General features: G+C 55.0%; 53 protein-coding genes and 1 other RNA gene (2 of these 54 running past the window's edge). 37 read left to right on the top strand and 17 right to left on the bottom strand.

Annotated features, from left to right (window positions below; translation table 11 throughout):
- Positions 1 to 910: the 3' portion of a glycosyltransferase gene (locus H7K52_RS12650; protein WP_003853374.1), read on the top strand. 239 nt of this gene lie to the left of the window's left edge; 910 of the gene's 1149 nt are visible here — the last part of the coding sequence; its start codon lies beyond the left edge, outside the window; it ends in the stop codon at positions 908 to 910.
- Positions 911 to 935: 25 nt separating this feature from the next.
- Positions 936 to 2159 carry an O-antigen ligase family protein gene (locus H7K52_RS12645; protein ID WP_003853373.1) on the top strand — a complete coding sequence of 408 codons (1224 nt, stop codon included), beginning with the start codon at positions 936 to 938 and terminating at the stop codon, positions 2157 to 2159.
- Between the two features lie 80 nt (positions 2160 to 2239).
- On the opposite strand, the gene H7K52_RS12640 is transcribed toward H7K52_RS12645, so the two are convergent.
- Together H7K52_RS12640 and metK are read right to left on the bottom strand one after the other, a co-directional pair.
- Entirely contained in the window at positions 2240 to 3637 is a 1398-nt protein-coding gene (locus H7K52_RS12640) for a sugar porter family MFS transporter (protein ID WP_003853371.1), read from the bottom strand.
- 535 nt (positions 3638 to 4172) lie between these two features.
- Positions 4173 to 5324 carry a methionine adenosyltransferase gene (metK, locus tag H7K52_RS12635; RefSeq protein ID WP_003853369.1) on the bottom strand — a complete coding sequence of 384 codons (1152 nt, stop codon included), beginning with the start codon at positions 5322 to 5324 and terminating at the stop codon, positions 4173 to 4175.
- Positions 5325 to 6164: 840 nt separating this feature from the next.
- Here metK and speA point away from each other — a divergent pair.
- The 3 genes from speA to H7K52_RS12620 all read left to right on the top strand — a co-directional run bounded on the left by speA (position 6165) and on the right by H7K52_RS12620 (position 9835).
- Positions 6165 to 8141 carry a biosynthetic arginine decarboxylase gene (gene speA / locus H7K52_RS12630; protein WP_003853367.1) on the top strand — a complete coding sequence of 659 codons (1977 nt, stop codon included), beginning with the start codon at positions 6165 to 6167 and terminating at the stop codon, positions 8139 to 8141.
- Positions 8142 to 8311: 170 nt separating this feature from the next.
- Positions 8312 to 9232: an agmatinase gene (speB, locus tag H7K52_RS12625; RefSeq protein WP_003853366.1), complete on the top strand. Its 921-nt coding sequence runs from the start codon at positions 8312 to 8314 to the stop codon at positions 9230 to 9232.
- Positions 9233 to 9424: 192 nt separating this feature from the next.
- Positions 9425 to 9835, top strand: coding sequence for a YidB family protein (locus H7K52_RS12620; RefSeq protein WP_008925681.1), 411 nt, complete (start codon positions 9425 to 9427; stop codon positions 9833 to 9835).
- A 64-nt stretch (positions 9836 to 9899) separates the two neighbouring features.
- On the opposite strand, the gene loiP is transcribed toward H7K52_RS12620, so the two are convergent.
- Positions 9900 to 10658, bottom strand: a complete 759-nt coding sequence (loiP, locus tag H7K52_RS12615) for a metalloprotease LoiP (protein ID WP_003853364.1) — start codon at positions 10656 to 10658, stop codon at positions 9900 to 9902.
- Between the two features lie 271 nt (positions 10659 to 10929).
- Between loiP and tkt the strand changes: the two genes are divergently transcribed.
- The 7 genes from tkt (at position 10930) to H7K52_RS12580 (ending at position 19367) form a co-directional block, all read left to right on the top strand.
- Positions 10930 to 12924 (top strand): transketolase, encoded by a 1995-nt coding sequence (gene tkt / locus H7K52_RS12610; RefSeq protein ID WP_008925680.1) that lies wholly within the window; start codon positions 10930 to 10932, stop codon positions 12922 to 12924.
- A 314-nt stretch (positions 12925 to 13238) separates the two neighbouring features.
- Entirely contained in the window at positions 13239 to 14258 is a 1020-nt protein-coding gene (gene epd / locus H7K52_RS12605) for an erythrose-4-phosphate dehydrogenase (RefSeq protein ID WP_003853362.1), read from the top strand.
- A gap of 51 nt (positions 14259 to 14309) precedes the next feature.
- Entirely contained in the window at positions 14310 to 15473 is a 1164-nt protein-coding gene (pgk, locus tag H7K52_RS12600) for a phosphoglycerate kinase (protein ID WP_003853361.1), read from the top strand.
- 105 nt (positions 15474 to 15578) lie between these two features.
- Entirely contained in the window at positions 15579 to 16658 is a 1080-nt protein-coding gene (gene fbaA / locus H7K52_RS12595) for a class II fructose-bisphosphate aldolase (protein ID WP_003852838.1), read from the top strand.
- A 208-nt stretch (positions 16659 to 16866) separates the two neighbouring features.
- Positions 16867 to 17748, top strand: coding sequence for a small-conductance mechanosensitive channel MscS (mscS, locus tag H7K52_RS12590; protein WP_003852840.1), 882 nt, complete (start codon positions 16867 to 16869; stop codon positions 17746 to 17748).
- A 125-nt stretch (positions 17749 to 17873) separates the two neighbouring features.
- Positions 17874 to 18497, top strand: a complete 624-nt coding sequence (argO, locus tag H7K52_RS12585; protein ID WP_003852843.1) for an arginine exporter ArgO — start codon at positions 17874 to 17876, stop codon at positions 18495 to 18497.
- Between the two features lie 144 nt (positions 18498 to 18641).
- Positions 18642 to 19367, top strand: a complete 726-nt coding sequence (locus H7K52_RS12580; RefSeq protein ID WP_003852844.1) for an oxidative stress defense protein — start codon at positions 18642 to 18644, stop codon at positions 19365 to 19367.
- 30 nt (positions 19368 to 19397) lie between these two features.
- On the opposite strand, the gene H7K52_RS12575 is transcribed toward H7K52_RS12580, so the two are convergent.
- Positions 19398 to 20303: a LysR family transcriptional regulator ArgP gene (locus H7K52_RS12575; RefSeq protein WP_008925678.1), complete on the bottom strand. Its 906-nt coding sequence runs from the start codon at positions 20301 to 20303 to the stop codon at positions 19398 to 19400.
- A gap of 181 nt (positions 20304 to 20484) precedes the next feature.
- On the opposite strand from H7K52_RS12575, the gene rpiA reads away from it, so the two are divergent.
- Together rpiA and serA are read left to right on the top strand one after the other, a co-directional pair.
- Positions 20485 to 21144: a ribose-5-phosphate isomerase RpiA gene (gene rpiA, locus H7K52_RS12570; RefSeq protein WP_003852846.1), complete on the top strand. Its 660-nt coding sequence runs from the start codon at positions 20485 to 20487 to the stop codon at positions 21142 to 21144.
- A gap of 279 nt (positions 21145 to 21423) precedes the next feature.
- Complete coding sequence (gene serA / locus H7K52_RS12565; protein WP_003852850.1) at positions 21424 to 22662, top strand: phosphoglycerate dehydrogenase; 1239 nt, start codon at positions 21424 to 21426, stop codon at positions 22660 to 22662.
- 256 nt (positions 22663 to 22918) lie between these two features.
- Here serA and H7K52_RS12560 read toward each other — a convergent pair whose 3' ends face one another.
- The 3 genes from H7K52_RS12560 to zapA all read right to left on the bottom strand — a co-directional run bounded on the left by H7K52_RS12560 (position 22919) and on the right by zapA (position 24156).
- Entirely contained in the window at positions 22919 to 23512 is a 594-nt protein-coding gene (locus H7K52_RS12560) for a 5-formyltetrahydrofolate cyclo-ligase (protein ID WP_110411030.1), read from the bottom strand.
- A 92-nt stretch (positions 23513 to 23604) separates the two neighbouring features.
- A non-coding RNA gene (gene ssrS / locus H7K52_RS12555) (6S RNA) lies at positions 23605 to 23787 on the bottom strand.
- Between the two features lie 39 nt (positions 23788 to 23826).
- A complete protein-coding gene (gene zapA / locus H7K52_RS12550; RefSeq protein WP_008925677.1) occupies positions 23827 to 24156 on the bottom strand; it encodes a cell division protein ZapA in 330 nt (109 codons plus the stop codon).
- A gap of 170 nt (positions 24157 to 24326) precedes the next feature.
- On the opposite strand from zapA, the gene H7K52_RS12545 reads away from it, so the two are divergent.
- The 8 genes from H7K52_RS12545 to H7K52_RS12510 all read left to right on the top strand — a co-directional run bounded on the left by H7K52_RS12545 (position 24327) and on the right by H7K52_RS12510 (position 34369).
- Positions 24327 to 24905 carry a YecA/YgfB family protein gene (locus H7K52_RS12545; protein ID WP_003852855.1) on the top strand — a complete coding sequence of 193 codons (579 nt, stop codon included), beginning with the start codon at positions 24327 to 24329 and terminating at the stop codon, positions 24903 to 24905.
- Between the two features lie 46 nt (positions 24906 to 24951).
- Entirely contained in the window at positions 24952 to 26274 is a 1323-nt protein-coding gene (gene pepP, locus H7K52_RS12540) for a Xaa-Pro aminopeptidase (protein WP_008925676.1), read from the top strand.
- On the top strand, positions 26271 to 27449 hold the full coding sequence (gene ubiH / locus H7K52_RS12535) for a 2-octaprenyl-6-methoxyphenyl hydroxylase (protein WP_182630104.1): 1179 nt from the start codon (positions 26271 to 26273) through the stop codon (positions 27447 to 27449). The genes pepP and ubiH overlap by 4 nt, the downstream gene beginning before the upstream one ends.
- Before the next feature lie 13 nt (positions 27450 to 27462).
- A complete protein-coding gene (gene ubiI / locus H7K52_RS12530) occupies positions 27463 to 28665 on the top strand; it encodes an FAD-dependent 2-octaprenylphenol hydroxylase (protein WP_182630103.1) in 1203 nt (400 codons plus the stop codon).
- A 432-nt stretch (positions 28666 to 29097) separates the two neighbouring features.
- Positions 29098 to 30195: a glycine cleavage system aminomethyltransferase GcvT gene (gene gcvT, locus H7K52_RS12525; RefSeq protein WP_154926793.1), complete on the top strand. Its 1098-nt coding sequence runs from the start codon at positions 29098 to 29100 to the stop codon at positions 30193 to 30195.
- A 23-nt stretch (positions 30196 to 30218) separates the two neighbouring features.
- A complete protein-coding gene (gene gcvH, locus H7K52_RS12520; RefSeq protein WP_003852867.1) occupies positions 30219 to 30605 on the top strand; it encodes a glycine cleavage system protein GcvH in 387 nt (128 codons plus the stop codon).
- Between the two features lie 80 nt (positions 30606 to 30685).
- On the top strand, positions 30686 to 33559 hold the full coding sequence (gene gcvP, locus H7K52_RS12515; protein ID WP_182630102.1) for an aminomethyl-transferring glycine dehydrogenase: 2874 nt from the start codon (positions 30686 to 30688) through the stop codon (positions 33557 to 33559).
- A gap of 66 nt (positions 33560 to 33625) precedes the next feature.
- A complete protein-coding gene (locus H7K52_RS12510; RefSeq protein ID WP_182630101.1) occupies positions 33626 to 34369 on the top strand; it encodes an SDR family oxidoreductase in 744 nt (247 codons plus the stop codon).
- A 30-nt stretch (positions 34370 to 34399) separates the two neighbouring features.
- Here H7K52_RS12510 and H7K52_RS12505 read toward each other — a convergent pair whose 3' ends face one another.
- Both H7K52_RS12505 and H7K52_RS12500 read right to left on the bottom strand, forming a co-directional pair.
- Complete coding sequence (locus H7K52_RS12505; RefSeq protein ID WP_003852873.1) at positions 34400 to 35839, bottom strand: 6-phospho-beta-glucosidase; 1440 nt, start codon at positions 35837 to 35839, stop codon at positions 34400 to 34402.
- Positions 35840 to 35954: 115 nt separating this feature from the next.
- Positions 35955 to 36674, bottom strand: a complete 720-nt coding sequence (locus H7K52_RS12500; protein WP_003852874.1) for a MurR/RpiR family transcriptional regulator — start codon at positions 36672 to 36674, stop codon at positions 35955 to 35957.
- Between the two features lie 169 nt (positions 36675 to 36843).
- Here H7K52_RS12500 and trhA point away from each other — a divergent pair, with 169 nt between their 5' ends.
- A complete protein-coding gene (gene trhA / locus H7K52_RS12495) occupies positions 36844 to 37509 on the top strand; it encodes a PAQR family membrane homeostasis protein TrhA (protein ID WP_039660741.1) in 666 nt (221 codons plus the stop codon).
- 49 nt (positions 37510 to 37558) lie between these two features.
- On the opposite strand, the gene ygfZ is transcribed toward trhA, so the two are convergent.
- A complete protein-coding gene (gene ygfZ / locus H7K52_RS12490; protein ID WP_008925670.1) occupies positions 37559 to 38545 on the bottom strand; it encodes a tRNA-modifying protein YgfZ in 987 nt (328 codons plus the stop codon).
- Positions 38546 to 38771: 226 nt separating this feature from the next.
- On the opposite strand from ygfZ, the gene sdhE reads away from it, so the two are divergent.
- Both sdhE and H7K52_RS12480 read left to right on the top strand, forming a co-directional pair.
- Complete coding sequence (sdhE, locus tag H7K52_RS12485) at positions 38772 to 39038, top strand: FAD assembly factor SdhE (RefSeq protein ID WP_003852881.1); 267 nt, start codon at positions 38772 to 38774, stop codon at positions 39036 to 39038.
- Positions 39013 to 39423: a protein YgfX gene (locus tag H7K52_RS12480; protein WP_182630100.1), complete on the top strand. Its 411-nt coding sequence runs from the start codon at positions 39013 to 39015 to the stop codon at positions 39421 to 39423. The genes sdhE and H7K52_RS12480 overlap by 26 nt, the downstream gene beginning before the upstream one ends.
- A gap of 79 nt (positions 39424 to 39502) precedes the next feature.
- Here H7K52_RS12480 and fldB read toward each other — a convergent pair whose 3' ends face one another.
- Positions 39503 to 40021 carry a flavodoxin FldB gene (fldB, locus tag H7K52_RS12475; protein ID WP_003852885.1) on the bottom strand — a complete coding sequence of 173 codons (519 nt, stop codon included), beginning with the start codon at positions 40019 to 40021 and terminating at the stop codon, positions 39503 to 39505.
- Between the two features lie 102 nt (positions 40022 to 40123).
- On the opposite strand from fldB, the gene xerD reads away from it, so the two are divergent.
- The 5 genes from xerD (at position 40124) to lysS (ending at position 46345) form a co-directional block, all read left to right on the top strand.
- Positions 40124 to 41017 carry a site-specific tyrosine recombinase XerD gene (gene xerD, locus H7K52_RS12470; RefSeq protein WP_003852887.1) on the top strand — a complete coding sequence of 298 codons (894 nt, stop codon included), beginning with the start codon at positions 40124 to 40126 and terminating at the stop codon, positions 41015 to 41017.
- Positions 41018 to 41038: 21 nt separating this feature from the next.
- A complete protein-coding gene (gene dsbC, locus H7K52_RS12465) occupies positions 41039 to 41752 on the top strand; it encodes a bifunctional protein-disulfide isomerase/oxidoreductase DsbC (protein ID WP_003852889.1) in 714 nt (237 codons plus the stop codon).
- Positions 41753 to 41755: 3 nt separating this feature from the next.
- A complete protein-coding gene (recJ, locus tag H7K52_RS12460; RefSeq protein WP_140034081.1) occupies positions 41756 to 43492 on the top strand; it encodes a single-stranded-DNA-specific exonuclease RecJ in 1737 nt (578 codons plus the stop codon).
- A gap of 231 nt (positions 43493 to 43723) precedes the next feature.
- Positions 43724 to 44822 (top strand): peptide chain release factor 2 gene (gene prfB, locus H7K52_RS12455; RefSeq protein WP_099257461.1). Its coding sequence is split into 2 segments (ribosomal slippage): positions 43724 to 43798 and positions 43800 to 44822, totalling 1098 coding nucleotides; the frame shifts between segments, so codons are not numbered across the junction.
- A 2-nt stretch (positions 44823 to 44824) separates the two neighbouring features.
- A complete protein-coding gene (gene lysS, locus H7K52_RS12450) occupies positions 44825 to 46345 on the top strand; it encodes a lysine--tRNA ligase (RefSeq protein WP_003852896.1) in 1521 nt (506 codons plus the stop codon).
- Positions 46346 to 46649: 304 nt separating this feature from the next.
- Here the strand turns inward: lysS and H7K52_RS12445 are convergent, their stop codons facing one another.
- Positions 46650 to 47276 (bottom strand): serine protease, encoded by a 627-nt coding sequence (locus tag H7K52_RS12445; protein ID WP_105099879.1) that lies wholly within the window; start codon positions 47274 to 47276, stop codon positions 46650 to 46652.
- A 360-nt stretch (positions 47277 to 47636) separates the two neighbouring features.
- On the opposite strand from H7K52_RS12445, the gene H7K52_RS12440 reads away from it, so the two are divergent.
- A complete protein-coding gene (locus H7K52_RS12440; protein WP_003853977.1) occupies positions 47637 to 48800 on the top strand; it encodes an MFS transporter in 1164 nt (387 codons plus the stop codon).
- On the opposite strand, the gene H7K52_RS12435 is transcribed toward H7K52_RS12440, so the two are convergent.
- A complete protein-coding gene (locus H7K52_RS12435; protein WP_008925663.1) occupies positions 48797 to 49717 on the bottom strand; it encodes a LysR family transcriptional regulator in 921 nt (306 codons plus the stop codon). The two genes, H7K52_RS12440 and H7K52_RS12435, sit on opposite strands and share 4 nt — an antisense overlap.
- Before the next feature lie 102 nt (positions 49718 to 49819).
- On the opposite strand from H7K52_RS12435, the gene lysA reads away from it, so the two are divergent.
- Complete coding sequence (gene lysA / locus H7K52_RS12430) at positions 49820 to 51076, top strand: diaminopimelate decarboxylase (RefSeq protein ID WP_182630099.1); 1257 nt, start codon at positions 49820 to 49822, stop codon at positions 51074 to 51076.
- A gap of 32 nt (positions 51077 to 51108) precedes the next feature.
- On the opposite strand, the gene H7K52_RS12425 is transcribed toward lysA, so the two are convergent.
- Positions 51109 to 51417, bottom strand: a complete 309-nt coding sequence (locus H7K52_RS12425) for a PTS lactose/cellobiose transporter subunit IIA (protein ID WP_140034078.1) — start codon at positions 51415 to 51417, stop codon at positions 51109 to 51111.
- A 178-nt stretch (positions 51418 to 51595) separates the two neighbouring features.
- On the opposite strand from H7K52_RS12425, the gene H7K52_RS12420 reads away from it, so the two are divergent.
- From H7K52_RS12420 to H7K52_RS12400, 5 genes are all read left to right on the top strand, one after another.
- Complete coding sequence (locus H7K52_RS12420) at positions 51596 to 52945, top strand: PTS sugar transporter subunit IIC (protein ID WP_140034077.1); 1350 nt, start codon at positions 51596 to 51598, stop codon at positions 52943 to 52945.
- Complete coding sequence (locus H7K52_RS12415) at positions 52942 to 54369, top strand: glycoside hydrolase family 1 protein (protein ID WP_039660749.1); 1428 nt, start codon at positions 52942 to 52944, stop codon at positions 54367 to 54369. The genes H7K52_RS12420 and H7K52_RS12415 overlap by 4 nt, the downstream gene beginning before the upstream one ends.
- A gap of 15 nt (positions 54370 to 54384) precedes the next feature.
- Positions 54385 to 54702 carry a PTS sugar transporter subunit IIB gene (locus tag H7K52_RS12410; protein ID WP_003853964.1) on the top strand — a complete coding sequence of 106 codons (318 nt, stop codon included), beginning with the start codon at positions 54385 to 54387 and terminating at the stop codon, positions 54700 to 54702.
- Between the two features lie 96 nt (positions 54703 to 54798).
- On the top strand, positions 54799 to 55572 hold the full coding sequence (locus tag H7K52_RS12405; protein WP_182630098.1) for an FCD domain-containing protein: 774 nt from the start codon (positions 54799 to 54801) through the stop codon (positions 55570 to 55572).
- The gene (locus H7K52_RS12400) at positions 55569 to 56021 is read left to right on the top strand and encodes a GNAT family N-acetyltransferase (RefSeq protein WP_003853959.1); all 453 of its coding nucleotides are present in this window, start codon (positions 55569 to 55571) and stop codon (positions 56019 to 56021) included. The genes H7K52_RS12405 and H7K52_RS12400 overlap by 4 nt, the downstream gene beginning before the upstream one ends.
- 40 nt (positions 56022 to 56061) lie before the next feature.
- Here H7K52_RS12400 and H7K52_RS12395 read toward each other — a convergent pair whose 3' ends face one another.
- The 3 genes from H7K52_RS12395 to H7K52_RS12385 form a co-directional block, all read right to left on the bottom strand.
- Positions 56062 to 57102, bottom strand: a complete 1041-nt coding sequence (locus H7K52_RS12395; protein ID WP_003853957.1) for an NADP(H)-dependent aldo-keto reductase — start codon at positions 57100 to 57102, stop codon at positions 56062 to 56064.
- Between the two features lie 140 nt (positions 57103 to 57242).
- Positions 57243 to 57461 carry a YgdI/YgdR family lipoprotein gene (locus tag H7K52_RS12390; RefSeq protein ID WP_003853956.1) on the bottom strand — a complete coding sequence of 73 codons (219 nt, stop codon included), beginning with the start codon at positions 57459 to 57461 and terminating at the stop codon, positions 57243 to 57245.
- Positions 57462 to 57579: 118 nt separating this feature from the next.
- Positions 57580 to 57671: the final stretch of a TerC family protein gene (locus H7K52_RS12385; protein WP_003853954.1), read on the bottom strand. It continues 619 nt past the right edge of the window; 92 of the gene's 711 nt are visible here — the last part of the coding sequence; its start codon lies beyond the right edge, outside the window; it ends in the stop codon at positions 57580 to 57582.

The following is a 57671-nucleotide window of genomic DNA, read 5'->3' as shown; positions in this document are numbered from 1 at the left end:
AGAGAGCGTCTGCACGCTGCGGAATAAGAAAATTAAAAATCTTATTCACACGCTGAGAATGGCTGCTTTCTTTCGTCGCTATCAACCCGATCATGTTCTGACCCTCAACACCATTCCCTGTCTGATGACGCGTCGGGCTATTACGCTTTCTGGCCGCAAAATCGTGCTTTCGAGCTGGATGCACCTGCCACCGCGCGAACGATATCGCCCACATTATCTGCTGCGGGCCGATCACCATTTTGCTATCAGTCATGAAATCAAAGCGCAGCTGGTTGAGTTAGGTGCCCGTGCCTCTGACGTTGATGTCATCCATAACCCCATCAGGCGCAATGATGAGGTTATCGGCAGACCGCAGGCGCTGAAGTTTCTCTATATTGGTCGCGTCCATTTTCAGCGACAGAAACAGCTCAAAGACCTGTTTGATGCCTTGCAGAAACTCGATACACCCTGGACGCTGGAGATCGTGGGGGACGGGGAAGATCTGACGCGCTGTCAGCACTACGTGGCGGAACTCGGGATTCAGGATCGCATTACCTGGCATGGCTGGCAGGAGAACGCCTGGGCGTATGTCAGCCGCCATATTAAACAGGTCACCTGCCTGGTGATGACCTCTAACTTCGAAGGCTTCCCGCTGATTCTGCTGGAGGCGATATCGCGTGGCGTCTACTGCGTCTCCTCCGACTGCATCAGCGGCCCGTCAGAAATTATTCAGAATGGTCTCAATGGTCAGCTCTATCCCACTAATGACAGCATGGCACTGGCCGCTATTCTCAACACCATGAGCGGGGATTTTCACTTTCCTGATCATCAGGTTATTAAAGCGAGCATTACCGGTTTTTATGAGGAAAATTATATGAAGCACCTGATGAGTGTGTTTAACCGCCTAACTGAGGTTAAGCATGACGAATAGAACCAGTCGCGATGGATTAACGTTAATGGTTAATTTTTCAGTTATTGCGCTCTGTCTGGCGCTGTCACTGAATATGTTTGTTACCGGCCTGCCGCAAAAAATATTCTATCTGGTCTCTTATCTCTCCGTTGCCTCCGTGTTGTATGGCCTGGTGCGCAGGCGAGAGGACTTTAAAGAGAACGGTTTTTATATCGCCCTGTTTGCTGTACTGATTATTTTTGCCCTGATCCGTCTCTTCTGGGCGATACACGCTAAAGGGATCGAAACCGCGCCCTCAAAAGATGCTATCACCAATATCGGCAACTATCTGCTGGGGGCGAAGCGACTGTTACTGGGCGCCTTTGTGCTGCTCAGTCTGGCGATTTATGGTCATCGGGTCTCTGCTACCACGCTGCGCATCGGAAAAGTGTTAATTCTGGTGGGACTGTTGATTACGCTGGGCTTTGGTATTCACGAGCATCTTTATACCGAAAATATCCGCATCAAACTCACCACCGAAGCGGCCTCGATGTCCTCCTACATGATTCTTTTTATCTACTGTGCCTGGCTATGGCTGAGCCGCTTTGAGACGCACTCGTACTGGAAGGTGGCTGATGTCGTTGCGCTGGCGGTGACCTTTGCCTTGCTCTACCTATGTGGCACCCGGGTGACCCTGATTGCGCTGATTGCCGCAGGATTGCTGTTCCTGGTGCAGACTTATCGGCTGTCGTTGCTGACCAACTGGCGGATTAGTGCTTTGCTGGTGGGCGTGCTGGCGGTGCTGATCCTGATGACCAGTAACCGCTGGGTGGAGGGTGTGCAGGATATCGAGAACTATGGCTCAAACAGCTCAACCTCCCTGGGCGCACGTGTGGCTATCTGGGGCGGGGCGATGAATTTTATTGAGCATCATGGCGGTTTTGCGACGCCGGATGCGCGCACCACCGAGGCCCGACAGTTCATCACGGCGCACTATCCTCACAATACTGAGGGCTATACCAACGTTAAATACAACATGCACAACGAGTTTCTGGAAGTGACGACACTGCAGGGCTGGCTGGGTGCGCTGTCGCTGGCGCTGCTCTATCTGACCGTGCTGGCAGGCGTGCTGAAGAAGTGCGATCTGCGCGGTGTTGCGCTGCCGATGCTGGGATTGTTTATCTGCGGACTGACCGATTCGGTACTGCCTTATAATCAGACCGCCACCATTTTTATTATGGCTCTGGCGCTCTGCTGTATACGGCGGCCGCTGCCGGTCACCGCTGCATAGTCTCTGTCTGAACCTATAAAAAAGGCGGGGTTTCTCTGGAAACCCCGCCTTTTTATTACCGCGATTTTTACGACGTAACGTTAGTCGCGAGAACCGATGTCGCGCAGTTTCTTACCTGCCATGAGATTACGTTCAATGTGCTCCAGCGAGACGTTTTTGGTCTCAGGAATCAGCATCAGCGTCAGCAGAATGAAGAACAGGTTAAGCAGTGCGTAGACCCAGAAGGTGTTCGCATTGCCCAGCGTATTCAGCATGGTCAGGAAGGTTGCACCCACGATCATGTTTGCGATCCAGTTGGTGGTCGTAGAGACAGTGATACCGAAGTCGCGGCCTTTCAGCGGCTGAATTTCGGAACAGAGTACCCAGATCAACGGACCGGCTGACATGGCAAAGCCAACGATAAACATCAGCAGCATACCGATCGCAAAGTACTGTGCGCCTGCAGAGTGAATACCGAAGTGCAGCATTGTACCCAGCACGCCCATACCGGCTGCCATCACCATAAAGCCCAGAATCAGCGTAGGTTTACGACCCCAGCGATCCACCAGACCAATAGCAATAAAGGTGGCCAGAACGTTGACCAGACCCACAATCACCGTGCCCCACATCTGCTGGGTGGTGTTAGTGAAGCCTGCGATTTCAAAGATTTTTGGCGCGTAGTACATGATGACGTTCATGCCGGTAAACTGCTGCATCACCTGCAACAGGATGCCGAGATAGACCGCGCGACGGAAGTGGCTGCTGCTGGTGAACAGACCCCAGCCAGACTGCTTGACCTTCAGGCTCTCACGAATCTCTTCCAGCTCACGTTTTGCCTGCTCGCTGGTGTCACGCAGACGATCCAGTACACGTTGTGCATCGCGGAAGTTGCCTCGCGCCGCCAGCCAGCGTGGGCTGTTTGGCAGGAAGAAAACACCGACCAGCAACAGCAGTGCCGGAATCGTGATGATACCCAGCATCCAGCGCCAGTTGCCGGTAAAGCTGAATGCGGTATCGGTCAGGTAAGCACCCAGAATACCGATAGTAATCATCAGCTGGTAAAGCGAAATCATACTGCCGCGAATTTTTTCCGGTGCGATCTCAGAAAGATAAAGCGGGGCGGTATAAGAGGCGATACCGACAGCCAGACCCAGCAGAACGCGGGCGCTGATCAGCATTTCCGGGTTTGGCGACATTGCTGACCAGAGTGAACCGATCACGAACAGAATCGCACCGGCCATCAGGCTTTTCTTACGGCCCAGGCGGGATGACATCCAGCCGCTGCCGATAGCACCGACCGCCGCACCAAACATCATGGAACTGACGATCCACTCCTGCTGATGAGGGGTGACGTTAAAGTCCTTTGCGATAAACGGCAGAGCACCGGCGATAACGCCGATATCCAGACCGAACAGCAGTCCCGCAAGGGCCGCCAGAAAGCAGACAAATAAGGTCATCGCCTTATTTGAAGTTCTGCTTTTGTGTGTATTGCCAGGCATTGTAGCCTCCAGGTTTATCCATCATTGTTTTTATCAATGTTAAAAAACCATTTGCGGGAAAAAAGTGAGCCTGATCACATCAGTGTAATCGCTTACACACGCTGAAACCCTGAAATTCAGCATATTTTTCCCGGAAAGATTAATTAACCAGTGAGGTATAGCACTCATTAAGTTTCTGACAATGCTCTATTTAGTGGCTATCAGACGACGCTGAAAATAACGCATTTTCAGCATAATAACTACGTGCGTTAATTCTTAAATGTCAGATATACAAAGCATTTCGATTTGTAATCGTTAACATTTTGTCGTCAGAAAAAGCGAAAGGAAGTGTAGCTGAGAACTGAAAATTTGCTGCAGAGTAAAGAGGATGTCATTCAGGTTCGTTTTTTTTCGTCTTCAGATGTCTGGAATAAACAGCTGGGTTATCGTATTCCGGTGCCGGGCGGAGGCAGACATTCTCTGGTGAGCAATGGGGCTGATCGGGCGATAAAAAACCCCGCCACCGGGGCAGGGTTTTTATCAGCCGCCGCTAACCTTACAGGCCAGCTGCTTCACGCAGCAGGGCAGCTTTGTCGGTTTTTTCCCATGGGAAATGTTCGCGACCAAAGTGACCGTAAGCCGCGGTCTCTTTATAGATTGGGTGCAGCAGGTCCAGCATCTGAATCAGACCGTATGGACGCAGGTCGAAGAACTCGCGTACCAGCAGCGTCAACTGTTCAGTTGAGATTTTCTCGGTGCCGAAGGTTTCCACCATGATAGAGGTCGGTTCAGCCACGCCAATAGCGTAGGAGACCTGAATTTCACAACGGTCAGCCAGACCCGCCGCCACGATGTTTTTTGCCACGTAACGCGCTGCATAGGCGGCAGAGCGGTCAACTTTAGAAGGATCTTTACCCGAGAACGCACCGCCACCGTGACGTGCCATACCGCCGTAGGTGTCGACGATGATTTTACGGCCGGTCAGACCGCAATCGCCCATCGGACCACCAATCACAAAGCGACCGGTTGGGTTAATGTGATATTTGGTCGAGGCACTCAGCCATTCTGTTGGCAGAACCGGTTTGATGATCTCTTCCATCACCGCTTCCTGCAGATCTTTCTGACTGATGGATTCAGCGTGCTGAGTAGACAGAACGACTGCATCAATGCCAACGATTTTGCCATCGTCATACTGGAAAGTGACCTGGCTTTTGGCATCCGGACGCAGCCACGGCAGGGTCCCGTTTTTACGTACTTCAGCCTGACGCTGAACCAGACGGTGCGCATAGGTCACCGGCGCAGGCATCAGCACGTCAGTTTCGTTGGTGGCATAGCCGAACATCAGACCCTGATCACCCGCGCCCTGTTCCAGCGGATCGGTGCGGTCAACGCCCTGATTAATATCCTGAGACTGTTTGCCAATGGCGCTTAATACCGCGCAGGAGTTGGCATCAAAGCCCATATCGGAATGAACATAGCCGATGTCACGTACGGTCTGACGGGTGATCTCTTCAATATCGACCCAGGCGCTGGTGGTGATTTCACCGCCAACCAGAACCATTCCGGTTTTAACGTAAGTTTCGCAGGCCACGCGCGCTTTAGGATCCTGTTCGAGGATCGCATCCAGCACAGCATCGGAGATCTGGTCGGCGATTTTATCGGGATGTCCTTCTGATACGGACTCGGACGTAAAAAGGTGTTTAGCCATTCTGTTCTTTACCTTAAATATGGTTTGAGTACGACTGCATAGCGCCAGTGAGGTTGTCTGACCTGACGCCCCTTCAGGCAAAGCCGCGAGCAGTGAGGTAGTATCAGCACAGCAGGCTGACACCGCCTGGATAGTAACCTGTTTAGATGGAAAACCATCTGGACGGCTATTTTAGGATAGAGGATAAACCAATTACCAGCCCTTTTTCTGTTTAAGCGCTTAACCTGTAACCGTTATCGGCATAATTTGCTGACACTGCACGCAATTCCCGGATAATCTTTTTGCATTTTAGCGCTGTAAACTGTATAAAACGCCGCTGCTTCGATAGCAGCAGCAAGGATGACGCCACTGTTTGCGTCGCGCCTGTCAGACTCTGGTCTGGCTTTCACCCAGGTTGTTTTCCATGTGCCCCTGGCATATGCGGAGGTGATACAAGTAATGAACCACGCTTTTTCTTCTTCCGGTTCCTTGCGCTGCGGCGCTGCACTGGCTCTCTCCTGCCTCCCATCTGTTTCTTTGTCCTGCCGACACTATGTCCGATGCGGTAATTTTACCGACACAGGCGCCGGCTAATCTTTATCTCTGTTCTGCTGGTTTGGTCTCTTCTCTGCGCCCGCGTAGCGGAACGACGCAGGTTATCCATGGTCAATACATAACTAAATGTTCTCTGTTTAAACGGAGATGGCCAGGGTGTTTTACACTTAACTCTCATGCGTGAATCGCGCTGACGGCAACGTCAGGTGAACAGGACATTGTGTTTAATGTGGCAACAGGTTTTCAGATTAGCGGCCATAAAGCCGGTTAGCAGTTCTATCTTTCAACGGAAAATTGAGGTTCGCGATGTCTGACGACATGAAGAATATCAAAGGTTCGTCAGCTGGCGAACAGGGTGCACTCCGCTCCATGCAGGAGGTGGCAATGAACGATCAGGATGCGAGCAAAATGTTGCGTACGTACAACATCGCCTGGTGGGGCAACAACTATTATGACGTTAACGAACTGGGCCACATCAGTGTCTGCCCCGATCCGGATCGTCCGGATGTGCGCGTCGACTTAGCCCGCCTGGTTAAAGAGCGCGAAGCACAGGGCCAGCGTCTCCCCGCCTTGTTCTGCTTCCCACAGATTCTGCAACACCGTCTGCGCTCGATTAACGCCGCGTTTAAACGCGCGCGCGAATCTTACGGCTACAAAGGCGACTACTTCCTGGTTTACCCGATCAAAGTTAACCAGCACAAACGCGTTATTGAGTCGCTGATTCACTCTGGCGAGCCGCTGGGACTGGAAGCCGGCTCGAAAGCCGAGCTGATGGCCGTGCTGGCGCATGCCGGTCAGACCCGCTCAGTGATCGTCTGTAACGGCTACAAAGATCGCGAATATATTCGTCTGGCACTGATTGGCGAGAAGATGGGCCACAAGGTCTATCTGGTGCTGGAGAAGATGACGGAAGTGCGGCTGGTGCTGGAAGAAGCGGAGCGTCTGAATGTCGTGCCGCGTCTTGGCATCCGTGCGCGTCTGGCTTCGCAAGGCTCCGGTAAATGGCAGTCGAGCGGCGGCGAAAAATCGAAGTTTGGTCTGTCCGCCACGCAGGTGCTGAAACTGGTTGAGATCATGCGCGAAGCGGGTCGCATCGACAGCCTGCAGCTGCTGCATTTCCATCTGGGTTCGCAGATGTCCAACATTCGCGACATCGCCACCGGCGTGCGTGAGTCGGCGCGTTTCTACGTCGAACTGGCGAAGCTGGGCGTTAACATCAAATGTTTCGATGTCGGTGGCGGTCTGGGCGTCGATTACGAAGGCACGCGCTCGCAGTCTGACTGCTCGGTCAACTATGGCCTGAATGAGTATGCCAACAACGTGATCTGGGCGATTGGTGCGGCCTGTGATGAGCACGGTCTCGAGCATCCGACCGTCATTACCGAGTCGGGTCGTGCTGTGACCGCGCACCACACGGTACTGGTCTCCAATATCATTGGTGTCGAGCGTAACGAGTTCAGCGAACCTGAAACGCCGGATGCGGATGCGCCGCGCCCGATTCTCAGCATGTGGGAAACCTGGCAGGAGATGCATGAGCCAAGCACCCGTCGTTCGCTGCGTGAATGGCTGCACGACAGCCAGATGGATTTGTCTGATATCCATACCGGCTACGCCTCCGGTACATACGATCTGAAGCAGCGTTCATGGGCTGAGCAGCTCTATCTGAGCATCTGCCACTATATTCAGCAGCATCTTGATCCCAGCAACCGTGCGCACCGTCCGATCATCGACGAACTGCAGGAGCGCATGGCAGATAAGATCTACGTGAACTTCTCGCTGTTCCAGTCCATGCCGGATGCGTGGGGTATCGACCAGCTGTTCCCGGTACTGCCGCTGGAAGGGCTGAACAAGAAGCCGGAGCGTCGCGCCGTGCTGCTCGACATCACCTGTGACTCCGATGGCACCATCGATCACTACGTGGATGGCGACGGTATCGCGACGACCATGCCGATGCCGCAATATGACGTGGATAATCCGCCAATGCTGGGCTTCTTCATGGTCGGTGCTTATCAGGAAATTCTGGGCAACATGCACAACCTGTTCGGTGACACCGAGGCGGTGGATGTCTACGCACGCGAAAATGGCGATGTGGAAGTCCAGCTCTCTGATGAAGGCGATACCGTGGCGGACATGCTGCGTTACGTGCAGCTTGATCCCAACGAGCTGATGGCGCTGTTCCGTAATCAGGTGCAGGCATCCGATGTCGACGAAGAGCTGCGCGCGCAGTTCCTGGAAGAGTTTGAGAGCGGCCTCTACGGTTACACCTATTTAGAAGATGAATAATCGGCGCTGGCAGCCTGCAATCGCATATTGCAGTTGCCGTTAACTATGCCGATAATCTGACCCACTCAATCCCTTCCTCGTCGGGCCTAACGACGCGGAGGGGATTTTTTTCATCTCAACCTTAATGGCTTGCGGGCCTGGCCTGACTAACGCACATAGAGAGAGCAATTATGTATAACACCCTTGGCAATCAGTATGACAACTCCCTGGTTTCTAACGCCTTTGGTTTCATGCGTTTTCCGCTGAATTTCCAGCCTTACGACAGCGACGCCGAGTGGGTTATCACTGGCGTGCCATTTGATGCTGCAACATCGGGCCGTCCGGGCAGCCGCCTGGGTCCGGGCGCGATTCGTCAGATCTCCACCAATCTGGCCTGGGAAGGCTGCCGCTGGCCGTGGGATTTCGACCTGCGTCAGCGTCTGAACGTGGTCGACTGTGGCGATCTGGTTTACGCCTTCGGTGATTCGCAGGATCTTTCCGACAAGTTGCAGGCTCACGCGGAAAAACTGCTGGCCAGTGGCAAGCGCATGATGACTTTTGGCGGCGATCACTACGTTACGCTGCCACTGCTGCGCGCCCATGCAAAACACTTCGGTAAGATGGCGCTGGTGCATTTCGATGCGCATACCGACACTTACTCCAACGGCCCGACCTTCGACCACGGCACTATGTTCTTTACCGCGCCGAAAGAAGGTCTGATCGATCCACAGCATTCTGTGCAGATCGGTATCCGCACCGAATTCGACAGGAGCCTTGGTTTCAACGTGCTGGATGCGGCGCAGGTCAACGACCGCAGCGTTGACGATATCCTCGCGGAAGTGAAACGCACCGTTGGTGATCTGCCGATCTATCTGACCTTCGACATCGACTGTCTGGATCCGGCGCATGCGCCTGGCACCGGCACGCCAGTGATTGGCGGCCTGACCACGGATAAAGCGACCAAGCTGATCCGTGGCCTGCAGGGCATGAACATTGTCGGCATGGATCTGGTGGAAGTGGCACCGGGATACGATCATGCTGATCTGACAGCACTGGCGGCGGCGACGCTGGCGCTGGATATGCTGCATGTTCAGGCTGCAAACAAAGGTTAATCCTGTCATGAGCCTGCCGGGTTAACCTGGCAGGTTTTGCGCCGCCGGCTAATGCGGCACAGTGCCAGTAACGACCGCCATCCGCTTTTCCTCCTCAGGATTGTTTCCCTTTATCACAACGCCCGCTGCTCAGGCGTAACCGCGCATCAGCAGCTAAACTCATTGATATCAATTCTCAACGTGGAGGCAATCATGGGCTTTCTTGATGAACTTGCGGGATCGCTACAGGGCGCGCAGAGTGATGGGCATTTGCCCGGACAACTTCAGGCGGTCTGGCACTGGGTGCAGGAGCAGGGCGGTATTGAAGTGCTGCTACAAAAATTCCAGCAGGGCGGGCTGGGCGAGGTGTTTGGTTCGTGGATCGGCACCGGGGCGAATCAGCCGGTAGAACACAGCGATATCCACTCTGCATTTGGTCAGGCTGAGCTACAGTCACTGGCGGATAAGCTGGGAACCGACGTTAAGGGCGCCGCGGGCACGCTGGCGGTTATTCTGCCGCAGCTGATCGACAAAATGTCACCTCAGGGGCATATGGATGAGGCGTCGCTGCACGAGAATAAACTCGATTTAGGTTCGATGGTGGATCAGATATTCAAACGTTAGGCCAGTGATTCTGACCTGATCCGTACTGCAGGCGCATGCTGTGTGCATGCGCCTGTATCAGGCATTACTTCTTCGCGTCTGCCGCAATACGTTCACGGATGTGCTCGGCACGCGCTTCAGAAGCGGGGTGCGAGTCAAACATCGAGCTCTGACGTCCCTGTTCCAGCTTCGCCAGTTTCTCAAAGCTGGTCACCAGACCTTCCGGATTAATGTTGCGCTTCTTCATCAGATCGTAGGAGTAATCATCTGCCTGCGATTCCTGAGTCTGGGAGAACTGTGCGTTAACCAGTTTTTCACCCATCTCACCCAGTTGCGACTGAGACAGTGAACCGATCACGCCGCCAACTGATGCGGCTGCCGTGCGGGCGGCGGTTGTGGCATACGCCAGCTGCATCGCTTTACGCGTATGACCCAATGCAACGTGGCCCATCTCATGGCCCAGCACGCCTTCCACCTCATTGTCAGTCATCATATCCATCAGGCCGCTGTAAACGCGGATACAGCCGTTTGCCATCGCCCAGGCGTTGACATCTTTGGTCTGATAAACCTTATAGTTCGCCGGAACGCCATTGATATTATCGCCCAGCGCGGCTGCAATCTTATTCAGGCGCTGCTGATACTCACTGTTAGCGGGCGCCAGCTGATTATCCTTGTCCATCTGCTCACAGGATTTATCGCTCAGTTGCTTTACCTGATCGTCGCTCAGGCTATAAGCCTGATAGGCCTGCGCGCCAGATTGCATCAGTGCATTATTGTCTAAACCCTGACAGCCGCTGAGCATCGCTGTCAGGCCAAGTGCTAACACCATTTTTTTGGTTTTCATGCTGTATCCCATCCATAACAAGGTAAGAAAAACAAACACCTGAAACTCACTCAGATGAATAAACGATTTGGTTATAGCGTGCCAGTCTGCACTTTGCTAGCAGACCTGGCCGAAAAAGCCATACGAAGCGGTGACATTTAGCGTTTTACAACATGTACTTTTGACCTGACTTTCATGTACATTGATGGGCAACTTTTTCCTTGTTTTGCCCGGTAACTCATTAATAACAATCAGTTAAGGTGCGAAGCATTAATCCGACCTGGAGTAGAAAATGCCCTCTCGTAAAGAGCTTGCCAACGCCATTCGTGCGTTAAGTATGGATGCAGTACAGAAAGCGAAATCGGGACATCCGGGTGCCCCAATGGGCATGGCGGACATCGCTGAAGTACTCTGGCGCGGCTACCTGAACCACAACCCAACCAACCCGCTGTGGGCCGACCGCGACCGTTTCGTCCTCTCTAACGGTCACGGCTCAATGCTGATCTACAGCCTGCTGCACCTGACCGGCTACGATCTGCCACTGAGCGAACTGGAAAACTTCCGCCAGCTGCACTCAAAAACTCCAGGTCACCCTGAATATGGCTACACCGTGGGCGTTGAAACCACCACCGGTCCGCTGGGGCAGGGCATCGCCAACGCCGTCGGCTTCGCCATTGCTGAACGCACACTGGCCGCGCAGTTTAACCGTCCGGGTCATGACATCGTAGACCACAACACCTATGTCTTCATGGGTGATGGCTGCATGATGGAAGGTATTTCTCACGAAGTCTGCTCACTGGCGGGTACGCTGAAGCTGGGCAAACTGGTTGCCTTCTATGATGACAACGGTATTTCCATCGATGGTCACATTGATGGCTGGTTCACTGATGACACCGCTAAGCGCTTTGAAGCGTACGGCTGGCATGTCGTGCGCGGCGTAGACGGCCATGATGCAGATGCGATTGCTAAAGCGATCGACGAAGCGAAGAGCGTCAGCGACAAGCCTTCACTGCTGATGTGCAAAACCGTTATCGGCTTCGGTTCACCGAACAAAGCGGGCACCCATGATTCACACGGCGCGCCGCTGGGTGATGACGAAGTGGCACTGACCCGCAAACAGCTGGGCTGGAACCACGCACCGTTCGTTATTCCTTCAGACATCTACGCTGAGTGGGACGCAAAAGAAGCGGGCCAGGCGAAAGAAGCGGCATGGGATGAGAAATTCGCTGCGTATGCGCAGGCCCATCCTGAGCTGGCTGCTGAATTTAAACGTCGCGTGAGCAACGAACTGCCAGCTAACTGGCAGGAAGAGTCTCAGAAGTTCGTTGAACAGCTGCAGGCGAACCCGGCGAAGATCGCCAGCCGTAAAGCGTCACAGAATGCTATCGAAGCCTTTGGTAAAATTCTGCCGGAATACCTGGGCGGCTCAGCTGACCTGGCGCCGAGCAACCTGACTATCTGGTCTGGTTCTAAGCCAATCAACGAAGATGCTGCGGGTAACTACATCCATTACGGCGTGCGTGAATTCGGTATGACCGCTATCGCCAATGGTCTGGCACTGCATGGCGGCTTCCTGCCATACACCGCTACCTTCCTGATGTTCGTTGAGTATGCGCGTAACGCAGCGCGTATGGCGGCACTGATGAAGATCCGTCAGATCATGGTCTACACTCACGACTCAATCGGTCTGGGTGAAGATGGCCCGACGCATCAGCCGGTTGAGCAGATGGCGAGCCTGCGCACCACACCAAACATGAGCCTGTGGCGTCCATGTGACCAGGTAGAATCTGCGGTGGCGTGGAAATATGCTATCGAACGTCAGGATGGCCCAACGGCACTGATCTTCTCCCGTCAGAACCTGGCGCAGCAGGAACGTGATGCTGCACAGCTGGCTAACGTGGCGCGCGGTGGTTACGTGCTGAAAGATTGCGACGGCACCCCTGAGCTGATCCTGATCGCAACCGGTTCAGAAGTTGAACTGGCTGTCGGTGCCTGGGACAAACTCACCAGCGAAGGCCGCAAAGTGCGCGTGGTCTCGATGCCGTCAACCGATGCTTTCGACAAGCAGAGCGATGAATACCGTGAATCTGTGCTGCCGAAAGCCGTCAGCGCTCGCGTTGCTATTGAAGCGGGCATCGCTGATTACTGGTTCAAATACACGGGCCTGAATGGCGCTATCGTGGGTATGACCAGCTTCGGTGAATCTGCACCTGCAGATCAGCTGTTCGAGCTGTTTGGCTTTACCGTTGACAACGTCGTCGCGAAAGCGAAAGCGCTGCTGGCGTAATAACTGGCCAGGCGGGTCTGCTCCCGCCTGGTTGTGAAATTAAAGGGGCGATCCTTTCGTCCCTTTTGCTCTTTTATTCCTGCAGTAATAACACTTTCTGGCTTAAATTTGTGACGCAGATCCAAATTTATGCAGTCAGATTGATCGCAATCATTCCTGTTATTCCTTCCTTCTATTATTCTGGCTGAACCGTTTCAGTCTTCGGGCCAGCCGCCCTGATTTCGGACAATGCCGGGCAAGAATCTCCTGTACAAAATGCAGTGAAGCGCTCAGGCTAACGGCACGTTTTTTCAGTCTGACGTGGCAGGAGATAAATGACGGTACGGATAGCGATAAATGGTTTTGGCCGGATTGGACGCAATGTCCTGCGCGCGCTCTATGAAACGGGCCGACGTGCAGAGATTACCGTGGTCGCGATTAATGAGCTGGCTGAAGCCACCGGTATGGCGCACCTGCTGAAATACGATACCAGCCATGGCCGTTTTGCTTTCGACGTTCGTCAGGAGCGCGATGTTATGTGGGTGGGTGGCGATACCCTGCGCATTTTGCACCGTGCAGACATAGCCGATTTGCCGTGGCGTGAACTCGATGTGGATGTGGTGCTGGACTGTACCGGCGTCTATGGCTCACGGGCTGATGGCGAAGCCCATCTGCAGGCGGGTGCCAAAAAAGTGCTGTTCTCTCATCCTGGCGGAAACGATCTCGACGCGACTGTCGTGTTCGGTGTTAACCAGCAGGATCTCACCGCCAGCGATCGCATCGTCTCCAATGCGTCCTGCACCACAAACTGCATTATTCCGGTCATTAAACTGCTGGATGATGCGTTTGGTATCGAATCCGGCACCGTCACGACGATCCACTCGGCGATGCACGATCAGCAGGTGATCGACGCCTATCACAGCGATCTGCGCCGGACCCGTGCGGCCAGTCAGTCCATCATTCCAGTGGATACGCGTCTGGCGGCAGGCATCACCCGTATTTTTCCGAAATTCAACGATCGCTTTGAGGCGATAGCCGTTCGCGTCCCGACGATTAACGTGACGGCCATTGATCTCAGCGTTTCTGTGCATAACGCGGTAACGGCATGTGACGTTAACACCTTGTTGCGAAGCGCGGCAGAAGGGGCATTTCGTGGTATAGTTGACTACACGGAATTACCGTTAGTCTCAGTAGATTTTAACCATGATCCGCACAGTGCCATTGTGGACGGAACACAAACGCGGGTCAGCGGTCAACACCTTATCAAGACACTGGTCTGGTGTGACAATGAATGGGGCTTTGCTAACCGAATGCTCGACACGACGTTAGCGATGGCCGCAAGCGGTTTCAGGTAAGACGCGGTTTGCGTCTGGCAAAACTTATGAGAGTCAACGAGAGGATTCACCATGTCTGTAATTAAGATGACCGATCTGGATCTGGCTGGTAAACGCGTTCTGATCCGTGCCGATCTGAACGTACCAGTTAAAGAAGGTAAAGTGACGTCTGATGCACGTATCCGTGCTTCTCTGCCAACCATTGAAGCGGCGTTGAAACAGGGCGCGAAAGTAATGGTTACCTCTCACCTGGGTCGTCCGACCGAAGGTGAATACAACGAAGAGTTCTCGCTGCTGCCGGTAGTTAACTACCTGAAAGAGAAGCTGAGCGGCACCACTGTGACCCTGGCAAAAGATTACCTCGATGGCGTTGAAGTGGGCGCTGGCGAACTGGTTGTGCTGGAAAACGTTCGCTTTAACAAAGGCGAAAAGAAAGATGACGAAGCGCTGTCTAAAAAATATGCCGCCCTGTGCGACGTATTTGTGATGGACGCGTTTGGTACTGCGCACCGCGCGCAGGCTTCTACCCACGGCGTTGGCAAATTTGCCCCTATCGCCTGTGCCGGTCCCCTGCTTTCTGCAGAACTGGAAGCGCTGGGTAAGGTCATGAGCAACCCTGAGCGTCCGCTGGTGGCTGTTGTTGGTGGTTCTAAAGTCTCTACCAAATTTGATGTGCTGCAGTCTCTGGTCAAAATCGCGGACACCGTGATTGTCGGCGGCGGCATTGCGAACACCTTCGTGGCTATCGACAACAATGTCGGCAAGTCACTGTATGAACCCGACTTCGTTGAAGCGGCTAAAGGCCTGCGCGATCAGCACGGTATCCCGGTTCCAACTGACTCTCGCGTCGGCACAGAATTCTCTGAAACTGCGCCAGCGACCGTGAAAAAGGTTTCGGAAGTAGCAGATAACGAAGAGATTATGGACTTCGGTGATGAAACCGCTCAGGCCATGGCTGCCATCCTGAAAGAGGCTAAAACCATCCTGTGGAATGGCCCGGTGGGCGTGTTTGAGTTCCCTAACTTCCGTAAAGGCACCGAGATCGTGGCTAACGCGATTGCAGACAGCGATGCCTTCTCTGTTGCAGGCGGCGGCGATACCTTAGCGGCTATCGACCTGTTCGGCATCGAAGACAAAATTTCCTACATCTCTACCGGCGGTGGTGCGTTCCTGGAGTTCGTGGAAGGCAAAAAACTGCCAGCAGTTGCCATGCTGGAAGAGCGTGCGAAGCAGTAATCCTTTGGGGGCGATGCCTCGCGGCATCGTCTGAAGTCTTGCCCATCTGGGCGTTTAAATCGACGTTCCTTTAAGGGAACAACGGTCACGAAACAGGACACAATCATGTCTAAAATTTTTGATTTCGTAAAACCCGGCGTTGTCACTGGTGATGACGTACAGAAGATCTTCAAAGTTGCGAAAGAGAACAAATTCGCACTGCCAGCAGTGAACTGCGTCGGCACCGACTCCATCAATGCGGCACTGGAAGCGGCAGCGAAAGTGAAAGCGCCAATCATCATCCAGTTCTCTAACGGTGGTGCTGCATTTATCGCCGGTAAAGGCTTCAAGACTGACAAACCACAGGGCGCGGCAATCTTCGGTGCTATCGCCGGTGCACACCATGTTCACCTGATGGCAGAGCAGTATGGCGTGCCGGTTATCCTGCACACTGACCACTGCGCGAAGAAACTGCTGCCGTGGATCGATGGTCTGCTGGACGCGGGTGAAGAGTACTTCCAGAAAAACGGTAAGCCACTGTTCTCTTCTCACATGATCGACCTGTCAGAAGAGTCACTGGAAGAGAACATCGAAATCAGCAGCAAGTACCTGGCGCGCATGGCGAAACTCGACATGACGCTGGAAATCGAACTGGGCTGCACCGGTGGTGAAGAAGATGGCGTGGATAACAGCCATATGGACGCATCTGCTCTCTACACCCAGCCAGAAGATGTGAACTACGCATACGAAAAACTGAATGCTATCAGCCCGCGCTTCACCATTGCGGCTTCATTCGGCAACGTACACGGCGTTTACAAGCCAGGTAACGTGAAACTGACCCCAACCATTCTGCGTGATTCGCAGAAATTCGTGTGTGAAAAACATGGCCTGCCGCACAACGCGCTGGACTTCGTTTTCCACGGCGGTTCAGGTTCTTCAGCTGCAGAAATCGAAGAGTCTATCAGCTACGGCGTGATCAAGATGAACATCGATACCGATACCCAATGGGCAACCTGGGACGGCATCCTGCAGTACTACAAAAAGAATGAAGGCTATCTGCAGTCGCAGCTGGGTAACCCGGAAGGCGACGACAAGCCAAACAAAAAATACTACGACCCACGCGTCTGGCTGCGTTCAGCCCAGGCCTCAATGGTCGTGCGTCTGGAGCAGGCCTTCAAAGAGCTCAACGCTGTCGACGTTCTGTAACTGATATTGAGTTACGGTATAAACTGTCTTCTGTATAAAAAAGGCCCGAAAGGGCCTTTTTTTTGATCTTTTTTCGCCGGATTTGCGTCAAAGGTCATGCAGGTTTGGCACACCGGCATTTATTGTTTACCCTTTTGTCAGGGATTGTCAGAGCTGTTCTGACAATCTGTTGTTACTTCCCTTGGGAATTTAATTACAGGATGGTTCCATGCAGGATACGGGTATGTTTGATGAGCTTAACAACGCAGGTAACTGGATAGTACGCAATCAGGAGCTGCTGATAAGCTATGCGGTGAACATTGTCGCAGCTATTGCGATTATCTTTGTGGGTATGATTGTTGCACGCATCATCTCCAACACCGTTAATCGTCTGCTGTGCGCACGTCATATTGATACGACCGTTGCTGACTTTTTGTCGGCGCTGGTGCGCTACGGCATTATCGCCTTCACACTTATCGCGGCGCTGGGTCGCATTGGCGTACAGACCACCTCGGTTATTGCCATCCTCGGTGCGGCCGGTCTGGCTGTGGGTCTGGCCTTAAAAGATTCACTGTCAAACCTGGCTGCCGGCGTACTGCTGGTGATCTTCCGCCACTTCCGCACCGGTGAGTTTGTGGATCTGGGTGGCATCATGGGCACAGTCATGAACGTGCAGATCTTCTCTACGACGCTCAAGTCAGCGGATGGCAAGCGCGTGGTGGTGCCGAACGGTAAAATCCTTGCCGGAAACATCGTTAACTTTTCGCGCGAGCCGGTACGACGCAATGAATTTATTATCGGCGTCTCCTACGATGCCGATGTGGATCAGGTTCTGACGCTGCTGCGGGAAGTCGTTGAAGCAGATGAACGTGTACTAAAAGATATGGGTATCCAGATTGGGCTTAATGAGTTAGCCGCATCCTCAATGAATTTTGTCGTGCGCTGCTGGAGCAACAGTGGAGACCTGCAAAACGTCTACTGGGATCTGATGAAGAACTTCAAGCGTACGCTGGATGGCAAAGGAATTGGTATTCCTTATCCGCAGATGGATGTGCATCTGCACCGCGTCAGACCGTCAGATACACCTGCACCAGAGACACAGCCGCAGTAATTTGTTCAATGGGCGGCGTCTGTCGCCCATTAATTTTGCTAATCGTGGATTAATTCTTTCAATTTCCGCTAATCATCTCCTCTCTTTATACTTCCCCACATCTGACCATGTGAGGACGTAATTCTGTGATATCTCTCTACTTTCAGGGGCTTGCCCTGGGCGCTGCGCTGATCCTGCCATTGGGGCCACAAAACGCATTTGTGATGAATCAGGGCGTGAAACGTCAGTATCATCTGATGACGGCGGCACTCTGCTCACTGAGCGATATTCTGCTGATATGCGGCGGCATCTTTGGCGGCAGCGCCCTGCTAAGCCAGTCTCCGCTGCTGCTGATGGTCATCACCTGGGCAGGCGTAGCCTTTCTGCTCTGGTATGGCTGGGGTGCGCTGCGAAGCGCTTTTCGTGGCAACGCCGATCTGGCGGATGGCGAGCCACTGAAGCAGAGCAGGGGACGCATTATCGCAACCTTGCTGGCGGTAACCTGGCTCAATCCTCACGTCTATCTCGACACTTTTGTGGTGCTGGGCAGTCTTGGCGGCCAGTTGCCCAGCACCACGGCGCGTCAGTGGTTCGCGCTGGGCACCGTCAGCGCGTCGATCCTGTGGTTTTTCGGCCTGGCGCTGCTGGCCGCGTGGCTGTCACCGCGCCTGCGCACCGCGAAAGCACAGCGTGTGATTAACCTGCTGGTCGGCGCGGTAATGTGGTTTATCGCCCTGCAACTGGCGCGTCAGGGTATTGCCGGTTTTTGATCTTAGCCTCGATCCCGGGCGGTAATTGCCGCGCTGCGGACGAATTTTTGGCATAATGACCACTCAAAGCATGGCGCATACCGATGCGCTGTTGGGCTTCGCCGGTTGGAAGCCGTCATAGTGACCTTTTCAAGGAGGACTTTCATGAAACTGAAAGCATTGGCTCTGGCCGCAATCATGAGCGCCGGGGCATTGCCTGGCGTACACGCTGATGAGTTACCGAACGGACCGCACGTGGTGACCTCAGGCAAGGCAACGGTCGATGCTCGTCCCGATATCGCGACCCTCTCTATCGTTGTGAACGTGTCATCGAAAGATGCCGCAGATGCGAAAAAACAGGCAGATAGCCGGGTTGCGCAATATTTCGATTTTCTGCAGAAGAATGGCATCGAGAAAAAAGATATCGATGCGGCTAACCTGAGCACGCAGCCAGAGTACGACTACACCAAAGAGGGTAAATCCGTACTGAAAGGCTATCGTGCTGTGCGTCAGGTACAGGTCACCCTGCGTCAGCTGGACAAGCTGAATGATCTGCTGGACGGAGCACTGAAATCCGGTCTGAATGAGGTGCGTAGCGTCGAGTTAGGCGTGGCAAACCCGGAAAGCTATAAAGAGCAGGCGCGTAAAGCGGCGATTAAAAACGCCACTCAGCAGGCATCGCAACTGGCTGAAGGCTTTAACGCGAAGCTGGGATCGATCTACAGCATCCGTTATCAGGTCGCCAACTATCAGCCAATGCCGATGAACCGCATGTACAAAGCGGCGGCAGCGGCAGATACCTCGGCGCAGGAGACTTATGACCAGCAGAGCATCAACTTTGACGATCAGGTTGATGTAGTGTTTGAGATTAAGCCCAACGCGGCACAATAAAAAAACGGGGCTTTTGCCCCGTTTTTGTTTTCAGGCCGCGACATCATTCTGACGCAGCACCCGATGTCCATGTGCAATCAGCGCATCGGTCACCCGACGCATTAACCGGCTTTCAGGCGCAAACCGATGCCAGTAGAGCATCCGGCGCTGATACAATCCCGGCGTCAAATCGATTAACTCACCGCTCGCCAGCTCACGTTCAATCTGAAGATGTGGGATCATACAGCAGGTCGATCCCTGTCGGGCCATCTGCACAAAGGCTTCAGACGAGTTCACAATGTGGCAGGGCACACTGCCAGGTGAAAGGTCAAAGTTCTGCTGCAGGAAAGCCTGGTGCATATCATCAAGATGATCAAAAGCCACGGCAGGCGCTTTCAGCAGGGCAGAGCGGGTAACGCCGTTTGGAAAGAAGCGTTCAGCAAAGTCGCGTGACGCCACAAACAAGTAGTCGAGCGCACCCAGCTGATCCACCAGGCAACTCGGCAGCGGCTGCGGCTGAATACTCACCGCACCCACCACTTCACCCCGACGCAGACGCTCCTGAGTGCGTGTTTCATCTTCAACCTGCAGATTCAGGCGAACGGGGGAGTCAGCCAGCACATCTTTTAGCGCAGGCAGCAACCAGGTCGCCAGACTGTCGGCGTTGACCGCCAGCGACAGCAGCAGCGGCGTGGTGCCACTGTTCTCATCGCCCAGCCACTCCTCTTCCAGCAATTCCACCTGATGCAGTAACGCCAGTAGTTTTTGGCCCTGTTCGGTCGGGCGCGGCGGCACAGTGCGCACCAGCAGCGGCTGACCAAACAGGTTCTCCAGCTGCTTGATTCGCTGTGAAACTGCAGACTGAGTGATACACAATTTTTGTGCGGCACGCTCAAATCCGCGTTCGCGGATCACTGAATCCAGCGCCTGAAGCGTTCGATAATCCGGGCGTTTCATTAATATTAATTCTCCTTCAGGATGGACGTCACTATGCCACAAAACTGTTATCTGTGATGGTTCTCTTGTTTTTGTGGACTGGCTTGCAAAGCGATAAATCCACGTCGGTCAGCCGAGCATTTTCAGCAAGCCTTGTTTTATACTACGCGCACTTCGTTGTCGCACAGGTTTTAAACATACCATGACCCAGGATGAACTGAAAAAAGCCGTTGGCTGGGCTGCACTTGATTACGTGCAGCCGGGCACCATTGTCGGCGTAGGCACCGGCTCCACCGCTGCCCACTTTATCGATGCGCTTGCCACGGTCAGGCATCAGATCGACGGTGCCGTCTCCAGCTCAGATGCCTCCACCCAGAAGCTGAAAAGCCTGGGCATTCAGGTTTTTGACCTGAATGAGATTGATGTGCTGTCGGTTTACGTCGATGGCGCGGATGAGATCAACCCGCAGATGCAGATGATTAAAGGCGGCGGCGCGGCGCTGACGCGTGAAAAGATTGTGGCTGCAGTGGCTGAAACCTTTATCTGTATCGCTGACGCCTCGAAAGAGGTGGATGTACTGGGCCGCTTCCCGCTGCCGGTTGAAGTGATTCCGATGGCACGCAGTTATGTGGCGCGTCAGCTGGTGAAAATGGGCGGCTTACCGGAGTATCGTCAGAACGTGGTAACGGATAACGGTAACATTATTCTCGACGTGCATAATCTGCGTATCCTGGATCCGATTGAGCTGGAAAAAACCATCAATGCGTTGCCTGGCGTCGTCACTGTCGGCCTTTTTGCCGCGCGCGGTGCCGATATTGCACTGATTGGCGGACCTGATGGGGTCAAAACTATCAAAAAATGATCTGTCTGGCGCCGTAAAGGCGTCAGTTATTTCTGCCTGAAAATCATCTTTTCTCACACTGGTGAAATTTGGTGACTTATGTCACATAAGCGTCATCGGCAGCGGGTTCGTTCTCTCTTCTTTGCCTCTCTCATGATTTTGTCCGGCAATGTACTGCTGGCAGCCGCTGCCGTGCTGGCTGCCGGGCAATCGTTTGTATTGCCGGACGCGATTTTTTTGATATTTTGACAGAAGGCTGGCTTATGGTAGTCCTCATTGAATGCTGAATAGGATTGGGAAATGGCAAAGGTATCACTGGAAAAAGATAAGATTAAGTTCCTGCTGGTGGAAGGTGTCCATCAGAGCGCGCTGGATAACCTGCGGGCTGCAGGCTATACCAACATCGAATTCCACAAGGGCGCGCTGGACTCCGACGCGTTAAAAGCATCGATTCGCGATGCACACTTCATTGGTATCCGTTCCCGCTCCCAGCTCACTGAAGAGATTTTTGCGGCGGCTGAAAAGCTCGTCGCCGTTGGCTGTTTCTGTATCGGCACCAACCAGGTTGATCTGCAGGCTGCTGCCAGCCGGGGTATTCCGGTGTTCAACGCGCCGTTCTCCAATACCCGCTCGGTTGCGGAGCTGGTGATTGGTGAGATGCTGCTGATGCTGCGTGGCATCCCGGAAGCGAACGCGAAAGCGCACCGTGGCATCTGGAACAAGATTGCCAAAGGCTCATTTGAAGCACGTGGCAAAAAGCTGGGTATCATCGGTTACGGTCATATCGGGATGCAGCTGGGCGTGCTGGCAGAAAGCCTGGGCATGCATGTTTTCTTCTACGACATTGAAAACAAGTTGCCGCTGGGGAATGCTACCCAGGTACGCCATCTGGCCGATCTGCTCAACATGAGCGACGTTGTCAGCCTGCACGTGCCGGAAACTGCCTCAACACAGGATATGATCGGTGCAGAACAGCTGGCGCAGATGAAGCCCGGTGCGCTGCTGATTAACGCCTCACGCGGTACCGTAGTCGATATCCCGGCGCTGTGTGATGCGCTGGCCAGTAAACATGTTGGTGGCGCGGCCATCGACGTCTTCCCGACAGAACCCGCCACCAACAGCGAGCCGTTTATCTCTCCACTGAGCGAATTCGACAACGTGATCCTGACGCCGCACATTGGCGGTTCGACGGAAGAAGCGCAGGAGAACATCGGGATTGAAGTGGCGGGCAAGCTGGCGAAATATTCCGATAACGGCTCGACGCTGTCAGCTGTTAACTTCCCGGAAGTCTCACTGCCGATTCACGGTATCAGCGCCAGTCGTCTGCTGCACATCCATGAGAACCGTCCAGGCGTGCTGACAGCCATCAACCAGATCTTCGCAGAGCAGGGCATCAACATCGCCGCCCAGTATCTGCAAACCTCGCCGTTTATGGGCTATGTGGTTATCGACATTGATGCCGAGCCAGAAGTGGCCGAGAACGCGCTGCAGCTGATGAAGGCGATTCCGGGTACTATCCGCGCCCGTCTGCTTTACTAAGCGATGCAGACACGAAGTGGCGCTAAATAGCGCCACTTCGTGCTATCAGGTACGATCTGCTGTGAGGCTGAGCCTGCTCAGGAAAAACGGTCAGATCGGAAAGTCGCAAACACGTCATTCCTGACTGCCTGGCCCGCGCGGGGGCCGCTTTCCTCTTCTTACCGTGTCCCCTTCGCGTGGTGCTATTTCATTGTTGCAAAATTCGCCCTGATTCGGGGTGCTGATCCGTCTGAAAAAGCCCATAACAGCGGCTCTTCTACTCCCACTGCCAGAGCTTTGACGGCGTCATTACCGCCGGCAAAGGTACATCCCATTCTGCCACCGGCAGGCTATCGACCTGCTGACAATCGTGGGCCAGACCAACCGGCAAAAAGCCGTGCTGTCGCCAGTTCTGCAGGGTGCGATCGTAGAAGCCGCCGCCCATGCCCAGACGCTGCCCATGCTGATCAAACGCCACCAGCGGCACCATCATCAGATCCAGCTGATCAAGCGTGATCAACTGCCGGATATCCAGCGGCGGTTCAGGAATACGTAGTTTATTGATATGCAATGGGGTATCGGGCGTGTAGCGCAGAAACAGTAAATGACCGGGCGAGAAGGGATGCAAAACGGGCAGATAGACCGCTTTCTTCAGATGCCAGAGCCTGGCAATCAGCGGACGGGTATTCAGCTCACCATCAACTGACAGGAACAGGGCAATGTTGCGCGCGTGAGTAATCGGCGCATAGTTAAGGGCAAGTTCAGCGAGCTGTTCGGCCGCCTGGGCCTGCTGATCTTCAGTCATTGCACGACGCAAATAGCGTACCTGCTGACGGATAACCTGACGCTGTATCATTGAAGGTGATGACATGGAAGATTCAGACATGATTTCCCCGCCGGATAAGTCGCTGAACAGCGACTATAACATGTCGGTATGGGGATGAAAGCAGGACTGCAGGAAGAGAGATCTCCGAGATGCCGCCGTAGGCTGTAACCCTTGAACCCTTGGTTCAAGGTGAACATGCCGTCATAACCATCAGGCTTCTCGGACGAACCGAGCATGCACACAGGTTACGAGCGTCACATTCTGTTTTTTCGAAATATCGGCTCAGGGGACTGGCCCACATGCAAACATCTCAGAGAAAATTTACCTCACCGTTACTTTAGTATAGCAACCATGAAGTTTTATTCGAATTTCGCACCCTCACGCTCAGAGATGCGACCTTGCTCAACTAATGCCTGTTCAATCGTCTGCTGCAACATACGGATACGCTGTTCCATATTAGCAGCATAATCGCGCGTTTTCACTTTCTCTTGCGCCAGCTCGTGGCAGACGTTTAACGCGGCGATGAACACCAGTTGTTCTGTATTGGTGACTCTAGTGCGAACTTTTAGATCTTGCAACCGTTGATTGAGATCTTCAGCCGCGCTATTGAGCGCATCTTGCTGCTCTGGCGGACAATTCACTCTCAACGAACGACCAAAAATTTGTAAATCTACCGGTTGTGCAGACATGCCACCTTCCTGACTGATTACTTCGCTCGCAACTCCCTTAGCTGTCAATGGCTTGGGAGGCGGGCAACTATATAGACCCACGAAATAAGATACAACCCCTTTTCTGGAAACCTTGAGGCAGCTAGTGGTAGCATAACACGAACTTATTCTGCCAACGACGATGAAAACTTATGTCCTTACAGAACGCAACCCCCGATTACAACGCGCTCGCGGCAGTGCTCTCACAGCAGGGTGTTGGTATGACGCCTGCAGAAATGCATGGCCTGCTAAGCGGCATCCTCTGCGGCGGTAACCAGGACACCAGCTGGAAGACGCTGGTACACGATCTGGCTAACGAAGGCATGGCGTTTTCACACACGCTTGCGGTCCCGCTGGCGGCGCTGCACGAGCACACGGCCACTACGCTGGAAGATGAGGGTTTCCTGTTTCAGCTCATGCTGCCTGCGGACGACGACATCACCGTATTTGACCGTGCCGATGCGCTGGCAGGCTGGGTTAACCATTTTCTGCTCGGTCTAGGCGTAACACAGCCTAAACTGGATAAAGTCACCGGAGAAACCGGCGAAGCAATCGATGATTTGCGTACGATTGCCCAACTCGGTTACGAAGAGGATGAAGACCAGGAAGAACTGGAGCAGTCGCTGGAAGAGGTGATTGAATATGTGCGTGTCGCTGCACTGCTGTGCCACGATACCTTCACTCGTCCGCAGCCAACCGCGCCAGAAGTGCAAAAACCGACGCTACACTAATTTCAGGTCAACGCGTTTAACCGGTCAGTTTACAGGGAGTGCAGAGATGATTTCACTGGAACGATACCTGCAGCGTCGTCAGGCGCTGCTGGCGAAGATGGTGCCTGGCAGCGCAGCGCTGATTTTTGCTGCGCCTGAAGTGACGCGCAGTAACGACACCGAATATCCCTTCCGCCAGAGCAGCGACTTCAGTTATTTCACCGGCTTTAATGAGCCGCAGGCACTGCTGGTGCTGATCAAAAGCGATGAAAATCACAACCACAGCGTGCTGTTTAACCGCGTGCGTGACCCCGCAGCGGAAGTCTGGTCTGGTCGTCGATTGGGTCAGGAGGCCGCGCCCGATAAACTCGGCGTGGATCGCGCCTTACCCTGGACCGATATTGGTGAACAGCTGCACCTGCTGCTGAATGGCCTGGATGTGATTTACCATGCGCAGGGCGAATATGCTCACGCAGACACTCTGGTGTTCAGCGCACTGGATAAACTGCGTCGCGGTTTCCGCCAGAATCTTAGCGCGCCCGCCACCGTCACTGACTGGCGTCCATGGGTGCATGAGATGCGCCTTTTTAAAGATGCGGATGAAATTGAGTTGTTACGCCGCGCCGGGAAAATCAGTGCACTGGCGCATACTCGCGCGATGCAAACCTGTCAGCCGGGCATGTTTGAGTATCAGCTGGAAGGGGAGATCCATCACGAATTTACCCGTCACGGCGCGCGTTATCCCTCCTATAACACCATTGTGGGGGCCGGCGAGAACGGCTGCATTCTGCACTACACCGAAAACGAAAGTGAGATGCGCGACGGCGATCTGGTGCTGATCGATGCTGGCTGTGAATTCCACGGCTATGCCGGTGATATCACCCGTACCTTCCCGGTTAACGGCCGATTCAGCCCGGCGCAGCGCGCCATTTATGACATCGTTCTGGCTTCGCTGAAGCGATCGCTTGAGATGTTCCGGCCTGGTGTCAGCATTCGCGAAGTGAATGACGAAGTGGTGCGCATTATGATGACCGGTCTGGTGGAGCTGGGTATCCTGGAGGGTGACATCGATACCCTGATCGCCGAAGACGCACATCGCCAGTTCTATATGCATGGCCTGGGCCACTGGCTGGGGCTGGACGTTCACGACGTAGGTCACTACGGCACCCCGAGTCGCGATCGGATTCTGGAGCCGGGCATGGTGTTAACCGTTGAGCCGGGTCTCTATATCGGGCCGGATGCGGATGTACCCGCGCAATATCGCGGCATTGGCATCCGAATCGAAGATGACATTGTGATTACGGAAGAGGGCATTGAGAATCTCACCGACAGCGTCGTGAAAGAAGCCGATGAGATTGAAGCACTGATGGCGGCGGCAAAACAGGCATGACAATTCTGATTGCCGGAGGCGGCATGACCGGGGCGACGCTGGCGCTGGCGATCTCCCATCTCACCCAGGGCACACTGCCGGTGACGCTGATTGAAAGCAGCGAGCCAGGCAGCCGGGCGCATCCCGGTTTTGACGGCCGCGCGATTGCCCTCGCGGCCGGAACCTGCCAGCAACTGGCGGATATCAACCTGTGGCAGCGCATTGCCAGTTGTGCCACGCCGATTACCCATATCCATGTCTCCGATCGCGGTCACGCGGGCTTTGTGTCACTGGCGGCGGCTGATTATGACATTCCGGCGCTGGGGCAGGTTGTCGAGCTGTTTGATGTCGGTCAGCGGCTGTTTGCGGAACTGAAAAAAGCGCCAGGCGTGACGCTGCGCTGTCCTGCACGCGTTACCCAGGCTCACCGAAGCGACCAGCAGGTTGAGGTGACACTGGACAGTGGCGAACAACTCAGCGGCAAGCTGCTGGTGGCCGCGGATGGCACGCGCTCTGCCCTGGCCGCCTCGTGCGGTATTCAGTGGCAAAGAGACGACTATCAGCAGCTCGCGGTAATTGCCAATGTCTCCACTGCGCTGCCCCATCAGGGCCGCGCTTTCGAGCGTTTCACCGAGCATGGCCCGCTGGCGCTACTGCCGATGTCTGGCAACCGTCTCTCGCTGGTCTGGTGTCATCCGCTTTCGCAGCGCGAACGCATTGAGCAGTGGAGCGAGGCTGAATTCCTGAGTCAGCTGCAGCGTGCCTTTGGCTGGCGGCTGGGCAAATTTACTCACACGGGTCAGCGAGAATACTACCCGCTGGCGCTGCACCGGGCGATGTCGCCGGTGACGCACCGTGTGGCGGTGGTGGGCAATGCAGCACAGACGCTGCATCCCATTGCCGGGCAGGGTTTCAATCTTGGCCTGCGCGATGTGATGTCGCTGGCTGAAACGCTGGCAGCCGCCCATCGTCAACAGCAGGATCCCGGCAGCTATACCGTGCTGCATCATTATCAGCAGCGTCGTCAGCCCGATCGCGCCGCCACTATCGGCATCACCGACGGACTGGTGCGCGTTTTTGCAAACCAGTATGGTCCACTGGTGGCAGGACGTAACCTGGGCCTGCTGGCAATGGATCATCTGCCGTGGCTACGAAATCAACTGGCTGAGCGTACGCTTGGCTGGGTTAAGCGTTAATAAAGAGGCTCAGATGCAAACTTTTGATGTGGTGATCGCCGGTGGCGGTATGGTGGGGCTGGCGGTGGCCTGCGGCTTGCAGGGCAGCGGACTGCGCATCGCCGTGCTGGAAAAATCGCCGGAGCCACCGCTGGCGCTGAGTGCGTCACTGTCGATTCGCGTGTCGGCGATAAACGCCGCCAGCGAACGGCTGCTGCAGAAGCTGGATGTCTGGTCGACCATTCTTTCGCTGCGCTGCCGCGCATATCACGGCATGGAAGTGTGGGATAAGGACAGCTTCGGCTCCATCGCTTTTGATGATGAGCAGCAGGGCTTGTCACATCTGGGCCATATCGTCGAAAACCCGGTGATTCACACTGCGCTCTGGCAACGTGCCAGCGCCTGCAGCGACGTGACGATAATGGCACCTTCGCAGTTACAGCAGGTGGCATTTGGTGACAACGAAGCCTTTGTTACGCTGCAGGATGGCAGTATGTTAAGCGCGCGATTACTGATTGCCGCTGACGGTGCTAACTCCTGGCTGCGCAACAAAGCCGATATTCCGCTGACTTTCTGGGATTACGATCACCGTGCGTTAGTGGCTAACGTCCGCACTGAGAAGCCGCACGACGCTGTGGCCCGCCAGGTGTTCCACGGCGACGGTATTCTGGCTTTCCTGCCGATGCAGGATCCGCATCTGAGCTCCATCGTCTGGTCGCTCTCGCCACAGGAAGCGAGCCGTCTGGAAACCATGCCGGAAGCGCTGTTCAATCAGCAGCTCTCAGTGGCGTTTGATATGCGCCTCGGCCTGTGTCAGCTGGAAAGCGAGCGCAAATCGTTCCCGCTGGTAGCGCGCTATGCCCGCAACTTTGCGGCACACCGTCTGGCGCTGGTGGGCGATGCGGCTCACACCATTCATCCGCTGGCGGGGCAGGGCGTAAACCTTGGCTTTATGGATGCCGCCGAGTTGATTGGCGAGATTCGCCGTCTGCATCAGCAGGGCAAAGATATTGGTCAGCACCTCTATCTGCGTCGCTACGAGCGCAGCCGTAAACACAGCGCCGCAATGATGCTGGCAGGCATGCAGGGCTTCCGGGAGATGTTCGCCGGCAATAATCCGGCGAAAAAACTGCTGCGTGACGTCGGTCTGAAGCTGGCTGATCGCCTGCCAGGGGTAAAACCTATGATGCTGAAGCAGGCGATGGGCCTGAATGATTTACCCGCCTGGCTACGCTAAATTCTCGCCTTTTGATAAGCCAGCGTCTGCTGGCTTTTTTTATGTCTGAATCCCTCTGCACCACCAAAAGGCAATGCTGCACCAGTCCGGGTCTTCGTTTGATTTATTCTAATTTTGCTAGCAATTTCGCATTACTTTTTCTCATTCATCTCTTCGCGGGCAGCGGGATTTTTTTAACATCCTGAACGCCTTGCCGCATAAATTTGCTGTGTATATTTAAAGTCCCTGCATTTATTGCGCGATTAATCACAAAATTGCAGTTTTTTATCCTGTCACAGGCTGTTTCTGGTTAGGCTGTGCATCTGCGTTCGACCCCGGTTTGCTTATGGTTAATCGTCAGATTCGGTGGTAACGTCAGTCGTAAGAGAACGTTTGCGTCGGCACTCAATTCCGGCGCAATTTTGCCCTCACTCGCTTCTGCACAGGATGGTTATGACTCAGCAAACACCTCTGTTTGAACAGCATCAGGCCTGCGGTGCCCGCATGGTGGATTTTCATGGCTGGATGATGCCATTGCACTATGGCTCCCAGATGGATGAACATCATGTGGTGCGCACTGACGCCGGGATGTTTGATGTCTCTCACATGACCATCGTCGACCTGACAGGACCGCGTACCCGCGAATTCCTGCGCTATCTGCTGGCGAATGATGTGGCAAAACTGACGCAGCCAGGCAAAGCGCTTTACACCGGGATGCTGAATGCGTCGGGTGGCGTCATTGACGATTTGATTGTTTACTTTATGAGCGAATCGTTCTTCCGGCTGGTGGTGAACTCCGCAACCCGTGAAAACGATCTCGCCTGGATCACACAACATGCGCAGGGTTATGGCATTACGCTGATGGAACGCGATGACCTGGCGCTGATTGCTGTGCAGGGTCCGCAGGCGCAGCAGAAAGCGCAGACGCTGTTCAGCGAGGAGCAGCGTCAGGCTGTGGCTGGCATGAAGCCGTTTTTTGGTGTGCAGTCAGGTGACCTGTTTATCGCGACCACCGGTTACACCGGCGAAGCAGGATATGAAATTGCGATGCCCGCCGGTGAGGCAGCCGATTTCTGGCAGCGCCTGCTGGCAGCTGGCGTAAAACCTGCCGGACTGGGCGCACGCGACACACTGCGCCTGGAAGCCGGAATGAATCTTTATGGTCAGGAGATGGACGAAGGCGTTTCACCGCTGGCCGCCAACATGGGCTGGACGGTGTGCTGGGAACCTTCTGACCGCGATTTCATAGGCCGGGAAGCGCTGGAACTGCAGCGTGAACGCGGCACAGAAAAGCTGGTGGGGCTGATCCTCACAGAAAAAGGGGTGCTGCGTAACGGCCAGCCGGTGCGTTTCACCGATGACCAGGGGCAGCCACAGGAGGGGATCATCACCAGTGGTTCTTTCTCACCGACGCTGGGTTGCAGCATCGCCCTGGCGCGCGTACCGGCCTCGGTCGGCAGCACCGCCATCGTTGAGATCCGTAACCGCCAGATGCCCGTCCAGGTTACCCGTCCCGTTTTTGTCCGCGCCGGTAAACCGGTCGCTCAGTAAATTTTATTCAGGAGAAATGGCCAATGAGCAATGTGCCGAATACGTTGAAGTACCGCGACAGCCATGAATGGGTGCGCAAAGAAGCCGATGGCAGCTACACCGTGGGTATTACTGAACATGCGCAGGAGTTACTGGGCGACATGGTATTTGTCGATCTGCCTGAAGTGGGCGCGACGTTTGCCGCCGGTGAAGAGTGCGCGGTGGCAGAGTCCGTTAAAGCGGCGTCAGATATCTATGCGCCAATTAGCGGTGAGATTGTGGCGGTCAACGATGCCCTGACTGACTCACCGGAGCAGGTCAACAGCGAGCCTTATGACGGCGGCTGGTTATTTAAAATCAAAGCCAGTGACGCGTCTGAAATCGACACGCTGCTGGATGCGGATGCTTATAAAGCCTCCATCGACGAGTAATCGTCAGGCGGCCTCAGACAGAGGCCGCAGATTTCTGTTTGCTCTCCGGTTCCCCCAGCCCGATTCAGGATTTACTGCTAATGACTCAGACTCTCAGCCAGCTTGAACACAACGGTGCATTCATTGAGCGCCATATCGGTCCTTCACCTGAGCAGCAGGCGCAGATGCTTGACGCGATTGGTGCCCGTTCGCTGGGCGCGTTAATCAGCACGATTGTGCCGGCAGACATTCAGCTGCCGGGTCCACCCGCCGTTGGCGAAGCCGCGACTGAACAGCAGGCGCTGGCCGAACTGAAAGCCATTGCCAGTCAGAATCTGCGTTACAAATCCTGGATTGGTATGGGATACAGCGCGGTCATCACTCCGCCGGTTATCCTGCGTAATATGCTGGAAAATCCGGGCTGGTACACTGCCTATACCCCGTATCAGCCTGAAGTCTCGCAGGGCCGCCTGGAAGCACTGCTGAACTTCCAGCAGCTGACGCTGGATCTTACCGGCATGGATATTGCGTCCGCCTCTTTGCTGGATGAAGCCACGGCTGCAGCCGAAGCGATGGCGATGGCAAAACGCGTCAACAAGCTCAAAAACGCCAATAAATTCTTCATTGCCGACGATATTCATCCGCAGACGCTGGATGTGGTCCGGACTCGTGCAGAGACGTTCGGTTTTGAACTGATCATCGACAGCGCCGACAAGGCAGCGGATCACGACGACCTGTTTGGTGTGCTGCTGCAACAGGTGGGAACGACGGGCAACGCGCACGATTACAGCGCGCTGATTGCCGGGCTGAAAGCACGCAAAGTCGTGGTAAGCGTGGCGGCAGACTTTATGTCGCTGGTGTTACTGGAAGCGCCAGGCAGGCAGGGCGCAGATATTGTCTTTGGTTCCGCTCAGCGCTTCGGCGTGCCGATGGGTTACGGCGGTCCGCACGCTGCCTTCTTCGCCAGCCGCGACGAGCATAAACGCTCTATGCCAGGCCGCATCATCGGTGTGTCACGTGATGCCGCAGGCAACACAGCACTGCGCATGGCGATGCAGACCCGTGAACAACATATCCGTCGTGAAAAGGCTAATTCCAACATCTGTACGTCGCAGGTGCTGCTGGCAAACATTGCGGGTCTCTATGCGGTTTTCCACGGCCCGGCTGGTCTGAAACGTATTGCCTCACGCATTCACCGCTTCACCAGCATCCTGGCAGCCGGACTGCAGCAGGGCGGCCTGAAACTGCGCCATCAGCACTGGTTCGATACGCTGACGGTGGAAGTGGCGGATAAAGCCGCTGTGCTGAACCGCGCTCTGAGCTTTGGCGTTAACCTGCGCAGCGACATCCATAATGCCGTTGGCATCACGCTGGATGAAACCACCTGCCGCGAAGATATTCTGGCGCTGTTTGCTATTCTGCTGGGTGATGAACATGGCCAGGATCTGGAAAAACTCGACAGCGAAGTCGCCAGTGAAAGCCACGCGATTCCTGCGGGCCTGCAGCGTCACAGCGAGATCCTGACCCATCCGGTGTTCAACCGTCATCACAGCGAAACCGAGATGATGCGCTATATGCACAGCCTGGAGAAAAAGGATCTGGCGCTGAATCAGGCGATGATCCCGCTCGGATCCTGCACCATGAAGCTCAACGCTGCCGCTGAGATGATCCCGATCACCTGGCCGGAGTTTGCTGAGCTGCATCCATTCTGCCCGGCTGAACAGGCTACCGGCTATCTGCAGATGATCGGCCAGTTGTCGCAGTGGCTGGTGCAGCTCACCGGCTATGATGCACTCTGCATGCAGCCTAACTCTGGCGCGCAGGGGGAATATGCCGGGCTGCTGGCGATCCGCCGCTATCACGAAAGTCGCGGCGAGGGCGATCGTCATCTCTGTCTGATCCCGAGTTCGGCACACGGTACGAACCCGGCCTCAGCCCAGATGGCGGGTATGGATGTGGTCGTGGTCGCGTGCGACAAACAGGGCAACATCGACCTTGGCGACCTGCATGAAAAGGCGGCGCAGGCGGGCGACAAACTTTCCTGCATCATGGTGACTTATCCCTCCACACACGGTGTCTATGAAGAGACCATCCGTGAAGTGTGCCAGATCGTGCATCAGTATGGCGGCCAGGTGTATCTGGATGGCGCGAACATGAATGCGCAGGTCGGCATCACCACGCCAGGCTACATCGGCGCAGATGTCTCGCACCTCAATCTGCACAAAACCTTCTGCATTCCGCACGGCGGTGGTGGTCCGGGTATGGGACCGATTGGCGTGAAAGCGCACCTGGCTCCGTTTGTTCCGGGACACAGCGTAGTGCAGATCGACGGTGTGCTGACGCAGCAGGGCGCGGTCTCCGCAGCGCCGTTTGGTAGCGCCTCTATTCTGCCGATCAGCTGGATGTATATTCGCATGATGGGCGCCGAAGGGCTGAAACAGGCCAGTTCGGTCGCGATTCTGAATGCTAACTATATTGCCAGCCGCCTGCAGTCTGCTTATCCGGTGCTCTATACCGGCCGCGATGGCCGTGTGGCGCACGAATGTATTCTCGACATCCGTCCGCTGAAAGAGCAGACCGGCATCAGTGAGCTGGATATTGCTAAGCGCCTGATCGATTATGGATTCCACGCGCCGACCATGTCCTTCCCGGTGGCGGGCACGCTGATGGTGGAGCCGACCGAGTCAGAGAGTAAAATCGAACTGGATCGCTTTATTGACGCAATGCTGGCGATCCGTATGGAAATTGACCGGGTGGCGGCAGGGGAATGGCCGCTGGACGATAACCCACTGGTTAATGCGCCGCATACCCAGCTGGAAATCGTCAGTGAGTGGTCACATCCTTACAGCCGTGAACTGGCGGTCTTCCCGGCAGGCAGCCATAACAAATACTGGCCGACCGTAAAACGTCTGGATGATGTGTTTGGCGACCGCAATCTGTTCTGCTCCTGCGTGCCGATGAGCGATTATCAGTAATCTCCCTACGGGCAAGCGTTAATCATCAGGGGCCGATTCGTCGGCCCTTTGTTATGGAGAATCAGCATGAAACTGGCACTGGTTACGGGTGGCAGCCGCGGTATCGGGCGGGCCACGTCACTATTACTGGCAGCCCGGGGTTATCGGGTTGCAGTGAACTATCGTCAGCGCGAGGCCGAAGCGCAACAGCTGGTGGCACAGATCCAGCAGCAGGGCGGTGAAGCCTTTGCGGTTCAGGCGGATATCAGTGATGAAGCGCAGGTGATGGCGATGTTTGCGCAGCTCGACAAGCACTCTATGCCGCTGGCGTTGCTGGTGAACAACGCCGGGATTCTGTTTCAGCAATGCCGCACCGAACAGCTTGAGGCGGCGCGACTGCAAAAGGTCTTTGCGACCAACGTCATCGGATCCTTTCTCTGCTGTCGTGAGGCGGTTAAGCGGATGGGCACGCATCACGGCGGTCAGGGCGGCGCGATTGTAAACGTCTCGTCGGCCGCATCGCGTACCGGTGCGCCTGGCGAATATGTAGATTACGCCGCCTCAAAAGGGGCGATCGATACGCTGACCAAAGGATTGTCGCTGGAAGTGGCGCAGCAGGGGATTCGGGTCAATGGCGTACGTCCGGGATTTATCTATACAGAGATGCATGCCGATGGTGGAGAGCCGGGCAGGGTAGACAGACTTGCCAGCGCGATTCCGATGGGGCGCGGCGGTGAGGCAGAAGAGGTAGCGGAAGCGATTGTCTGGCTGGCCAGCGATGCGGCCTCATACGTCACCGGCAGCATCATTGACGCTGCCGGTGGTCGTTAACTCACTTCGTAGCTTATGCGGCTTCAGGAATCAGAGGTTTTCGCCGTTGCTGGCGATAACCTGCTGATACCAGCTGAAGCTTTTCTTCTTCGCACGAGAAAAGTCGCCGCTGCCATCATCGTTTTTATTCACATGAATAAAGCCGTAGCGCTTATCGTACTGGCCGGTGGTAAAAGAGACACAATCCAGGCAACCCCATGGTGTGTAGCCCATTAAATCCACACCATCATACGCTACGGCTTTCTTCATCTCTTCGATGTGCGCACGCAGGTAGTCGATGCGGTAATCATCTTCAATCAGGCCGTCAGCGCCGGGCTTATCGATCGCACCAAAGCCGTTTTCGACAATAAACAGCGGCTTCTGGTAACGCTCATACATCTCGTTCATGGCATAACGCAGGCCGACCGGATCGATCTGCCAGCCCCAGTCTGACGCTTTCACATGCGGGTTTTTCACCACACCTTCAAAGCCGGTGATGGGATCGTCAACGCCGCTGGCATCGCTCTTCACGGCGTTGCTCATGTAGTAGCTGAAACCGACATAGTCTGCACAGCCCTGGCGCAGCGTCTCAGCATCGTCCGCTTCCATCTGAATGTCATAACCTTTACGTGCCCACTCCCTGAGCGTGTAGGCCGGATAGTAGCCACGCATCTGCACGTCACTGAACACATAGCGCTGATGCATCGACTCCTGCGCCAGCACCACATCGTCCGGGTGGCAGGAGAACGGGTAGACAGGGACCATGGCGATCATGCAGCCAATCTGGAAGTCAGGATTGATGTCGTGACCGAGCTTCACCACTTTAGCGCTGGCAACAAACTGGTGGTGCATGACCTGATACATTGCCTGTTCAGGTTTCTCATGCTCGGTAAAGATCACACCTGAACAGCAGTAACCAAACAGCGGATACTGCCAGTTGCGCTGGTTGTTGATCTCGTTAAAGGTCATCCAGTATTTCACTTTGTTCTTATAGCGGTTCAGCACCACTTCGCTGAAGCGCACAAAGAAGTCGACCACTTTGCGGTTGTGCCAGCCGCCATACTCTTTGACCAGGTGATAAGGCATTTCGAAGTGCGAAAGCGTGATGACCGGTTCAATGCCATACTTCAGCAGTTCATCAAACAGATCGTCATAGAATTGCAGGCCCGCTTCATTAGGCTGCTGCTCATCTCCATTGGGGAAGATGCGGGTCCAGGCAATGGAGGTGCGGAAGCATTTAAAGCCCATCTCGGCAAACAGCGCGATATCCTGTTTATAATGAGAATAAAACTCCACGCCTTTGTGGTTCGGGTAGAAATGACCAGGCTGTACGCCGTCGGTGATCACGCGGTCAACGCCGTGTGAACCGCCGGTCAGCACGTCAGCAATGCTGACGCCTTTGCCGCCCTGATCCCAGCCACCTTCAACCTGATGCGCCGCGACCGCACCGCCCCAAAGAAAGCCTTTTGGTAACTGCAATTCTGCACTCATGCTTTACTCCATTACGGATATTGAAATTGAGCTGAGTGTAGCAAGGCAATATTGAAAGTCACGATATAACAGCGCGCCTGGAATTACGTTTGTTACATCCAAAAAACACGCTGTTTTATTTCCCCAGCTGGCGGCCTATTGCTTCAATAATATAGGTCACCGGCACCTGAGTGGTAATGTCAGAATTGTCGGCCATGCGAATAATCGGCACGTGATAGCAGAGGTTAAAATCACCAATCTTCGCCAGAGAGCAGCTTTCTGTATTCGTTATCGCAATGATTTTGCACTTCTTCAGGCTGAACTGACTGGCAATGCGCAGGATCTCTTCCGTTTCGCCGGAAACCGATAAAATAATGGCGACGGCATTTTCATACAGGTCAGTGCTGACCGGATAGTAGGGGTCGTCAATGGCGTGACTGAATTTACCGAGGTTAGAGAAAAACCGCGCGCCATATTTTGCCAGACTGCCGGAGGTGCCGACGCCAATAAAGAAAACCCGATCCGCCTGATTAATTTTCTGCGCAGCCTGCGTGATGAGCTGTTCAAACTCCGGGTTATTAATACTCTTGAAAAAACTCAGCATTTCACTGACGCCCGCCGTGTTGAGCAGCGGTGCACGCTGTTGTTCGCTTAAGCGCAGGCGGATGCGGAACTCTGACCAGCCTTCACAATCCATCTTGCGGCAGAAGCGCAGCACGGTGGTGGTGGAGACGGCAGCCTGCTCAGCCAGCTCGCGAATCGTCATATAGCTGACGCCCTCGCGGTGCTTAATGATGAATTGATAGACCTGCATTTCCAGATCGTTAAGGCGGGCGAGATCGCGATGCGAAAACATGAATGACTCATTAAACAGTTGACCGATGGTCAGTTTACCAGATTCAGTACGTGGTTTAAGGGATAGTGAATTTCTGTGAGCATTTTTAGCGTACACGTGTACACTGAAAAAATTATTGGGTAGGCTGGGTAACAGTGACTACTGCTATGGCGCTGTTCAGGAAACTAATATGACCACCACACTCTCTCAAAAACATCGACCCTCTGCGGGCTATTCCATTACCGAGGAGATTGCCAACAGTATCAGTCACGGTCTTGGCTGCCTGTCTGGCATCGTCGGGCTGGTGCTGATGCTCCATCAGGCCACTGAGAGGCAGGCTGACACCATCACCTTTATCAGCTACAGCCTCTATGGCGGCAGCATGATTTTGCTGTTTCTGGCCTCAACGCTCTATCACGCAATCCCGGATGGGCCCGCCAGACCCTGGCTGAAAAAGCTCGATCACTGTGCCATCTATCTGCTGATTGCGGGGACCTATACGCCGTTTCTGCTGGTCGGACTGAGGACGCCCCTGGCGTATGGCCTAATGGCGGTGATCTGGGGGCTGGCGCTGGCGGGTATTGTGTTCAAGCTCACGATTGCACATCGCTTTAAAGCGCTGTCGCTGGTGACCTATCTCTGCATGGGGTGGCTGTCGCTGATTGTGGTTTATCAGCTGGCGATGATCCTGCCGCCGGGCTGCATCTGGCTGCTGGCCGCAGGCGGAATTATCTATTCGCTTGGGGTGATTTTCTATGTGGCACGCCGCATTCCCTTTAACCACGCCATCTGGCATTTGTTTGTGCTGGGCGGCAGTCTCTGCCACTTCTGCGCCATCTATTTTTATGTGCGCTGAGTAGTTTGCGGCATGGCCCTTCCGTTAATGAAAGGGCCATGCGGTTACATCACTCTTCAGCCAGCGAGTAGGGCAGCGGCTGAATGGTCAGATGCCCGCCTTCGTCACCTTCAACCCGCAGCACGCTGTCCGGCTCCAGATCGTTATTCAGCACTACCTGAATCCAGCTGATTCCATCATCTAACTGCACCGCAGCCAGCACGCTGCCGGTACGACGCCAGCGCTCACCCATCTGTAACTCCAGTGGAGCATTGGCTTCGGGCAGATGACTTGCCTGACCCGCCAGCCAGTAGAGCGCGCGTTTATTGGCACCGCGATATTTCGCTCTGGCGACCATCTCCTGACCGGCATAGCAGCCCTTTTTGAAGCTGATAGCATCCAGTGCCTGCAGGTTGGTGGCCTGAGGAATAAACTGCACACTGGTGGCCGGATCGATTACCGGAATGCCCGCTTCAATGTCCAGCGCCAGCCACTGCTGACTGTCATTAAACTGAGCATCGTCATTAAGCTTCTGTTTCAGCGCTTCTGCCTGTGACAGCGAGGTAACAATCAGAAAACGTTCGGCGGGTTGGGCAAACCACAGCAGCGTGGTTTCTCCCTGCTGCACCACTGGTTTTTCGCTGTCGGGCAGGTTATCAAACAGATTTGCCAGCGCGGCGCGGGCCTGAAAACCGGCCAGGCCCAGCAACACGCACTCATCGTCAGCTGCCATCGTCACTTTCGAAAACACCGCGTATTTTTTTAACTCAGTCAGCTGGGTGTCGCGCAGTTCACGGCGGATCAGATAGGCATAGCCTTCGCCGCGATGGAACAGGCGCATATTACTCCACATTTTGCCTTTGGCATCGCAGTGTGCGGCGGGCGAATGGTGGTCTGCATCCAGCGCCGCGACATCCAGCGTTAGCTGACCCTGCAGGTAAGCGGTACTGTCAGCACCGGTAATGGAAACCAGCGCCCAGCTATCCAGTGACATCAGGGTTAATGGCAGGCGAGACGACGCGGCAGGCTGGCGCGGCGGTAAAGTAAAAGTGGGCATGGAGATATCCTGTATTAGAAGGTTCATCCGGAACATTGTCTTCAATGTTAAAAGAGCCGACTGGCAATGCAACCTGTTTACGGAAAACGGCGCACAAAAGGCGTGATAACCCTGAAAAGCTACAATCTGAAATGTGGCAGGTTGCACAGCCTGCGACGCTGCGCCTGCGAGCTGCATTAAACCAGGTTACACTAGCGGCCACGTTGTGAATTGTGGAAATTGATGCATGGATATTAATGATAAATCACGTATTCAGTGGGCTTGCCGTCGCGGCATGCTGGAACTGGATGTGGCTATTATGCCGTTCTTCAAATTTGAGTATGACACGCTTAATGACACTGATAAGCAGGTCTTTGTTAACCTGCTGAAGAGTGACGATCCCGACCTGTTTAACTGGCTGATGAATCACGGTGAGCCAAAAGATCCAGAGCTTAAGCGGATGGTGAATTTGATCCAGCAGCGTAACCATGATCGCGGCCCCGTGGCAATGTAAGCTGCAGCCCTCCCGCCTGGCGTGCGGATGTCTGTGCGCCTGGCTGGTGGCAGCCGTGACTGGGGTCGTGTTGATGACGCTGCCGGTGGGCGGCTGGCTGATTAAAGTGCCGGTTATTCTGTTGTTGCTGGCTGAAGGCTGGTGCAGCTTCCGACGATTGCGTCAGCGGCACGGTGAGTTACAGCGGGAAGGCGGTCATTGCTGGATCTGGCAGGGAAAACGCTGGCGACCGACCCAGCCGCTGCGCTGGTTACCGATTGGCGTCTTGCTGGTGGCCAGGAGTGAAAAGGGCGCTACGCTACGATGGTGGCTGATGCGGGACAATATGCAGCCCGGCGAATGGCGAGCATTACGCGCCTGCTGTTTCAGCAAAGTGCGGCATTAACGGCAACAGGGCAGACTATTATCTGCCGGCATCTGCAGGCGCCCGGGTTCTACAGCGGCAATCCAGAGCACGGAATTGTTCAGAGCAGTGCAGCGGTTTCGGTTAATACCTGCTCGCACCACTGCTCAACGCGCTCATCGGTGACCTCGAACTGATTCACATCATCCAGCGCCAGACCCACAAATTGCGAGCCATCGGCACTCAGCGGTTTAGGACTGGTGAACTCATAGCCCTCAAGCGGCCAGTAGCCGACAAACCGCACGCCCATGGGCTGCAGCAAATCGTGCAGCATGCCGAGCGCATCTAAAAACCACTCGCCATAGCCAATCTGATCGCCCATGCCATACAGTGCAACAATCTTGTTTTGCAGATTCAGCGCGGGCAGTTGCGTCCAGATCGCCTCCCAGTCCTCCTGCAACTCACCGAAATCCCAGGTCGGGATGCCCATGATCAGCAAATCGTACTGTTCCATCAGACGTGGGTCGTCATCTTTCACGTTATGCAGCGTCACTAACTCTTCGCCAATAAAATCGCGAATTTTCTCCGCTACAATTTCGGTGTAACAGGTACTTGAACCGTAAAAAAGACCGATTTTCATGCAGATAACACTCTGTAAATACTGACTTTGGCGCAATTGTACCAGAAGCGCTGCTGAATCAGGCATAATGAGCATGATTTTACACCAGACGGCGGAGACAACGTGCAGGACAGCGATCTGACAGAACAGTTTCTTGATGCGCTCTGGATTGAACGCAATCTGGCGCAGAATACTCTCTCCTCTTATCGTCAGGATCTTCAGACGCTGACCGGCTGGCTGGCGCATCATCAGCTAACGCTGCTCAGCGTGACGCCACTGGATCTGCAGCAGTTCCTGGCCGAAAGGCTGGAGGGCGGTTACAAAGCGACAAGCTCAGCGCGGTTGCTCAGCGCCATGCGTCGCCTGTTCCAGTATCTTTATCGCGAAAAGCTGCGACCGGACGATCCGAGCGCACTGCTGTCCGCGCCAAAACTGCCGCAGCGTTTGCCGAAAGATCTCAGTGAAGCGCAGGTCGAACGACTGTTGCAGGCGCCGAATATCGATATTCCGCTGGAGCTGCGCGACAAAGCAATGCTGGAGCTGCTCTACGCGACCGGCCTGCGTGTCTCCGAACTGATTGGCCTGACGCTCAGCGACATCAGCCTGCGGCAGGGCGTTGTCCGGGTTATCGGTAAAGGCGATAAAGAGCGGCTGGTGCCTTTAGGTGAAGAAGCGGTTTACTGGCTGGAGCAATATATGGAACATGGTCGTCCGTGGCTGCTCAATGGGCAGACGCTGGACGTGATGTTTCCCAGCAATCGGGCGCAGCAGATGACGCGCCAGACCTTCTGGCATCGCATCAAGCATTACGCCACGCTGGCGGGGATCGACAGCGAAAAGTTATCGCCGCATGTAATGCGTCATGCCTTTGCGACCCATCTGCTGAACCACGGTGCAGATCTGCGTGTCGTACAGATGCTGCTGGGACATAGCGATCTCTCCACCACCCAAATTTATACGCACGTCGCCACTGAGCGCCTGCGTCAGTTGCATCAACAACACCATCCGCGAGCCTGATTCGCGGCCATAAGGATAAAAATGAACAAGCATTTTGCCATGCTGGCCCTGTTAGCCAGCGCCTTTTCCGGTCTCGCACAGGCCGATGACAGCGCCATTCAGCAATCCCTTAAAAAGCTCGGTCTGAACCAGACGGAGATCAGTCCATCCCCGCTGCCTGGCTTTAAAACCGTGCTGTCGGAAAGCGGCGTGCTCTATGTTACCGATGACGGCAAACATATGATCCAGGGCCCGCTCTATGACGTCAGCGGCAAACAGCCGGTCAACGTCACCAACCAGCTGCTGGACAAAAAAGTCGAGGCGCTGGTGCCGGAGATGATCGTCTACAAAGCCCCGAAAGAGCAGCATGTGATCACCGTCTTCACCGACATCACCTGTGGTTACTGCCACAAGCTGCACGAGCAGATGGCGGACTACAATGCGCTGGGCATTACCGTGCGCTACCTGGCGTTTCCGCGAGAGGGACTGAATGGTCAGATCGAACCGGCAATGAAGGCGATCTGGTGCAGCGCTGACCGCAATAAAGCGTTTGATGAGGCGATGAAAGGCAATGCGCCGAAGATGGCCGCACCAGACAGCTGCAAAATCGATATTTCTCAGCATTACAAACTGGGCGTGCTGTTTGGCATTCAGGGCACCCCTGCGATGCTGACTGACACCGGCATGATGATCCCGGGTTATCAGTCGCCGCAGGAGCTGAAGCAGGTGCTGGACAATCAGAAGCGTGGTGGTTAATCGGTGGTAAAACAGGAAGTGGAACTGCGTCGCCGTGAGGTGACGGTTGACGATGCGCTACCGGCCACGCTGCCGCCGTTGCTGAAGCGGCTCTATCTGCAACGCGGCGTGCGTGACGCCGCAGAGCTGGAGCGCGGTGCGAAAAACCTGCTGCCTTACCAGTCTTTAAGCGGAATTGAGAGTGCAGTGGAACTGCTGCATCAGGCGCTGCTGGATGGGCGTCGCATTATGGTGGTGGGCGACTTTGATGCCGATGGCGCGACCAGTACCGCGCTGACTGTCATGGCGCTGCGCAGCATGGGCGGCGGCAACGTGCAGTATCTGGTCCCTAACCGCTTTGAAGATGGTTATGGCCTTAGCCCGGAAGTGGTTGAGCAGGCGCGTGCGCGCGGCGCGGCGATGATCCTGACCGTCGATAACGGCATCTCCTCCCACGCTGGCGTTGATTTTGCTCATCAGCACGGGATTCCGGTGCTGATTACCGACCACCATCTGCCCGGCGAGACCTTACCCGCCGCTGAGGCGATCGTGAATCCCAATCTGCCGGACTGCAACTTTCCCTCGCGCGCGCTGGCGGGCGTGGGCGTCGCGTTCTATCTGATGCTGGCGCTGCGTGCCCATCTGCGCACTAAGGGATGGTTTGGCACCACCCGCACGGAACCGAATCTGGCGGAGATGCTGGATCTGGTCGCGCTTGGCACGGTAGCCGATGTGGTGCCGCTCGACGTCAATAACCGCATTCTGGTGTGGCAGGGGCTCAGCCGCATCCGTGCCGGAAAATGCCGGCCAGGCATCCGCGCGCTGCTGGAGATTGCTAATCGCGATGCCCGTCAGCTTGCGGCCAGCGATCTCGGCTTTGCGCTGGGACCACGACTCAACGCCGCAGGCCGGCTCGACGATATGTCGGTGGGCGTTGCGCTGTTAATGACCGACGATCTCAGCCAGGCGCGGATGCTGGCCAGCGAACTGGACGCGCTGAATCAGACGCGTAAAGAGATCGAGCAGGGCATGCAGAGCGAAGCGCTGGCGCTGTGTCAGGCGCTGGAGCGCGAGCAGCGCGATCTGCCGCTGGGGCTGGCCTTCTATCATCCCGAATGGCATCAGGGCGTGGTGGGGATTCTGGCGTCACGTCTTAAAGAGCGCTTCCATCGTCCCGTGATTGCCTTTGCGCCAGCAGGCGACGGCACGCTGAAGGGGTCGGGCCGCTCAATTGCCGGACTGCATCTGCGCGATGCGCTGGAGCGTCTGGATACCCTGAATCCTGGTATGATGCTAAAGTTTGGCGGTCACGCCATGGCAGCCGGCTTATCGCTGGAGACCGCACGCTACGAGGAGTTTCGTCAGCGCTTTGCCGATCTGGTCGGTGAGTGGCTGGAGGGCGAATCGCTGCAGGGCATCATCTGGTCAGATGGCGCGTTACAGCCGCAGGAGTTTTCCCTGCAGACCGCCGAGATGTTGCGCGAAGCCGGGCCCTGGGGCCAGGCGTTCCCGGAACCCGCTTTTGACGGCAAATTTAAGCTGCTGCAACAGCGGCTGGTGGGCGAGCGACACCTTAAAGTCATGGTCGAGCCGCTGGACGGCGGTCCGCTGCTCGACGGTATCGCCTTTAATGTCGATACCACGCTGTGGCCCGACAGCAGCATTCGTCAGGTTGAGCTGGCCTATAAGCTGGATATCAATGAGTATCGTGGTAACCGCTCGGTGCAGCTGATCATCGACCATATCTGGCCGCTGAACTGAGTTAAACAGGGTGCGCGCGTCTCCGGTTACGGCAGATGCGCGACCGCCCGATTGTTTTCTGCGTTATTCTGCTGCGCGTGAGGATGTCACCGCGATCCGATAAGCAAATGCGACACGTCACGCAACCCCGGCATCAGCCCGCTGTCTCAGCGCTACAATCTGCCGCCAGTTTCGGGTAAACTTGTGCGTTAATTTTCCTGTCCCATCGAACATAAGAAAGACGCCAAAGCCATGTTTGAAATTAACCCGGTCAAAAACCGTATTCAGGACCTCAGTGAGCGCAGCGACGTTCTTCGGGGGTATCTTTGACTACGATGCCAAGAAAGAACGCCTCGAAGAAGTAAACGCCGAGCTGGAACAGCCCGATGTCTGGAACGAACCTGAGCGCGCTCAGGCGCTGGGCAAAGAGCGCTCCTCGCTGGAAGCGATCGTGCAGACGCTGGATCAGATGTCGCAGGGCCTGGAAGATGTGCAGGGTCTGCTTGAACTGGCTGTAGAAGCGGAAGACGAAGAGACTTTCGACGAAGCGGTTGCCGAGCTGGACGTCCTTGAGGGCAAGCTGGGCGAACTGGAATTCCGCCGCATGTTCTCTGGCGAGTATGACAGCGCCGACTGCTATATCGATCTGCAGGCGGGTTCCGGCGGCACCGAAGCGCAGGACTGGGCCAGCATGCTGATGCGTATGTATCTGCGTTGGGCCGAAGCGAAAGGCTTCAAAACTGAAATTATTGAAGAGTCTGAAGGTGAAGTTGCAGGCATCAAGTCTGTCACTATTCGCGTGTCAGGCGACTACGCTTTTGGCTGGTTACGCACCGAAACCGGCGTGCATCGCCTGGTGCGTAAGAGCCCGTTTGACTCAGGCGGCCGTCGTCACACCTCATTCAGCTCTGCCTTTATCTACCCGGAAGTGGATGACGATATTGATATCGACATCAACCCAGCCGATCTGCGCATTGACGTTTATCGTGCGTCGGGTGCGGGCGGCCAGCACGTTAACCGGACGGAATCTGCGGTACGTATTACCCATATTCCAACCGGTACTGTCACCCAGTGTCAGAATGACCGTTCTCAGCATAAGAACAAAGATCAGGCGATGAAGCAGATGAAAGCGAAGCTGTACGAGCTTGAGATGCAGAAGAAAAATGCTGAGAAACAGGCGCTGGAGGACAACAAGTCCGACATTGGCTGGGGAAGTCAGATCCGTTCTTACGTTCTCGATGATGCACGCATCAAAGATCTGCGCACCGGCGTAGAGACGCGTAACACCCAGGCGGTGCTGGACGGCGATCTGGATCGATTCATTGAAGCAAGTTTAAAAGCAGGGTTATAGACATGTCTGAACAACAACCGCAGAGCGCTGATGCCGCCGTTGAGTTAAATAACGAACTGAAAACGCGCCGCGAAAAGCTGAGTGCGCTGCGTGCCAACGGTCTGGCGTTTCCCAACGACTTCCGTCGTGACAGCCTTTCAAACCAGTTGCTGGAAAGCTATGGCGAGAAGAGCAATGAAGAGCTGGAAGCGCTGGATATTGAGGTCAGCGTCGCCGGACGCATGATGACCCGCCGTATCATGGGTAAAGCCTCTTTCGTTACTCTGCAGGATGTGGGCGGCCGGATTCAGCTTTACGTCTCTCGTGACGATCTGGCTGAAGGCATCTACAACGAGCAGTTCAAGAAATGGGACCTCGGCGATATCCTGGGTGCGCGTGGCAAACTGTTCAGAACCAAGACCGGCGAACTGTCGATTCACTGTTCAGAACTGCGCCTGCTGACCAAAGCCCTGCGCCCGCTGCCGGACAAATTCCACGGCCTGGCCGATCAGGAAACCCGTTACCGTCAGCGTTACCTTGATCTGATCGCCAACGAAGAGTCACGCAACACCTTCAAAATTCGTTCGCAGATCATGGCCGGCATTCGCCAGTTCATGGTAGGCCGCGACTTTATGGAAGTGGAAACCCCGATGATGCAGGTGATCCCGGGCGGCGCGTCCGCGCGTCCGTTCATCACCCATCACAATGCGCTGGATATCGACATGTATCTGCGCATTGCACCAGAGCTTTACCTGAAGCGTCTGGTGGTGGGTGGCTTCGACCGCGTGTTCGAGATCAACCGTAACTTCCGTAACGAAGGTATTTCGCCACGTCATAACCCAGAGTTCACCATGATGGAACTCTATATGGCCTATGCGGATTACAAAGATCTGATCGAACTGACCGAAAGCCTGTTCCGTACTCTGGCGCAGGATGTGTTAGGCAGCACGGTCGTGCCTTACGGCGAGCAGGAGTTTGATTTCGGCAAGCCGTTTGAAAAACTGACCATGCGTGAAGCGATCAAGAAATACCGTCCGGAAACGGATCTGGCCGATCTGGAAGACTTTGATAAAGCGGTGGCGATTGCACAATCCCTGCATATCAAAGTGGAGAAGAGCTGGGGTCTGGGCCGCGTCGTGACCGAGATCTTCGAAGAGACGGCTGAAGCGCATCTGATTCAGCCAACCTTCATCACTGAATATCCGGCTGAAGTCTCGCCACTCGCCCGTCGTAACGACGAGAACCCGGAAATCACCGATCGCTTTGAGTTCTTCATTGGCGGTCGTGAAATCGGTAACGGCTTCTCCGAGCTTAATGATGCGGAAGATCAGGCTGAGCGTTTCCTGCAGCAGGTGAATGCCAAAGATGCCGGTGACGACGAAGCGATGTTCTACGACGAAGACTATGTTACCGCGCTGGAACATGGCCTGCCGCCAACCGCCGGTCTGGGTATCGGGATTGACCGTATGGTGATGCTGTTTACTAACAGCCACACGATCCGCGATGTGATTCTGTTCCCGGCACTGCGTCCAGGTAGCAAGTAAGTCTGACTGTTCTCAGAAAAGGCCGGGTATACCGGCCTTTTTTATGTCTGCTGAAAGAGTATGGCCCGGTTCGCTATGAGATCGAGCCTGCTCAGGGAATACGGTCAGAAAAGGAAAGCGTCCCGCGCCAGGGATGGCGCGGGCCGAGCGGTCATGGATGACGGCTTTTGCGTCTTTCCGATCTGACCGTCTTCCCTGCGCGCTTACTTTATCCGTTGCTGTCAGATGCACTCTGATTCGGCGTTGTCAGCACGAAAAAGGCCGGAAGTTCCGGCCTTTTTTACCACTGTCCATTCAGCAAACATCAGGACTTAATCGCCTGATTCAACCAGCTCTGAAAGCGGGAATAGGGCACATAGAGCGCAACGTTTTTATAGAGTGTCTTACCGCTGACATTGTCATTGATGTTATTGCTGTAGCCAATAATCACACCCGCCAGCGTATCATCAGAGGCGTTATAAACCGCACCGCCTGACATCCCTTTCACCACACCCGCATTCGCCGCGACTACAACACAGTCCGGCTTATTCCAGCTGTTCGCCAGCGTGGTATTAATCAGGTTCTGTCCGCTGGAGCTGACCGGCATGGCCGAAATAAAACTGTAGCCATAGAGATTCACCTGGTCGCCAATATGGCTGTTGCGAAAGCTGGGTGGCAGATTCATTTCGCTGTTTTTATGGTAGACCACGGCCAGATCGCATTGCGGATGCCAGGCTTTAACCCGGTAAAGAGAGAACTTCGCCACGTGCGCAGCGGTCAGGCTGTACTCCGGCGTCAGCGGGATGGTAGTACCCAGCGTGCCTAACCCCAGCACGGTAGGAATGCCGGTCACGGTCATATCAACGCGTTTTTCCGCTTCTTTACTGTACTCATAATGCCCCACCGAGCAGCCGGTTAAGCCTAAAACCATTAAGGCTATGAGTCGTTGCATTCTCTCTCCCTGCGTCAGCAGTTGATTACATCACCTGGCAATTCATTAGGGATATATCGGCAACGTTAAGGATTTATTAATTAAATACGCACTAAAAAGCGTAATCGGTTCACGGAGAATGACAACCTGACCCGGGTTCGCGAGGGTCTTTCAGGTAGGGTCCGCAGGCAGAGAAAGAAAGTTGCGACAGGCACAGCGACACGATTATTGCGGCCTCAGCAATAATCCTTTGCTGCATACAGGCTATGTCGTGCACCAGCGCTATGCTGTAATACTCACTGTGACGCAGATCAAAATTAATAAGCGTCGAGGGGCTGCGTGTCCGCGCGGTTCACCTGCAAATGAAACCGGGAGAGTGTTATGCCTGTAGCATTAATGGCGCTGGCGTTAAGTGCGTTTGCCATCGGAACCACCGAGTTTGTCATTATGGGATTGCTGCCGGAGGTGGCGCGTGACCTTCAGGTGTCGATTCCGTCGGCGGGCTGGCTAATCAGCGGCTATGCGCTGGGGGTAGCAATTGGTGCGCCGATAATGGCGTTGCTGACCGCCAGACTACCGCGTAAAAAAACGCTGATTCTGCTGATGGTGATCTTTATTGTCGGCAACCTGCTGTGTGCGCTGGCTTATAACTACAACCTGCTGATGCTGGCCAGAATCGTTACCGCACTCTGTCATGGTGCCTTCTTCGGGATTGGCGCGGTTGTCGCCGCCAGTCTGGTGCCTGCCGGGCGTCAGGCTTCGGCTGTGGCACTGATGTTTACAGGGCTGACCTTAGCTAACGTGCTGGGCGTGCCGCTGGGAACCAGTTTCGGACAGATGTTTGGCTGGCGAGCGACATTCTGGGGCGTGGCGGTGATCGGCGTGCTGGCATTTATCGCCCTGATCGTCAGTCTGCCCAACAACAAACAGGAAAAACCGGTTCATCTGGCGAGTGAAATTGGCGCACTGGCCAACGGCAAACTGTGGCTGTCGCTGCTGATGACGGTGTGCTTTGCGGCGGCGATGTTTGCACTGTTCAGCTACATTGCGCCGCTATTGTTAGAGGTGACGGGCATCAGCGACCGCGGCGTCAGCTGGACGCTGTTCCTGATAGGTGCGGGCCTGACGGTCGGTAACATCCTTGGTGGAAAACTGGCTGACTGGAAAGTCTCCTTCAGCCTGATCCTCAGCTTCTCACTGATTGCCATCTTCTCGCTGCTGTTCAGCTGGACCAGCCATGCGCTGTGGCTGGCAGAGATCACCCTGTTCCTCTGGGCGATGGCAACCTTTGCCACGGTGCCGGGTCTGCAGATTAACGTAGTGCGTCACGGCAAAGAAGCACCGAACCTGGTCTCAACCCTTAACATTTCAGCATTCAACGTGGGTAATGCGTTAGGTGCCTGGGTCGGTGGCGCAGTGATTGGCCGGGGATTCGGCCTGACGGCGGTGCCGGTTGCTGCGGCTGCGCTGGCCGCCATCGGTCTGCTGGTCTGTCTGATTACCTTTCGTAAGTCGGGCCATACGACCGCCAGGGTTCGCGCTTAAGCCAGACGGGCGGCGATTCGCGCCGGAAAGTCAGCCACCTGCTGCTGCAGATGGCTGACAAAGGCATCCACCAGCGCCGACGCAGGGCGGTGCTGCGGTCTCACCAGGCTGACGGTAAACGGAACTGCCACGCTGAACTTACGCATCACCACACCGCTGTCGGCGTAATCCAGCGCCGTCAGCGGATTCACAATCGAAATCCCCACGCCCGCCCTGACCATTGCGCATACCGAAGCGGCGCTGTGTGTCTCCATCACCAGCCGCCGTTCCACTCCCTGCTCCTGAAACAGCGCATCCAGCAGCTGACGATAGCTGTCGCTGCGCGACAGGCTCACATACTTTTCACCCGCAAAGTCGTGCGGCGTCAGCACCTCACGCTGACTCAAGGGGTGATTCTGCGGCAACACGCACACTTCATCACAGGTCAGCAGGGCGAGGCGGTCAGTTCCGGCCGGCGCGTGCTGGGTTTCGGTTAAGCCGATATCGTAGCGCTGCGCCGACAGCCACTCCTCCAGCAGCGGCGACTCCTGCGGAATCACATTCAGGCTCACATCCGGGTAGCGCTGTAAAAAGGGCTGACACAGCGGCGGCAGCAGCGACTGCGAAAAAACGGGCAGACAGGCGATCGACAGCTCGCCCTGACGAAACTGGCGCAGGCCTTCTGCCGCTTCCATGATGCGGTCCAGGCCATACCAGGAGCGCTGTACCTCTTCAAACAGACGCAATCCCTGCACCGTCGGCTGCAGGCGACCGCGTACCCGCCCGAACAGCTCTAGTCCCAGCTGCTGCTCCAGACGTGCCAGCTCCCGGCTCACGGTAGGCTGCGACGTGTGCAGCAGTGTTGCAGCCTGCGTCAGATTACCGCTGGTCATCACCGCATGAAAAATTTCGATATGCCGCCAGTTAATATTCGCCACGACGTTCACCTATATCCATTCTGCATAGATGCTATTAAAACAGATATTTTTCGCTATGACACGAATCTGGCTTAATGCGGTTAACGCCACAGGAGAATTGTTATGCCACGTTCCTTACAGAATACCGAAACCGCACTCAACGCCACTAACCTGCTGCCACTGGCACGTCGTTATAACGGACCGTTCTGGGCCTATGATGCGCAGATTATTCAGGCGCGTATTGCTCAGCTGCAGGCGTTTGATGTGGTGCGTTTTGCACAGAAAGCCTGCTCGAATACGCATATCCTGCGCCTGATGCGGGCGGCGGGGGTAAAAGTGGATTCGGTATCGCAGGGCGAGATCGAACGTGCGCTGGCCGCGGGATACCAGCCAGGTGGTGACGAGATCGTCTTTACCGCCGATCTGTTCGATCAACCGACACTTGAGCGGGTGACTGCGTTAAAGGTGCCGGTGAATGCCGGTTCGATCGATATGCTGCATCAACTCGGTGCGGTGTCACCGGGACACGCGGTATGGCTACGCGTCAACCCTGGTTTTGGTCACGGCCACAGTCAGAAAACCAATACTGGTGGCGAAAACAGCAAGCACGGTATCTGGCACGGTGACTTAGCCGAGGCGCTGGCGGCCATTAAAAAGCACGGCCTGAACCTGGTGGGCATTCACATGCATATCGGCTCAGGCGTCGATTATGCGCATCTGCAACACGTCTGTGATGCGATGGTGGAACTGGTAATGGCATCGGGTCAGGATCTGACGGCGATCTCTGCGGGCGGTGGACTTTCTATTCCTTATCGCTACGGCGAAGAGGCGATCGATACCGGGCACTATTTCGGCCTGTGGGATGCAGCCCGGCAGCGCATTGCTCAGCATCTGGGGCACGCGGTCAAACTGGAGATCGAACCGGGCCGTTTCCTGGTGGCCGAAGCGGGCGTGCTGGTGTCGCAGGTTCGGGCGGTGAAGTCGATGGGCAGCAGTCACTTCGTGCTGGTCGATGCCGGTTTCAGTGATCTGATGCGCCCGTCAATGTATGGCAGCTATCACCATATCTCGCTGATGGCGGGCGATGGGCGGGCGATTGATGAGCAGCAGACGATCGACACGGTGGTTGCAGGTCCGCTGTGCGAATCGGGTGATGTCTTTACCCAGCTGGAGGGCGGCATGGTCGAACCGCGCGCGATTCCGGCGGCGAAAGTGGGCGATTATCTGGTGTTCCACGACACCGGTGCTTACGGCGCATCCATGTCTTCTAACTACAACAGCCGTCCGCTGATCCCGGAAGTGCTGTTTGAGCAGGGCCAGCCGCGCGAAATCCGCCGCGCGCAGACGATTGAGTCATTACTGGCGCTGGAAATCAGCTAATCACCTCACTCGGGCGGCGAGGCCGCCGCCTGTCAGCCATAGATCTCTTTGCGCAGCATGATCAATTCCTCTGCCAGCTCGCGGCACAGCATTGCATTCATCAGGTGATCCTGCGCATGCACCAGAATCAGCGTGACCGGTAATTTTCCGCTTCCTTCGTCTGCGCCAATCAACGCGGTCTGGATTTTATGTGCCGCTTTTGCCGCAGTATCAGAGGCTGCCAGCCCGGCATCAGCCCCGGCCCAGTCGCGTTTGCGCGCGCACTGAATCGCCATCATCGCCGACGAGCGTGCTTCTCCCGCATTGATCAGTAATTCCATCATAGTCTGTTCGTAATCCATAACGCCTCCGCTATTGGTATGCCAAATTGGCCTTTTTAATCATACTGGAATGCCAAAAAACATTTCCGGGAGATTCATCACAGAAAAAAACGCGGGTATTCGTCATTTTGGTATGCCACTAACAAGGAAGATCATGATGATTACAGGACTACCGATCTTACATCTCTGAGGATTGATCATGTCTTTACAGGACCGCCTTATCGATTCCCTGGGCAGCTTCGCCACCCGCTTTAACAGTTATCGCTACATCATGGCGATTAAAGCCTCGTTCATTACCCTGATGCCGGTAATCATTGTTGGCGCCTTCTCGGTATTGATTTCTAACATGGTGCTGGACAGCAAAAATGGCCTTGCCAGCTTTGCCGCTCTGGCTTTCTTAGCTGACCTCAAGCCCATCACCAGCAGTATCAATTACGCCACGCTCAGCTTTCTTAACATTGGTGCGGTGTTCCTGATTGGTATTGAGCTTGGGCGCATCAACGGTATAAAAACGCTGTTTCCCGGTCTGCTGGCAATCATCTGCTTTATATCGGTGACGCCGACCACCTTACAGATGATGGTCGATGGGCAGATGCATCTGGTCACCGATGTGCTGGCCAAACAATTCTCCGATACCAAGAGCCTGTTTCTCGGCATGTTTATCGCCATTCTGTCGGTAGAGATCTACTGCCGCCTTGAACAGGTTGAGCGGCTGAAAATCAAAATGCCCGACACTGTGCCGCCCAATGTGGCCGCCTCATTCTCTGCGCTTATCCCCTCAATTATTACTGTGACGCTGGTAGCGACCTTTGGCTTTATCTTCCATCGCGTTACCGGCATGTACCTCTACGACGCGGTATACCAGGTGGTGCAGCAGCCGCTGGAGTCGGTGGTGCAGAGTCTGTGGGGCATTCTGATTCTGATGTTCGTTGCCCAGCTGTTCTGGGTGATTGGTATTCACGGCAACCAGATGGTGAAACCGATTCGTGAGCCACTGTTGCTGGGCGCAATTCTGGTCAACATGACCGCTTTTGAGCAGGGAAAAGAGGCACCGAACATCATCACCATGCCGTTCTGGGATGTCTATATGAGCATCGGCGGCTCCGGCCTGACCATCGGGCTACTCACTGCCGTAATGCTGGCGACGCGACGCAAAGAGATGCGTGAAATTGCCAAACTGTCGTTCGGCCCAGGCATTTTCAATATCAACGAACCGGTTATATTTGGTATGCCGATTATGCTTAACCCGATTCTGGCTATCCCTTTCATCATCACACCGCTGGTGACAGGTTCTATTGGCTACTTCGCGACGGTGATGGGCTTTGCCGGGAAAGCCGTGGTGATGGTGCCCTGGACCACGCCTCCGATTATCAATGCCTGGCTTTCAACGGCTGGATCGATGGGCGCAGTGGTGACGCAGATCGTCTGCATTCTGGTGTCAGTACTCATCTATCTGCCCTTTGTGAAAGTCGCAGCCCGCCGCGCGGATGCAGCGGAAGCAAAGAGCCTGCAACCTGAGCTGAACCCCAACCGAACGGAGGTGTTATGAGTCGTCAGACTGTCCACATACCTGAGAATTTCATTCTGGGGGCTGCTGCCTCCGCCTGGCAGACGGAAGGCTGGAGCGGAAAAAAGCCGGGCCAGGACTCCTGGCCTGACGCCTGGTATCAGCAGGATCGTCACGTCTGGCACAACGGCTATGGCCCGGCGGTTGCCACTGACTTTATCAATCGCTTTAGTGAAGATGTGGCGCTAATGAAGGCCAGCGGGCTGACCCACTACCGGACTTCCATTAACTGGTCGCGTTTCCTGATCGATTATGAAACCGCCACGGTCGATGAGGAATATGCCGCTTACTATGACCGGCTGATTGATGAAATGCAGCGTCAGGGCATTGAACTGATGCTCTGTCTGGAGCATTACGAGCTGCCAGCCTTGCTGCTTGAGCAATATGGAGGCTGGCAGTCAAAGCATGTGGTTGAACTGTTTATTCGTTATGTCGAACAGGTTTTTAAACGTTATGCCGGTCGGGTCACACGCTGGTTTGTGTTTAATGAGCCCATTGTGGTGCAGACCCGCGTCTATCTCGACGCGCTGCGCTGGCCTTATGAGCAGAACACGCATAAATGGATGCAGTGGAACCACCATAAAAATCTCGCGACTGCCCGGGCAGTGCAGCTTTTCCGCAAGCGTGGCTATGCCGGTCGCATTGGTACCATTCTTAACCCGGAGGTCACCTATCCGCGATCATCCGCCCCGCACGACCAGAAGGCGGCGCATATTTATGACCTGTTCTACAACCGGGTGTTTCTCGACCCCGCGATTAAAGGCGAGTATCCGGCGGAGCTGCTGGCGCTGCTTGATAAGCATCAGATTGAGTGGGAAACCACGCCGGAAGAGCTGGCGATTATTGCTGCCAATACCGTCGATGAGGTCGGCCTTAATCTCTACTATCCCCATCGCGTTAAGGCGCCGTCCCGCGCCTGGCATCCCGAGACACCCTTTCATCCTGCCTGGTATTACGAACACTTTGAACTGCCTGGGCGGCGGATGAATCGTTCGCGCGGCTGGGAAATTCAGCCTGAAATTATCTGGGATATGGCACAACGAATGCGCGATGAGTACGGCAATATCCCGTGGTTTGTGGCGGAAAGCGGTATGGGCATTGAGAACGAAACCCAATTCAAAGATGCCGGTGGGGAAATTCAGGACGATTACCGTATCGCGTTTATCAGCGAACACCTGCATCAGGCGATACGCGCCAGCCAGGCGGGCATTAACTGTCAGGGCTACATGCTGTGGGCGTTTACCGACAACGTCTCACCAATGAATGCCTTTAAAAACCGCTATGGTCTGATCGAAATCGACTTAGATAAGCACCGTCAGCGCCGTATGAAGAAATCTGCCCATTGGTTCCGTACGCTGCGTGACACGCAGCAATTTACCCTGTGGCTTGATGATGAGCCGAAATAACGCGAGGAAACGAGCATGAAACGAATTGTTCTGGCCTGTGCTGCGGGCATGTCGACCTCAATGGTGGTCACGCGGATGGAAAAAGAGGTCGCCGCTCGCGGACTGGCATTTCAGATCTACGCTATTCCGGAGCAAAACCTGCGTGAAGAGCTGCAAAACTACGGCAGCGAGGTGGCGGTGGTGCTGCTCGGGCCTCAGGTGCGCTTCAAACTGGAGGAGAACAGAAAACTCACTGACAGCTATCAGTTGCCTATCGCGGTAATCGATACGGTTGCTTACGGCACGCTGAATGGTGCAAAGGTACTCGATCAGGCGCTGGCTTTGATACACTGAGCCCCAGTTTGCGAGCCAGCCTCTCCGGTTCGCGGGCATTGTCGCGCAGGGAACGGCGGCAATGCCGTTAGCACGTTGATTGCAAAGGGTAAAAGTGTGGACAAAGCCGAAGCGCCGCAAGAAAAAAAGCAGTACCAGGAAATTGGTCAGCACCTGCGTCAGCAGATCAGTGACGGACACTATCCGGTGGGATCGCGCCTGCCGCCTGAACGTCAGCTGGCTGAAACCTGGGGCGTCAGCCGGACCATCGTGCGCGAGGCATTATTGATGCTTGAGCTGGAAGGTACGGTGGATATCCGTCAGAGCTCCGGCGTCTATGTAATGCGTATTCCTTCCGCCAGTGATGATGAAGAAGAGGCCTTTTTCCGCAGCGACGTAGGCCCGTTTGAAATGCTACAGGCGCGTCAGTTGCTGGAGAGCAATATTGCCGCCTTTGCCGCAAAAATGGCGACTAAAGCGGACATTGAAAATCTGCGACGTACGCTGGAACAGGAGCAACGTGCCATCGCCGCCAACGACAACAGTCAGGACAACGACAAATTGTTTCATCTGCTGCTGGCGGGTGCGAGTCAGAATCAGATGCTGCTCGATACCGTTACCAGTATCTGGCGGCATCACGACAGCAGCCCGCTCTGGCAGCAGCTGCGCCCGCAGTTTGAAACCCGCGCCTATCGCCTGAAGTGGCTCGGCGATCACCAGACTATCCTGGCTGCTCTGCGTCGGCGCGATGTGATGGGGGCGTGGCAGTCGACCTGGCAGCACCTTGAGAATGTCAAAAATACGCTGCTGGAGCTTTCCGACGCCGATGCGCCTGATTTTGATGGCTACCTGTTTGATTCAGTCCCGATCTTTCAGGGGAAACTGATGTGATTGAGATTGTCTCGCTCAGTGATGCCCCACAGTTTGCCGATCAGATTATTGACTGGCAGTGGCGCGCATTTGGTGAAGCCAGTAGCCACGCGTTCTTTGCCAGTGTGGTGAACAGCAGCCTGAACGGTGCTGACTTCCCCGTAACCTTTGTCGCTCTGGAGGCGGGCAGGGCGGTCGGCACTGTAGGATTCTGGCGCTGCGACCTGATCAGCCGTCAGGATCTTTTCCCGTGGCTGGCGGCGCTCTATGTTGATGAGTCGTCGCGCGGCAAAGGTGTCAGCGAGGCGCTGCAGCAGCATGTGATGACTTATGCACAGGCGCGTGGCTATCCACGGTTGTGGCTCTGGTCAACGTTTGAGGGCTACTACGAACGGTCTGGCTGGCTGCCCCAGGGAGAGGCGCTGGAGTATCCGGATAAACCAGTAAAACTCTATTATCGCGACCTGTAAAAGAGGCCAGCCGCCAGGGCGGCAGCTGGCAAAGACGCACTTATGGCGCCGGATAGGTATAGCGACGATGAATCGCCTCAATGCCTTCCAGAATCTCGGCATTTAAGGTCAGATTGAAACTGTCGATATTAATCTGCAGCTGTTCAAGCGTGGTGGCACCCAGCAGTGTGCTGGCCACAAACGGCTGCTGACGCACATAGGCTAAAGCCATCTGCGATGGGTCAATCTGATGCTGTTGCGCTAACGCCACATATTCTGCAACGGCCTGCTGTGACTGCTCGCCGCTGTAGCGGGTAAAGCGGCTGAACAACGTGTTACGTGCGCCCGCAGGCTGCGCGCCATTCAGGTATTTGCCACTTAGCGTACCAAACGCCAGGCTGGAATAGGCCAGCAGCTCCACGCCTTCATGCTGGCTGATTTCGGCCAGACCCACTTCAAAGCTGCGGTTCAGCAGGCTGTAGGGGTTCTGAATGCTGACAATGCGCGGCAGCTCATGCTTCTCTGCCAGTTGCAGATAACGCATCACACCCCATGCCGTTTCATTCGACACACCAATATAACGAATCTTACCGGCGCGCACCTGTTCGGCCAGCGCTTCCAGCGTCTCCAGCAGTGTGACCTGTGCGGTAGTTTCGCTGTATTGATAGCCAAGCTTGCCAAAAAAGTTGGTCTGACGCTGAGGCCAGTGCAGCTGGTAAAGATCAAGGTAGTCGGTATTCAGGCGCTTCAGACTGGCATCGAGCGCGGCACGGATATTTTTACGGTCCAGCGCCATATCCGGGCGAATGGACGCATCATTGCCGCGCGACGGTCCGGCGACTTTACTGGCCAGAATGATTTTGTCGCGGCTGCCGCGCTGTTTGAGCCAGCTGCCAATATATTGTTCGGTCAGACCCTGGGTTTCCGGGCGCGGTGGCACCGGATACATCTCGGCAGTATCAATAAAGTTGATGCCGGAACGGAGTGCTAAATCCAGTTGAGCATGGGCGTCGGCTTCGCTGTTCTGTTCGCCAAACGTCATGGTACCCAATCCCAGCTGACTCACTTCCAGCGTGCTGTGAGGAATACGATGATAGTGCATTGCCAGCTTCCTTTTCTTTATGGAATGGAATGTTGTGTTCTCAGGGACTATAGCGCGAGCAATGGCGGGGAAGGAAGGGGGAAAAGTCGGGGAAATCGCCTGCCAGCGGGGAATTGATGGCAGGCGATTAAACAGGGCACTTAACGTTCAATGATTGTTGAAACCTCATCGCTGTTAATCTGCACCATGTGACCCGTCTGATCTGTGTACTCAACCAGACCGGTCTCTTTATCAATGCTTGGCTTACCTTCGGTCATAATCATACGACCATCTTTAGTCGCCATGACATAATCAGAACTGCATCCACTTAAGAATGCTGCGGTTACCATCACCAGTGCTACTCCTGCCAACCCTTTCATCACGCCTTATCCTCACAAATGGTCACGTGCAAACAGTGTAGTAATAAATGTTTTTGCCGGCAGGGTTAATCGCAGAAATCTGAAAGTAACCGGGCGAGCAGGCTCGCCCTTGACTTTATCAGGCGTGCTTTTTCTTACTGCGCATCAGGTTAAGACACTCAACCGCCATCGAGAAGAACATCGCGAAATAAATGTAACCTTTTGGTACAT

It is taken from the genome of Pantoea hericii (assembly GCF_014155795.1).
Taxonomy (GTDB): domain Bacteria; phylum Pseudomonadota; class Gammaproteobacteria; order Enterobacterales; family Enterobacteriaceae; genus Pantoea; species Pantoea eucalypti.
This window is presented reverse-complemented; position numbering and strand designations above follow the sequence as displayed.

What these genes read in the sequence shown, in the direction of transcription:
- H7K52_RS12645 (WP_003853373.1), top strand. Translation starts at nt 936, where the DNA reads ATGGTTAATTTTTCAGTTATTGCGCTCTGTCTGGCGCTGTCACTGAAT.
- H7K52_RS12640 (WP_003853371.1), bottom strand. Translation starts at nt 3,637, where the DNA reads ATGCCTGGCAATACACACAAAAGCAGAACTTCAAATAAGGCGATGACC.
- metK (WP_003853369.1), bottom strand. Translation starts at nt 5,324, where the DNA reads ATGGCTAAACACCTTTTTACGTCCGAGTCCGTATCAGAAGGACATCCC.
- speA (WP_003853367.1), top strand. Translation starts at nt 6,165, where the DNA reads ATGTCTGACGACATGAAGAATATCAAAGGTTCGTCAGCTGGCGAACAG.
- speB (WP_003853366.1), top strand. Translation starts at nt 8,312, where the DNA reads ATGTATAACACCCTTGGCAATCAGTATGACAACTCCCTGGTTTCTAAC.
- H7K52_RS12620 (WP_008925681.1), top strand. Translation starts at nt 9,425, where the DNA reads ATGGGCTTTCTTGATGAACTTGCGGGATCGCTACAGGGCGCGCAGAGT.
- loiP (WP_003853364.1), bottom strand. Translation starts at nt 10,658, where the DNA reads ATGAAAACCAAAAAAATGGTGTTAGCACTTGGCCTGACAGCGATGCTC.
- tkt (WP_008925680.1), top strand. Translation starts at nt 10,930, where the DNA reads ATGCCCTCTCGTAAAGAGCTTGCCAACGCCATTCGTGCGTTAAGTATG.
- epd (WP_003853362.1), top strand. Translation starts at nt 13,239, where the DNA reads ATGACGGTACGGATAGCGATAAATGGTTTTGGCCGGATTGGACGCAAT.
- pgk (WP_003853361.1), top strand. Translation starts at nt 14,310, where the DNA reads ATGTCTGTAATTAAGATGACCGATCTGGATCTGGCTGGTAAACGCGTT.
- fbaA (WP_003852838.1), top strand. Translation starts at nt 15,579, where the DNA reads ATGTCTAAAATTTTTGATTTCGTAAAACCCGGCGTTGTCACTGGTGAT.
- mscS (WP_003852840.1), top strand. Translation starts at nt 16,867, where the DNA reads ATGCAGGATACGGGTATGTTTGATGAGCTTAACAACGCAGGTAACTGG.
- H7K52_RS12580 (WP_003852844.1), top strand. Translation starts at nt 18,642, where the DNA reads ATGAAACTGAAAGCATTGGCTCTGGCCGCAATCATGAGCGCCGGGGCA.
- H7K52_RS12575 (WP_008925678.1), bottom strand. Translation starts at nt 20,303, where the DNA reads ATGAAACGCCCGGATTATCGAACGCTTCAGGCGCTGGATTCAGTGATC.
- rpiA (WP_003852846.1), top strand. Translation starts at nt 20,485, where the DNA reads ATGACCCAGGATGAACTGAAAAAAGCCGTTGGCTGGGCTGCACTTGAT.
- serA (WP_003852850.1), top strand. Translation starts at nt 21,424, where the DNA reads ATGGCAAAGGTATCACTGGAAAAAGATAAGATTAAGTTCCTGCTGGTG.
- H7K52_RS12560 (WP_110411030.1), bottom strand. Translation starts at nt 23,512, where the DNA reads ATGTCATCACCTTCAATGATACAGCGTCAGGTTATCCGTCAGCAGGTA.
- zapA (WP_008925677.1), bottom strand. Translation starts at nt 24,156, where the DNA reads ATGTCTGCACAACCGGTAGATTTACAAATTTTTGGTCGTTCGTTGAGA.
- H7K52_RS12545 (WP_003852855.1), top strand. Translation starts at nt 24,327, where the DNA reads ATGTCCTTACAGAACGCAACCCCCGATTACAACGCGCTCGCGGCAGTG.
- pepP (WP_008925676.1), top strand. Translation starts at nt 24,952, where the DNA reads ATGATTTCACTGGAACGATACCTGCAGCGTCGTCAGGCGCTGCTGGCG.
- ubiH (WP_182630104.1), top strand. Translation starts at nt 26,271, where the DNA reads ATGACAATTCTGATTGCCGGAGGCGGCATGACCGGGGCGACGCTGGCG.
- ubiI (WP_182630103.1), top strand. Translation starts at nt 27,463, where the DNA reads ATGCAAACTTTTGATGTGGTGATCGCCGGTGGCGGTATGGTGGGGCTG.
- gcvT (WP_154926793.1), top strand. Translation starts at nt 29,098, where the DNA reads ATGACTCAGCAAACACCTCTGTTTGAACAGCATCAGGCCTGCGGTGCC.
- gcvH (WP_003852867.1), top strand. Translation starts at nt 30,219, where the DNA reads ATGAGCAATGTGCCGAATACGTTGAAGTACCGCGACAGCCATGAATGG.
- gcvP (WP_182630102.1), top strand. Translation starts at nt 30,686, where the DNA reads ATGACTCAGACTCTCAGCCAGCTTGAACACAACGGTGCATTCATTGAG.
- H7K52_RS12510 (WP_182630101.1), top strand. Translation starts at nt 33,626, where the DNA reads ATGAAACTGGCACTGGTTACGGGTGGCAGCCGCGGTATCGGGCGGGCC.
- H7K52_RS12505 (WP_003852873.1), bottom strand. Translation starts at nt 35,839, where the DNA reads ATGAGTGCAGAATTGCAGTTACCAAAAGGCTTTCTTTGGGGCGGTGCG.
- H7K52_RS12500 (WP_003852874.1), bottom strand. Translation starts at nt 36,674, where the DNA reads ATGTTTTCGCATCGCGATCTCGCCCGCCTTAACGATCTGGAAATGCAG.
- trhA (WP_039660741.1), top strand. Translation starts at nt 36,844, where the DNA reads ATGACCACCACACTCTCTCAAAAACATCGACCCTCTGCGGGCTATTCC.
- ygfZ (WP_008925670.1), bottom strand. Translation starts at nt 38,545, where the DNA reads ATGCCCACTTTTACTTTACCGCCGCGCCAGCCTGCCGCGTCGTCTCGC.
- sdhE (WP_003852881.1), top strand. Translation starts at nt 38,772, where the DNA reads ATGGATATTAATGATAAATCACGTATTCAGTGGGCTTGCCGTCGCGGC.
- H7K52_RS12480 (WP_182630100.1), top strand. Translation starts at nt 39,013, where the DNA reads ATGATCGCGGCCCCGTGGCAATGTAAGCTGCAGCCCTCCCGCCTGGCG.
- fldB (WP_003852885.1), bottom strand. Translation starts at nt 40,021, where the DNA reads ATGAAAATCGGTCTTTTTTACGGTTCAAGTACCTGTTACACCGAAATT.
- dsbC (WP_003852889.1), top strand. Translation starts at nt 41,039, where the DNA reads ATGAACAAGCATTTTGCCATGCTGGCCCTGTTAGCCAGCGCCTTTTCC.
- lysS (WP_003852896.1), top strand. Translation starts at nt 44,825, where the DNA reads ATGTCTGAACAACAACCGCAGAGCGCTGATGCCGCCGTTGAGTTAAAT.
- H7K52_RS12445 (WP_105099879.1), bottom strand. Translation starts at nt 47,276, where the DNA reads ATGCAACGACTCATAGCCTTAATGGTTTTAGGCTTAACCGGCTGCTCG.
- H7K52_RS12440 (WP_003853977.1), top strand. Translation starts at nt 47,637, where the DNA reads ATGCCTGTAGCATTAATGGCGCTGGCGTTAAGTGCGTTTGCCATCGGA.
- lysA (WP_182630099.1), top strand. Translation starts at nt 49,820, where the DNA reads ATGCCACGTTCCTTACAGAATACCGAAACCGCACTCAACGCCACTAAC.
- H7K52_RS12425 (WP_140034078.1), bottom strand. Translation starts at nt 51,417, where the DNA reads ATGGATTACGAACAGACTATGATGGAATTACTGATCAATGCGGGAGAA.
- H7K52_RS12420 (WP_140034077.1), top strand. Translation starts at nt 51,596, where the DNA reads ATGTCTTTACAGGACCGCCTTATCGATTCCCTGGGCAGCTTCGCCACC.
- H7K52_RS12415 (WP_039660749.1), top strand. Translation starts at nt 52,942, where the DNA reads ATGAGTCGTCAGACTGTCCACATACCTGAGAATTTCATTCTGGGGGCT.
- H7K52_RS12410 (WP_003853964.1), top strand. Translation starts at nt 54,385, where the DNA reads ATGAAACGAATTGTTCTGGCCTGTGCTGCGGGCATGTCGACCTCAATG.
- H7K52_RS12395 (WP_003853957.1), bottom strand. Translation starts at nt 57,102, where the DNA reads ATGCACTATCATCGTATTCCTCACAGCACGCTGGAAGTGAGTCAGCTG.
- H7K52_RS12390 (WP_003853956.1), bottom strand. Translation starts at nt 57,461, where the DNA reads ATGAAAGGGTTGGCAGGAGTAGCACTGGTGATGGTAACCGCAGCATTC.